Source organism: Streptomyces sp. NPDC043427, assembly GCF_056436655.1.
Genome location: NZ_JBWKCC010000035.1, coordinates 1 through 57671 on the forward strand (window position 1 = coordinate 1; position 57671 = coordinate 57671).

Below are 57671 nucleotides of genomic sequence, written 5' to 3' on the forward strand. Positions count from 1 at the left end.
TTTTGGCACGCTGTTGAGTTCTCAAGGAACGGACGCTTCCTTTGTACTCACCCGAGAGACTCTCTCAGGCTTTCCTCCGGGCGCTTCCCTTCGGTGTTCCAAACTCTATCAGGGTTTTTCCGGCCCCCTGACCACCATCCTGCAGGCATGCAGAAGATGACCCCGAGATAGGATCTGACAAGTTGGGTGCTGCCAGGCAAGGACGCTTGGTCGCATCGCTCAGCCCCAGGCAGGAGTACGACTGTACACGGAGCTGCGGAGCACGTGCAAATCCACTAGGGTTATGGTCTAGACCACTCCGTAGTTCACATGCGGAACCGGTACTTCACCTGACATACCCTGCTGCTCAGTGCGCCGTCCGGGATACGCAGTGACGGCCCTGACGGCCCAAAAGGATCTCCACCCCTGGGAGGTTTCCCATGACCACCGTGACGTCCCCACTTGCAGGACGCGCCATCGGACTGGCGGCCGTGCCGGATCCGGTCTTCTCCGGAGCCATGGTCGGCCCGGGCATGGCGATCGACCCCGCGCGCGAGCCCTCCGAGGCTGTCTCGCCCGTGGACGGAGTCATCGTCTCTCTTCATCCGCACGCCTTCGTCGTCGTCGACACGAACGGACACGGCGTGCTCACCCACCTCGGCATCGACACCGTGCAGCTCAACGGCGAAGGCTTCGAGCTGCTTGTGAACAAGGGTGACATCGTGACCCGCGGCCAGGCAGTGGTGCGCTGGAACCCGGCTGCCGTCGAGGCCGCCGGCAAGTCCCCGGTGTGCCCGGTCGTGGCGCTGGAGGCCACGGCCGACTCCCTCTCCGAACTCCGCGACGACGGCGATGTGAAGGCCGGTGACAGTCTCTTCTTCTGGAAGTGACGTCAGTGCCGTCCTACTGACGGCGAGCACGACAACCACCGCGGCGGCGGGACCCGCCGCACTATCGGAGACGGGTGAGATGGAGACAACGCTGCGAGGCGTCGGCGTGAGCCACGGTGTGGCGATCGGCGAGGTTCGGCACATGGGAACGGCGGTTCTCGAACCGCCTGCCAAGCAGATCCCGGCGGAGGACACGGAGCGTGAACAGGGGCGCGCCCGCAAGGCCGTCGAGGCTGTGGCCGCCGATCTGATGGCGCGAGGCAATCTGGCGGGCGGCGAAGCCCAGGCGGTCCTCGAGGCCCAGGCCATGATGGCGCAGGACCCCGAGTTGATGGCGGACGTGGAACGCCGTATCACGGTGGGCAGCACGGCCGAGCGCGCTGTGTACGACGCGTTCGCGGCCTACCGCGAGCTGCTCGCGGGCGCTGGTGAGTACCTGGCCGGCCGCGTGGCCGACCTCGACGACGTGCGGAACCGTATCGTCGCTCGTCTGCTCGGGGTGCCCATGCCGGGCGTCCCGGACAGCGACGAGCCGTACGTCCTTGTCGCGCGTGACCTCGCGCCGGCCGACACGGCCCTGCTGGACCCGACGCTGGTGCTGGGCTTCGTCACGGAGGAGGGCGGGCCCACCAGCCACAGCGCGATTCTGGCGCGGGCTCTGGGCGTTCCGGCCGTGGTGGCTCTGCCTGGTGCCGGTGAGCTCGCCGAGGGCGCGTTGATCGCCGTGGACGGCAGCACCGGTGAGATCTTCGTGGACCCGAGCGAGAAGAAGAAGGCACAGCTGCGGGCCGCTGCCGCGGAGCGCAAGGCCGCGCTGGCCGCCTCGACCGGGCCGGGTGCCACGGCGGATGGTCACAAGGTGCCGCTGCTCGCCAACGTCGGCGGACCGTCAGATGTGGAGGCCGCTGTCCAGGCGGGGGCGGAGGGTGTCGGACTCTTCCGTACCGAGTTCCTCTTCCTCGACGACAGCAAGAACGCGCCGTCCGAGGAGAAGCAGGTCGACGCCTATCGCAAGGTGCTCGAGGCCTTTCCCGACAGCCGTGTCGTCGTGCGTGTGCTGGATGCCGGTGCGGACAAGCCACTCGACTTCCTCACCCCGGCCGACGAGCCGAACCCGGCGCTCGGTGTGCGTGGTCTGCGGACGTTGCTGGACCACCCCGAGGTGCTGCGCACTCAGCTGACGGCGCTGGCGAAGGCCGCCGACGGCCTGCCGGCCTACCTCGAGGTCATGGCCCCGATGGTGGCGGACCGTACCGACGCCAAGGCCTTCGCGGATGCCTGCCGTGAGGCGGGGTTGCGGGCGAAGTTCGGCGCGATGGTGGAGATACCGTCGGCGGCTCTGCGGGCGCGTTCCATCCTGCAGGAGGTCGAGTTCCTGTCGCTGGGGACGAACGACCTCGCGCAGTACACCTTCGCGGCCGACCGTCAGGTGGGTGCCGTGTCGCGCCTGCAGGACCCGTGGCAGCCCGCGCTGCTCGACCTGGTGGCGTTGTCCGCGGAGGCCGCGAAGGCCGAGGGCAAGAGCTGTGGTGTGTGCGGTGAGGCGGCGTCCGACCCGCTGCTCGCGTGTGTCCTGACCGGGCTGGGTGTCACCTCCCTTTCCATGGGCTCGGCGTCGATTCCTTATGTGCGGGCCACGCTGGCGAAGTACACGCTCGCTCAGTGCGAGCGCGCCGCGTCCGCCGCCCGGGCGGCGGACAGTGCCGAGGACGCGCGGAGCGCGGCTCAGGCGGTGTTGTCCGGCGAGTAGCCGTACCGCACCGGCTGTCCGGTGTCTCTGCGAAGGGCGCTCCACCTGCGGGTGGGGCGCCCCTCCCGTGTTTCAGTGCCTGTGCCCCGACAGTGGCTTCTCCTCTCCGAGGTCGGGTGGCTCGCAGTAGTCGACGTCGGATTCCGGTGAGATGAGGTCTCCGGATTCGATGTCGGTGCAGTAGGCGTCGAAGACCTCGCCGGCGGTCAGGGGTTCGAGGCGATCCGCGCGCAGTCGCCAGCCGTAGACGCGGTCGGGAGAGCCGGGCGCGCTGGTCCGCATGACGAGTCCGCCTGGGCTTCGAGTGGCGAGGCCGAGGGCGAGCACGGTGGTGAATTCGAGTACCTCTGCCTCGTCGAGTTGTGCGGTGCCTTCGGCTCCGTCGTCGGCGTGGAGAACGGCGGCGAGGGCTTCCGGTGTCCCCGAGACGCTGCAGACCAGGTGGCGACTGCCCGCGGGAGCGGTGTCGAGGATGCGGGCGAGCAGGGTCGAGGCGCGAGTCAGGGCGGCGCGTCCGATGTCCTCGCCGCAGGTGGCGCAGGTACCGAGGCGGGCCAGGAGTGTGGCGGCATACTCCCAGGTCGCCTGTCGGATGGCTTCGTCGACGAGGGCGGGGACGAGGTCGGTGAGGGGCTGGCCCTCGTAGGGGATGCTGGGGCCGGTGGTCGCGAGTTCCGCTGTGAAGCGGGTGCGGTTGGCGGGGAGGTCGGGGTCGAGGCCCTTTGCCTCGCAGTATTCGGCGTATTCGAGTGGGTCGAAGAGGGCCACCGTGGTGTGGCTGCCCTGGGCGGCGCGTGTCCTGAGGAGGGCTTCGACCTGCTGTAGGTAGGTCGTGTGGTCGTCGAAGGTGAAGGTGCGGTAGCGCCGCATGGCGCGGAAGTCGTGCTCGTCGGTGAGCAGGCCGATGGTGCCGGCGATTTCGCGGCGCAGGACGCGTCGCATCGTCTGGTGGTCGGTGTGCGCCATGTTTCCCCCTGTGTGCACAGTCGATCAATGCTCACTCACAGTAACCGGCGGCACTGACAACGGGCTCGGGGTGCGGCGCTCGGGTCAGCCGCGGTTGCGGGCGAGGGCCTCGTAGAAGTGCAGGAGGTCGAGGTTGTCGATGGAGCCGGGGTTGACCGCCTTCTCCAACGGCGTGCCCTGGAGCAGGCGCTTCACCGGTACTTCGATGCGCTTGCCGGTGAGGGTGTGGGGGATGCCGGGCACCTCGATGATCTCGTCGGGGACGTGGCGGGGTGAGAGTTGCTCGCGGATGGTCTGCTTGATGCGGTTCAGGAGGGTCTCGTCGAGTGCGGCACTGGGGGCGAGGTGCACGAAGAGGGGCATCCAGTAGCCGCCGTCGGGCTGTTCGATGCCGATGACGAGGGATTCCTTGATCTCTGGGAGTCGCTCGACGGCTTCGTAGATGTCTGCGGATCCCATGCGCACGCCTTGGCGGTTGAGCGTGGAGTCGGAGCGGCCGTGGATGACGACGGAGCCACGGGAGGTGATGGTGATCCAGTCGCCGTGGCGCCATACGCCGGGGTAGGTGTCGAAGTAGCTGTCGTGGTAGCGGCTGCCGTCGGGGTCGTTCCAGAAGTGGATCGGCATGGACGGCATGGGGTTGGTGACGACGAGTTCGCCGACCTCGTCCACGAGGGGCTTGCCGCTCGGGTCCCAGGACTGCAGGTCGGTGCCCAGTCCGGGGGCCTGGAGCTCACCGGTGTACACCGGGAGGGTCGGTACGGCGCCCGCGAAGCAGGAGCAGACGTCCGTGCCGCCGCTGACGGAGGCGATCCACAGGTCGTGGCGGACCTCGTCGTGCAGCCAGCGGAATCCGTCGGGCGGGAGGGGCGAGCCGGTGGTGGCGACGCACTGGACGCGGGAGAGGTCGAAGTCGCGTGACGGGTGGACGCCGGCCTTGCGGCAGGCCATGACGTAGGCGGCCGAGGTGCCGTAGAGGGTGGCTCCCGTGCGTTCCGCGATCCGCCACTGGGCGCCGGTGTCCGGGTAGCCGGGGCTGCCGTCGTAGAGGACGATCGTCGTGCCGGTCAGGAGGCCGGAGACGAGGAAGTTCCACATCATCCAGCCGGTCGAGGTGTACCAGAAGAACCGGTCCTCGGGGCCCAGGTCGCAGTGCAGGCCGAGCTGCTTGAGGTGCTCGATGAGGATGCCGCCCTGGGACTGGACGATGGCCTTGGGCAGGCCGGTGGTGCCGGAGGAGTAGAGCACCCACAGGGGGTGGTCGAAGGGGACCTGATCGAAGACGGGTTCCGCGTCCGCGGCCGTCAGGGCCGACCACTCCAGGGCGCCCTCGGGCGCCTGGGTGCCGAGGAGCGGGATGTGCACGACGGCGCGCAGGGTGGGCAGCTCGCGGCGCAACTCGGCGACGATCTCGCGTCGGTCGTGTTCCTTGCCGCCGTAGCGGTAGCCGTCGACGGTGAACAGGACGACAGGTTCGACCTGCTGGAAGCGGTCCAGGACGCTGCGGGCGCCGAAGTCGGGGGCGCAGGAGGTCCAGACGCCGCCGACGGCGGCCGTGGCGAGGAGGGCGACGACCGCCTCGGAGATGTTCGGGAGGTAGCCGCTGACGCGGTCTCCGGGACGCACGCCGAGGGCACGCAGTTCGGCTGCCAGGGAGCCGACCTGTCGGCGCAGTTCGGCCCAGGTCACCGGGCGGGGCTCGTGGGTCTCGTCGACGTACAGGAGGGCCGGAGCGCCGGGGCGGGTCTCTGCCGCGCGCAGGGCGTGTTCGGCGTAGTTGAGCGTGGCCCCGGGGAACCACTGGGCGCCGGGCATCGAGCGGTCGCCCAGCACGCGCGCGTAGGGGGTGGAGAACCGAACGTCGAACCATTCCGTGACGGCTCTCCAGAATGTCTCCAGCTCGTCGACGGACCAGCTGTGCAGGGCCGTGTAGCCGCCGTCGGAGGGTGCGCCGTGGTGCTCGGCCGCCCAGGTCTGGAACTTGGTGACCTGGGCCCGGGCGATGCGTCCCGGATCAGGCTGCCAGAGCGGTTGAGGGTTCACGGTCGACATGGGGCGGCTCCCGGACTGTGCGCGTCGTGTGCGTCGCTCGCGCACGGGCTGGGGTGTGCGCGTACGCGGCTGACACGGACGATGCCATGTGATCGACTTGTACACCAGGGTGCGCCCCACATAGTCCGTGTCGTGAAGATGTGGTCCCGACCTAGGTGAACGGCAGTTGAACGACACGCGCGCGCGGGGCGGTCGATGGCAGGGTGAGCAGCATGAACGGTCGTGACCTGGTGCGTTCGGTAAAGGTGGTCGGTTCTGTGGGGGCGGCCCAGGGGTTGCGGACCGTGCGGGCCGCGTGGCGCAGGCGACGTGCCGATGCCACTGGGCTGCCGCCACGGAAGGGTGAGCGGGCGCGGGTGCCCGGGCTCGTCCTGGACGCCGTGCCGGGTCCTGGTGGCGGTGTCATCCGGTTCAGTCGTTCGGAGCTGCGGATCACCGTCACCGTGAGTGGGGCCGTCTTCTGGGGCTGGGACGGGGTCGGCCCCGAGCCGTCGTACGCGCTCGCCGGCCGTTGCCCCGAGCCCGATCCGCGTGCGGTGCTGGAGCCGGACAAGGACGACGGCTGGCGGGTCGTCTCCGAACGGGTGACCGTCGTGGTCTCCCGGCACGGTGCCGTCGAGGTGTGTACGCCCGGGGGTGTGACGCTGCGCCGCGACCTGCCGCCGCGGTGGTGGGAGCCGGACGGCGGGGGCGGCGGGCGCTGGATGCAGCGGTCCGAGGTCGCGGCGGACGCCAGGTTCTTCGGTCTCGGGGGGCGCGCGTCGGGGCCTCGGTTGCGTGGCGGAACGTACCGGCTGTGGAACACGGATCCGAAGCATGCCTTCGGTCCGGGTGACGACCCGCTGTACATCACGATGCCGGTGCAGCTGGTGGTGGCCGACGCCGCCACGCACCTGGTGTTCCACGACACCTCGTGGGACGGCACGGTGACGCTGCGGGAGGGCGAGGAGGGGGCCGGTTCCGGGCACGATCGGGCGGGGAGCTGCGAGCTGCGCATGGACGGCGGTCCGTTGCGCTGCTGGGTCATGGTCGGTACGCCCGCGCGGGTGCTGCACGGCTGGGCGTCGCTCACCGGGGCGTCGGCGCTGCCTCCGGCGTGGGCGCTGGGGCACCATCACGCGCGGTGGGGCTTCGGCAGTGAGCAGGAGGTGCGGCGGATCGTCGCGGGCTACCACGAGCGTGGTCTGCCGCTCGACGCCGTGCATCTGGACATCGACCACTACGACGCCCATCAGGTCTTCACCGTCGATCACGAGCACTTTCCCAAGCTGCCGGTTCTGGCCGACGAGCTGCGGCGGGACGGGATACGGCTGGTGTCGATCGTCGATCCGGCGGTCAAGGCCGAGCCGGGCAACGCGGTGTTCGACGGCGGGGCGGCCGAGGACGCGTTCGTGCGGGACGCCTCGGGGCGGTTGGTGCGGGGAGTGGTGTGGCCCGGTGACGCCGTCTTCCCGGACTTCACGCACGCACGCGTGCGGCAGTGGTGGGGCGGCCTGTACGCGGAGCGGATCGCCCAGGGGTTCTCCGGCTTCTGGCACGACATGAACGAGCCGACGTCGTTCGCCGCCTTCGGGGAGTCGACGTTGCCCCGTTCGGCCCGGCACGCCCTGGAGGGGCGGGGTGGTGACCATCGTGAGGCGCACAACGTGTACGCGCTGTGCATGGCCCGGGCGGGATACGAAGGGCTGCTCGAGCTGGCGCCCGAGGAGCGGCCCTTCGTCTTCTCGCGTTCCGGGTGGGCGGGCATGCAGCGCTACGGGGGGAGTTGGTCGGGTGATGTGGCCACGGGCTGGCCCGGGCTGAGGGCGTCGCTGTCGCTGGTCATGGGGCTCGGCCTGTGCGGGGTGCCGTATTCGGGACCGGATGTCGGCGGTTTTGACGGGAGCCCGTCACCGGAGCTGTATCTGCGGTGGTTCCAGTTGGCCGCGTATCTGCCGCTGTTCCGCACGCACTCGAGTATCCGGGCGGGGCGCAGGGAGCCCTGGGAGTTCGGGGCCGGGGTGCTCGAGCACGCGCGCGTGGCCCTGTTGGAGCGGCGTCGCCTGTTGCCGTACTTCCTGACGCTGGCGCATCTGGCGCGCCGTACGGGGGCGCCCTATGTGCGCCCGTTGTGGTGGGCTGCACCCGAGGACCGTGCGCTGCGTGACTGCGAGGACGCTTTTCTGCTGGGCGACTGCTTGCTGGTGGCACCGGTACTGGACCCCGGCGCGGACCGGCGTGCGGTGCAGCTGCCGCGGGGGCGCTGGTACGACACGGTCACGGAGAGGGCGTACGAGGGGCCCGGGCAGGTCCTTGTCGACGCTCCCCTGTCGCGCATTCCGGTGCTCGCCCGCGCTGGTGCCGTCTTTCCGGTACGCGGTGCGGACGGCGGGCTGGAGCTGGAGGTGTGGGCGCCCGCCCGCGGGCGGGCCGGGGGCGGGCTGGTGGTACCGGACGCGGGCGACGGTTGGGACGAGCCCGAGTTCGAGCGGTACGTCGCCCGCTGGGAAGGTTCGCGTGTGGTCGTCGAGCGCGAGGGCGAGGACGGCATACACGCGCCGTCCCACCCGGTGCGCCTGCGGGGAGTCGTGGAGCGCTGAGCTCAGTACCGGCCCTCGAACCACGCCCGTACGGCCACGGTGTGCAGGGGGAAGGCGAGTTCCTCCGGCCTGCGCAGGAGGTGCCAGCCCTCCGTCTCGTCGGTGGCTGCGGAGGTGGGAAGGCCCTCGGCGGGGCGTTCCGGAAGGAGCCCGAACAGCAGGAGGTGCCGGCCGTCGGGGGAGCTCATCGCGTCGACGAGCCGCACGTCGCGGCTCGCGGCGTCGATGCGTGTCTCTTCCTTGAGCTCACGGACGACGGCCTGCCGCCAGTCCTCGCGGTCGTCGATGAAGCCGCCGGGCAGTGCGATGCCCCCGCGCGCGGGAGCGACGGTTCGGGTGATGACGACGAGGGCGGTGCCCTGTGTGTCGTACACGGGCTGGAGTGCGACCGCCACGGGGAGCGGGTTGCGGTAGGCCGCGGTGTGGCAGGCCGGGCAGGTGCGGGGCCAGCCGGAGACGCCCTCTCCGTAGGGCGCGCCGCAGCTCGAACAGTGGGAGCCGACTGCGGAGTTGGGGGTGGAGTGCTGAGTTTCGGACACGCGGCGGACTGTATCCGATCACGGAAAGGGCGTCTTCCTCAGGCGGCTCGGTGGCGCTTTCTGCAGTTCAGTGGGTCTTGGTGACGGACTTGGAGGACACGGGGAAGTCGAAGTAGGTGTCCGGGTACGGCTCGGGCTTGAAGGTGTAGTGCCACCATTCTTCGGCGAGGTTCACGAAGCCGAGGCCCTCCAGGGTGTTCTTGAGCAGCAACCGGTTGGCACGCTGCTGGCCCTGGATGCGCGGATCGAGGGTGTGAGCAAGGGTGGCGAAGCAGTCGAAACCGGTTCCCATGTCGACGGAGTTGTCGGGAAAGCGTTGGCTCTTGGGCGCGTAGCAAGGCACCAGGGGCTCCCCGGGGACGTAGGGCCTGGTGGGCCGGGCGGGGAGTTTCACGAGGGTGAGGTCCATGGTCGAGCCGCGGCTGTGCCCGGACTTCTCGGCGATGTAGCCGTCGTCGAACAGGCGGGTCTTGTCGACGTTCGGGTAGAACTCGGGCTTCATCGCCTGGTCGTCGAGGTCCTGGGCCCAGCGGACGAAGTGGTTCACGGCGCGCTGTGGCCGGTAGCAGTCGTAGACCTTGAGGGTGTAGCCCTGGCGCAACAGCCTTGTCTGCGCCCGGTGGAGGGCTTCGGCTGCGGGCCGGGTGAGGATGCAGAGGGGCTGGCGGTAGCCGTCGATGCGCTCCCCCACGAAGTTGTGGGGGGTGAAGTAGCGCATCTCCTGAAGGATCGTCGGGTCTACGGCTCTCAGGGCCACGAAGTCCTGGGGCGCCTTCGGTTCGGTTGCCGCCCGGGCGGTGGTGGAGGCGGTTGTCACCGCGAACAGGGCCGCGAGCACGGTGATCAGAGCGCGTACTGCGCGAGAGCGTCGTGTCATGTCTCCTGCCTGCCCATTTTCCTGCACTGGTGGCACACTTCTGACGTGCCGTCAGGTTACGTTTCCAGGAGGTGTCTTGGTGCGGACACGCAAACCCGTGGTCACCGGATGGTTCACCGGTGACGAGGACGACTTCAGGCTCCTGGGCACGCGCTGCTCGATCTGCTCCTCGGTGTTCTTTCCGCGCGAGGAGGTGCACTGCCGCAACCCCGGGTGCCCGGGTGGCGACCTGGAGGAGGTGCCGCTCTCACGGCGGGGGCGCGTCTGGTCGTACACGGACAGCCGGTACCGGCCTCCGTCACCCTATGTGACCGATCCGGAACTTCCCTGGGAGCCGTACGCGTTGATCGCTGTGGAACTGGAGGCCGAGCGGATCGTGGTGCTGGGGCAGGCGGTACCCGGGGTCACCGTCGCCGATCTGACGGTGGGCATGCAGGTGGAGGCCGTGCCCGGCGTGCTGTACGAGGACACGGAGACGGTCTGGACGACCTGGCAGTGGCGACCGAGGGGGGTCGAGGCATGACGGGAGAGGTGGCGGTGCTGGGTGCGGGCCTGCATCCCTGGGGCAAGTGGGGACGCGGTTTCGTCGAGTACGGCGTGGCGGCGGCCCGCGCGGCACTCGCCGACGCCGACCTTGACTGGCGGGACGTCGACTCGGTCGTCGGCGCGGACACCGTGCGCGGCGGCTACCCCGGGTACGTGGCCGGGGCGACGTTCGCCAAGGCACTGGGCTGGCAGGGAGCTCGCGTCGCGAGCGTCTACGCGGCGTGCGCGTCCGGCGCGCAGGCGATCAACACCGCGCGGGCTCAGATCCTGGCGGGCCTGGCCGACGCGGTGCTCGTGGTGGGCGCGGATGCCGCGCCCAAGGGTTTCTTCCGGCCGGCGGGCGGCGAGCGGCCCGACGATCCCGACTGGCTGCGATTCCGGGTGCTGGGGGCGACCAACCCGACGTACTTCGGGCTGTACGCGCGTCGGCGTATGGCCGTCCACGGGGACACGCTGGAGGACTTCGCCCAGGTCAAGGTGAAGAACGCCGCCATGGGGGCGTTGAACGGGTACGCGCGCTACCGCAAGCGAGTCACCGCCGAGGAGGTCGCCGCCTCGGCGGTGGTCGCCGACCCGCTGCGTCTGCTCGACATCTGCGCGACCTCGGACGGCGGCGCGGCGCTGGTGCTGGCCAGCATGGAGTTCGCGCGTCGGCGCGGGGTGGCGCGGCCCGTGCGGATCCGGGCCGTGTCCACCGTGACTCCGCGGTACCCCAACACCGTGCTGGACCTGCCGGACGTGGCGACGGATTCCGCGGTGGCGGTGGAGCCCGCCGCCGAGACGTTCCGGGCCTCGATCGCTCGGGCGGCCTTCGAGGAGGCCGGCCTGGGGCCCGAGGACCTGTCTCTGGCCGAGGTCTACGACCTGTCCACCGCCCTGGAGCTTCAGTGGTACGAGGATCTGGGGCTCTGCGGCGAGGGTGAGGGCGCGAAGCTCTTGCGGGAGGGCGCGACAGCGCCGGGCGGGCGCATACCCGTCAACATGAGCGGTGGGCTGGCCTCCTTCGGGGAGGCGGTTCCCGCGCAGGCGATCGCCCAGGTCTGCGAGGTGACCTGGCAGTTGCGGGGCACCGCCGGCGACCGGCAGGTAGCGGGGGCACGCGTGGGCATCACGGCGAACCAGGGGCTGTTCGGGCACGGGTCGGCGGTAGTCGCGGTGCGGTGAGACCGCGGGTGGTGCATACGCTGTGTGATCGGTCAGGAATCCTGCGTGAACGTCTCATGAACTGGGCCTGAGCCCGCACCGGCGGCGCCATCATGCTCCCGTGCGCTCCTGGACGGACACTCTCCGCTTCGGCTTCCAGCCGGTGGTCAATCTGACGACCGGCGGAGTCGTGGGGCTGGAGATACTCGCGCGCCCGGAGGGTGGTGACTGCCTGGCTGAGGCCCGCCGCCACCCGGAGCTCGACGCGCGGCTCGCCGTTCTCGGGGTCCGCACGGCGACGCATCGGGAGACGCTGCTGCCGCTGCACGTGAACGTGTTCGCCGCGACTCTGGCGGACCTCGGCGGACTCACCCTGCTGCACGACGCGGTGCGCGAGGCGGGGCGACTGCCGTGGGAGGTGACGATCGACGGCGTGCCGCCCTACACGCACGTGCCGCAGCCGGCCCTGTTGGAGGCGGTGGCCGCGCTGCGGGGGCAGGGCTTCCGGATCAGCGCGGATGGCGTCGGGGACGGTGACGTGCCGCTGAGGCTTCTCACCGACCTCGCGCCGGACCTGGTGAAGCTCGACGCATCCCTACTGGCGCGGCCTGCGGCGGTACGGGCGATGCGGACGCTGTGCGACGGGATCGGCGCACTCCTGTGCGTCGAGGGGGTGGAGACCGAGTCGCAGTGCGCGGCGGCGTTGGCGTCCGGGGCACAGCTGGCCCAGGGCGAGCTGTTCGCGCCGCCGGCCCGGCTTCCCGCCACGGATGTGTACTTTCCCTTGCGCTCCCCCGGCGTGGCTCCGCTCACGCGGTCCGGGCCGTGGGTGCGGGAGTTCGTACGGCCGGCCGCGCTGCTGCCCGCGACCACGTCCGCCGGGCAGGTGCGGGCGCTGCTGACGGGGTCGCCGGACGTGTCCGGGGTGTTGCTCGTGGACGCGGCGGGAGTGCCGGTCCGTTCCGTGCACCGCTCCCGCTTCCTGCTGTCGATGTCGGGGCGCTATGGACACGCGCTGTACGCCGACCGGCCCGCCGCGAAGCTCGGTGATCCGCCGCGGACGGTGGGGAACGACGCCACGGCCTGGGAGGTGTTGGACGTGGTGGCGGTCGGCGACCGGGACCGTACGTCGGACGACGTGGCCGTCGTCGACCGTCACAGGCGGTGCGTGGGTGTCGTACGGCTCGCGGACCTCCTGCGGGCGCGAGGCTGACTGCTCAGCAGGCGGTTCGACGCCGACTGTGCCAGTCTGAGAAAAAAGCGTCCGTTCGTCTGCTCTCAACCGTTGGTGTCGGCGACCTTGACGCCCCCAGGGCGCCGGGGAACACTTCCGGTGTCAGTCGACATCGCCGTACATACTCGGCGTATTCCGGCACCTGCGTCGCACGGGCCCTCCGCGTCTGGGCCCGTTCCCCTACGGGCGACTCGGCTGCGACGGCACGCTCGTCACGGACGCCGGGCGGGGCGCGCGATCTTCCTGTGCTCGGCTGAAGTCGCCATGGAAACGCACCCTGCACGGAGGGTCCGGGCCGTTTGTCCCGGGCCAGGCCAGGGCCAAGGAGCCGCCATGAGCAACGGAGACATATTCGTCGGGCGATCCCGGGCGCCTACACCGCTGCAAGGGAGTCCACGGCTCCAGCACCGCGATCCTGCTGGTCGCCCTGGTGGTCGTCGGCATCGGTCTCTCCCTCGGTGGGCCCACCGGCTGTGTCATCAACCCGACGCGCGACCCCGGCCCACGCATCGTGCACACTTTCCCGCCGATCCCGCACAAGGGAGCGTCCGAACGGGGCTATGCCTGGATCCCGGCCGTCGGTCCACTGATCGGCGGAGTGCACGGTGGCCTCATCCACAACGCAGCCTTCTGACCCAGCCCAAGGGGTAGCCATGACGGACAACGCCGAGAAGTACGTCGCCGCGATCGACCAGGGAACCACCTCCAGCCGCTGCATCATCTTCGATCACAACGGCGCGATCGTCGCAGTCGACCAGCGCGAGCACCGGCAGATCTTCCCCAAGCCCGGCTGGGTGGAGCATGACGCCACCGAGATCTGGGCCAAGGTGCAGGCGGTGGTCGCGGGAGCGGTGGCCAAGGCCGGGCTGCGCGCCGACCAGCTCAGCGCGCTCGGCATCACCAACCAGCGTGAGACGACGGTCCTGTGGGACCGGGCGACGGGAAAGCCCGTACACAACGCGATCGTGTGGCAGGACACGCGCACCGCCGCGCTGTGCAACGAGCTGGGCGGCTCGGACGGGCAGGACCGCTTCCGCGAGCAGACCGGGCTGCCGCTGGCCAGCTATTTCTCCGGGCCCAAGGCGGCCTGGCTGCTCGACAACGTGCCCGACCTCAGGACCCGCGCCGAGAACGGCGAGATCGCCTTCGGCACCATCGACTCCTGGCTCATCTGGAACCTCACCGGCGGCACCGACGGCGGGCATCACGTCACCGACGTGACCAACGCCGGCCGGACCATGCTGATGAACCTGGAGAGCCTGGAGTGGGACGAGTCCATCCTGAACGCGATGAACGTGCCCGCGGCCGTACTGCCCGAGATCAAGTCCTCCTCGGAGGTGTACGGGACCGCCGTCGGACAGCTGGCCGGCGTGCCGGTCGCCTCGGCGCTGGGCGATCAGCAGGCGGCCGTGTTCGGGCAGGCCTGCTACGACGTGGGAAACGCGAAGAACACCTACGGCACCGGCAGCTTCCTGCTGCTCAACACCGGCAACCGGCCGGTGCCGTCGAAGAGCGGGCTGCTGACCACCATGGGGTACAAGATCGGCACTGAACCGCCCGTCTACTGCCTCGAGGGGGCGATCGCCATCACGGGCGCCCTGGTGCAGTGGTTCCGCGACCAGTTGGGCATCATCCGTACCTCCGACGACATCGAGCCCCTGGCGGCGAGCGCCGAGGACAACGGCGGCGCGTACATCGTCCCCGCCTTCTCCGGACTCTTCGCACCGTACTGGCGTTCCGACGCGCGCGGAGTCATCACCGGGCTGACGCGGTACGTCACGAAGGCGCACCTCGCGCGCGCGGTGCTCGAGGCGACCAGCTGGCAGACCCGTGAGGTCGTCGACGCCATGTTCCAGGACTCCGGGGTGCACATCACGACCCTGAAGGTGGACGGCGGCATGACGAAGAACAACCTGCTCATGCAGCACCAGGCGGACGTGCTCGACGTGCCGGTGATCCGGCCGAAGGTCTCCGAGACGACCTGCCTGGGCGCCGCGTACGCCGCCGGGCTCGCCACCGGAGTGTGGAACGACCTCGACGAACTCAAGGCGCACTGGCAGGAGGACGTCACATGGACGCCGTCCATGGAGGCGTCGGTGCGCGACCGTGAGTACCACAGCTGGAAGAAGGCCGTGGAGAAGAGTTTCGGCTGGCTGGAGGACGGCCAGGGCTAGGCACACGCATGTACGGGTCGTTTCCGGGCCGCGGCCCGTACCCCGGTCGGCGGGGGTGCGGGCCGTGCGCGCGCGTGTCAGCCGTGCGGGTGGGACGCGTCAGGTCGTGACGCTCTGGCGGTGTTCGGCCCCGTACGCCATCGCGTGCTCGACGACGCCGATGAGGACGTCCTTGACTGACTCGCGGTCGCGGGCGTCGCACAGCAGGAGCGGTACGTCCTCGTCGAGGTCGAGGGCCTGACGGATGTCCTCCGCCGGATAACGGGCGGCTCCCTCGAAGCAGTTGACGCCGATGACGAAGGGTATGGAGCGCCGCTCGAAGTAGTCGACCGCGGCGAAGCAGTCCTCCAGGCGCCGGGTGTCGGCGAGCACGACGGCGCCCAGCGCCCCTTCGGAGAGCTCGTCCCACATGAACCAGAAGCGTTCCTGGCCAGGCGTTCCGAAGAGGTACAGCACCAGGTCTTCGCGCAGCGTGATGCGGCCGAAGTCCATGGCGACGGTGGTGGTGTGCTTGCCCTCCACGCCGCTGGTGTCGTCCACCGGACGCCCGGCCTCGGTCAGGTACTCCTCGGTGCGCAGCGGTCTGATCTCGCTGACCGCGCCGACGAGGGTGGTCTTGCCCACTCCGAATCCGCCGGCCACCAGGATCTTGAGCGTGACGGGCTCGACCGGGGGCTTGCCGCGCTCAGAACGCCCGAAGATCATCGATCTGTTCTCCTGCTTGATGGGGTCATGCTTAATGGGGTCATGCTTGATGAGGGTCGTGCGGCGGTGGGCCGTAGCCTCCCCCGCCGGGGGTCTCGATCACGAGTACGTCGCCGGGGCCGACGTCCGCCGAGTCGCTTCCACGCAGGTCGACGACGGTGCCGTCCGCGCGTTCCACACGGTTGGTGCCCAGCGCACCGGGCTCACCGCCGGCCATGCCGTACGGGGGGACCCGGCGGTGCTGGGACAGCGTGGAGACGGTCATGGGCTCGTGGAAGCGGATGCGTCGCACGGCCCCGTCCCCACCGCGCCACCGGCCTGCACCGCCGCTGCCGCGCCGGACCGCGAACTCGTCGAGCTGAACGGGCAGTCGCCACTCCAGGACCTCGGGGTCGGTCAGCCGGGAGTTGGTCATGTGCGTCTGGACGACACTCGCGCCGGGGAAGCCGTCGCCCGCGCCGGAGCCTGAGGCGACGGTCTCGTAGTACTGGTGGCGCTCGTTGCCGAAGGTGACGTTGTTCATGGTGCCGGATCCCTCGGCCTGGACGCCGAGCGCCGCATAGAGGGCGCCGGTGATCGCCTGCGAGGTCTCGACGTTCCCGGCGACCACGGCGGCCGGCGGGTCGGGGGCCAGCAGGGACCCGTGCGGCACGATGATCCTCAGGGGGCGCAGGCAGCCGTCGTTGAGCGGGATGTCGTCGTCGACCAGGGTGCGGAAGACGTAGAGGACGGCCGCATTGACGACCGCGAAGGGCGCGTTGAAGTTGGTGTTCAGCTGCGGTGATGTGCCGGTGAAGTCGACGGTGGCCGACCGGTTTTCGCGGTCCACGCGCACGCGTACGCGGATGACGGCGCCCGAGTCGGTCTCATACGCGTACTCGCCGTCGTCCAGGGCGTCGATGACACGGCGCACGGCCTCCTCGGCGTTGTCCTGGACGTGCCTCATGTAGGCCTGGACGACATCGAGGCCGTAGTCGCGGATCATGCGGCCGACTTCGTCGACGCCCTTCTGGTTCGCGGCGATCTGGGCGCGCAGGTCGGCGAGGTTGGTCTTCGGGTTGCGGGAGGGGTGGGGCGCTTCGGTGAGCAGGCGGAGCGTCTCCTCCTCGCGGAAGCGGCCGTTCTCGGCGAGCAGCCAGTTGTCGAAGAGGACGCCCTCCTCCTCGATGGTGCTGCTGTTCGCGGGCATGGAGCCGGGGGCGATGCCGCCGATCTCGGCGTGGTGGCCGCGGGAGGCGACGTAGAAGAGGATCCGATCACTCTCTGTGTTCTTGGAGGCTTCGGAATCCTCGGTGTCGAAGACGGGGGTGATGACGGTGACGTCGGGCAGATGTGTGCCGCCGTGGTACGGGTCGTTGACCGCGTACGTGTCCCCCGGCCGCATTCCGGCACCGCGGCGCCGGATGACCTCCTTGACGCTCGTGCCCATCGAGCCCAGGTGGACGGGGATGTGCGGGGCGTTGGCCACCAGGTTTCCGTCGGGGTCGAAGAGGGCGCAGGAGAAGTCGAGGCGTTCCTTGATGTTGACGGATTGGGCGGTGGACTCGAGTCGGGCGCCCATCTGTTCGGCGATCGCCATGAAGAGGTTGTTGAAGACCTCAAGCAGAACGGGGTCGACTTTCGTATCGAGATCGGAACTCTGCGTAATCGCCGCGCGTTCCATGAACAGATGCCCGTCTTCGGTCGCCGCGGCCTGCCAGCCGTCGTCGACGACGGTCGTCGCACTGGCCTCGGTGATGATCGCGGGGCCGGTGACCGTTTCACCGGGGGGCAGATCCTCGCGGCGGTGGAGGGGTACGTCGCGCCAGGCGCCGCTCGTGTGGAGGCGGGCCGTTCCGGGGGCGGCGGGGTGGCCTTCGTACGGGGCGAGGGCGGAGAGATCGGGGGGTCGGGTGATGCCGGTGGCTTCCACGGAGAGCGCTTCGACGACGATCGGGCGGTCGAGCGTGAAGGAGTACGTGGCGCGATGACGTTCTTCGAACGCGTGCCTCATCGCGTCGGGCTCGCTCAGCTCGACGGTGAGGGTGGTGTCGGTGCCGTCGTAGCGCAGCTGGGCCCGGCGGGTGACGTGGACGGAGTCCTCCGGGACGTCCTCGGCGAGGAGCTCGGCGTGAGCCGCGGCCGCCAGATCGTCGGCGGTCTCGAGGACGCCGGGCATCGCGGAGGGCTCGAGGGGTGCCTCCACGGACTGTTCACGCATGGCCGTGGTGTCGGCGAGGCCGATACCGAGGGCGGAGAGGACTCCGGCCATGGGCGGGATGAGGACGGTGCGGATGCCGAGCGAGTCGGCGACCATGCAGGCGTGCTGGCCGCCCGCACCACCGAAGGTGGTGAGGGCGTAGCGGGTGACGTCGTGGCCCTTCTGCACGGAGATGCGCTTCACGGCGTTGGCGATGTTGGTCACCGCGATCTGCAGGTAGCCCTCGGCGACCTGCTCGGGGGTGCGGTCGTCGCCGGTCCGGTCGCGGATCTCGCGCGCGAGGGCGGTGAAGCGGTCGCGGACGAGGGTGTCGTCCAGGGGTTGGTCGCCGTCGGGGCCGAAGACCTTGGGGAAGTGGGTGGGCTGGATCCGGCCGAGCATGACGTTGGCGTCGGTGACGGTGAGCGGGCCACCGCCGCGATAGCAGGCGGGGCCCGGGTCGGCGCCCGCGGAGTCCGGTCCCACGCGGTAGCGGGAGCCGTCGAAGTGGAGGACGGAGCCGCCGCCTGCGGCGACGGTATGGATGTCCAGCATGGGGGCGCGCAGTCGGACGCCGGCGATCTGCGTGGTGAAAACGCGCTCGTACTCGCCCGCGAAGTGGGAGACGTCGGTGGAGGTGCCGCCCATGTCGAAGCCGATGACGCGGTCGAATCCCGCGAGCTGCGACATGCGGGCCATGCCGACGATGCCGCCCGCCGGTCCGGACAGGATGGCGTCCTTGCCGCGGAACTGCCCGGCTTCGGCGAGTCCGCCGTTGGACTGCATGAACATCAGCCGTACGCCCTCGAGTTCGTCGGCGACGTGCTGGACGTAGCGGCGCAGCACGGGCGACAGGTAGGCGTCGACGACGGCGGTGTCGCCGCGCGGGACGAGCTTCATGAGCGGGCTGACCTCGCTGGAGAGCGAGATCTGCGGGAAGCCGATACGGGCGGCCAGCTTACCGACGGCCTCTTCGTTGGCGGGGTGGAGATGGCTGTGCAGACACACGACGGCGACGGCGCGGATCCCCGCGTCGTACGCCTCCTGGAGCGGGTCGACGAGGGCGTCGAGGTCGGGCGTGCGCAGGACGGTGCCGTCGGCGGCGATGCGCTCGTCGACCTCCACGACCCGTTCGTGAAGCAGCTCGGGGAGTTCGACGCGGCGGGCGAAGATGTGGGGCCGGTTCTGGTAGGCGATGCGCAGGGCGTCGCGGAAGCCGCGGGTGATGAGCAGCAGGGTCCGCTCACCCTTGCGCTCCAGGAGGGCGTTGGTGGCGACGGTGGTGCCCATGCGCACCACTTCTACGGGCTCCGGGGAGCCGCCCAGGAGCTCGCGTACGCCCGCGACCGCCGCGTCGGCGTACCGTGCCGGGTTGTCCGACAGCAGCTTGTGCGTCAGGAGCCGGCCGTCGGGGCGCCGCGCGACGACGTCAGTGAAGGTGCCGCCCCGGTCGACCCAGAACTGCCAGCCCGTCACGTCCTCACCCCGCTTCCGCGCTGCTCACAGCGCCCGCAGGCCGTTGATCACGTCGCGCAGAATACTCTCGTCCGGCAGTTCGGCGGGGGGTACGGGCCGGTTCACGTGGACGAGTTCCGCGTCCACGAGGTCCCCGACCAGGACCCGTACCACTCCGATCGGCAGGTTGAGGTCGGCCGCCAGTTCGGCGACCGACTGTGGGGTATCACGGCACAGGTCGACGATGTCCACATGTTCCGGGGACAGGCTGGGGTCGGCCTCCGGATCGTCCGCGTGGGGTTCCGTGACGACCACCGCGATCAGGTCGAGGCGGTGCTGGCCCGCACTGGTGGTGCGGCCGCGCGTCATGGCGTACGGGCGGACGACCGGTCCGGCTTCATCGTCGAACCAGTGGCTTCTTCCCTGACCGTCTGCGCTCATGCCATCCCACTACCCGCCCGAGGGCAGATCGGTACGCGGGGCGCTGCCCAGATGTACTCCGACCCGCTTGACCAGGAGCGTCATCTCGTAGGCGACCTGGCCGACGTCGGAGTCGGCGTCGGCGAGCACCGCGAGGCAGCTGCCGTCGCCGGCGGCCGTCACGAAGAGGAACGCGTCGTCGAGTTCGACCACGGTCTGTCGGACGTTGCCGGCCTCGAAGTGGCGGCCGACGCCCTTGGCGAGGCTGTGGAATCCGGAGGCCACGGCGGCCAGGTGTTCGCTGTCCTCCCTGGTCAGGTCCCTCGACACCCCTGTCGGCAGGCCATCTCCGGAGAGCACGAGGGCCTTGCGGATACTGGCGACGCGGTCGACGAGGTCGTCGAGGAGCCAGTTCAGCCCGCCCTGATTGGTCGCGGTGTGGCCGGTCGGCTTTGGTGCGGTCATCGACCGTCCCCCTTAGTCGTTCGTTGTGGTGCTGTGCCGCTGTCGGCTTCGTCGCCCGCGGCGTTTTCTGCGCGGCCCCGTTGCCAGCCACGCTGGAGCGAGGCCATTCGGCTGCGCACCTCGTCGGCGTCGCGCTCGGCGAGTTCCGTCGTGTCCTCGGTGCGCCGCCCGGAACCCTGCTTCAGTTGCGGAGCCAGGTTCGCCTGGCGTACCCGCCTGGGCAGCGCCCCGGTGCCGGAGCCGGTCTCGTGAGGGGCGGGGCCCTGGCCGGCCTCGTGCGGCGCGCGGTCGGAGCGCTGGTTCACTTCGTCCGAGGCGCCGGCCGCGATCGCGGGACGCCGCGCGCGCCTGGGAAGGGCGGGAGGTTCCGAAGGCTCCTCGAAGCCGCGGCCGGGGTTCGCGGAGGACCCTGCGGGGCGGTCGGGGCCGCCGGTCCCGCGACGGAGGGGCGCCTCCGTACCGCGGCGGCGGGTCGGCAGCGGGGCGGGCATCCCGGTCTCCGGGCTGCGTGGGCCCGGGTGCGTCGAGGGGTCCTCGTCCGCCTCCTCCCGTCGGGACCGCTGCTCGGTGACCGGGCGCCCGTGCGAGCTGACGAGCTTGGGCGTCCGGCGGCGCGGCAGCGGTACGGGATCACCGGAGCCCGAGTCAGTGTCGGTCGCCTCGGCGCCACCCCCCGGGCCGGGGAAGCGTCGGCCGGGCTCCTCGAGGCGGCCGGTCGGCGTCGCGTCGGGGTGGGCGGCGGAGTGGCGCGGGCGGAAGAGCGCGCCACGCTCCCCGTCCTCCTGGTCGAGCGGGTCGGGGAAACCGGCGAGGGCGTCCAGATCTACCGGTGCCTCCAGTTCGACCGGGCCGTCGAGAAGCGAGGCGGGCAGGCCAGGGGGCAGGACGGGCACCTGGGAGAGCGCGGCCCTGCGGCTCTCCGCGGGCTCGGCCTTCTTGGCGGCCCAGGGCCGGTCGAGGCGGAAGCCGACGCCGTTGGTGTCCGGGACGTCGTCGGTGAGCAGCGCGTCGGGGATGAAGACGACGGCGGTCGTTCCTCCGTACGGGGACGGCTGCAGCGAGACCCGGACGTTCTGCCGCTGGGCGAGCCGGCTGACCACGAACAGTCCGAGCCGGTCGGTGTCGGACAGTTCGAACTCGGGAGTCTCCGCGAGCCGGAGGTTGGCGTCCAGGAGTGCCTCGGCCGCCATGCCGAGACCACGGTCGTGGATTTCCAGGGTGAAGCCGTTGGCCACCCGCTCGCCCAGGACCTGGACGGCGGTGTGCGGCGGAGAGAACACGGTGGCGTTCTCGAGGAGCTCGGCCACGAGATGGGTGAGGTCCGCGACGGCCGGGCCGGTGACGGCGACCCGCGGCAGACGGCGGACCTCGATGCGTTCGTAGTCCTCGACCTCGGCGACCGCGGCCCTGACGACGTCCATGAGCTGGACGGGCTTGCGCCACTGTCGGGAGGGGGCGGCGCCGGAGAGGATCACGAGGCCCTCGGCGTGGCGGCGCATGCGGGTGGTGAGGTGGTCGAGGCGGAACAGGTCGGCGAGTTCCTCGGTGTCCTCGGTCCTGCGTTCCATGGTGTCGAGCAGAGTGAGCTGCTTGTGCAGGAGGACCTGGCTGCGGCGGGCGAGGTTGACGAAGACCTCGGAGACACCGGATCGGAGCTCGGCCTGTTTGACTGCGGCTTCGACGGCGGCGCGCTGCAGGGTGTTGAGGGCCTGCCCGACGTCCCCGATCTCGTTCTTGTCGTACTCCAGCCGCGGGACCTCCGTCTCGATGTCGACCTGTTCTCCGGCGGAGAGGCGGCGCATCACGCTGGGCAGCCGGACGCCGGACGCCTCGTGGGCCTCCAGGCGCAGCTGTCGCAGGTCGCGTATGAGGGCGCGGCCGATGCGTATGGACAGGAAGAGCGAGACGAGCAGGGCGATCAGACCGAGGACGCCCACGATGATCGCCTGGACGATTCCGCTGATGGCGATGGGGCGGACGCGGTCCTGGTAGCGGTCGTTGGCCTGGTCGTCGAGGGTGGCGAGTTCGTCGAGGACGTTTCCGGCCGCGGTGTCCCAGGTCTCGGCGGTGACGCCGCGGGGCATGCTGCCGGACCTGGCGGCGAGGGTGGACCGCTCGGCCGTCCGCAGCGGGGCGGTGGTGGCGTTCTTCCAGAAGCTGTCGTAGCGTTCGCGCTCCGCTGTGGGCAGCTGCGCGAGGCTGATGTCGTAGACGGCTTCTCGCTGGGCCTCGAGGTCCGAGACGTGACGGATCTCGTCACGGGTGACCTGGCCCACGACCAGGGCGGAACCGAGGAGGGCGTCCTCCTCGGAGAGCAGTTCGCGGGCGCGGGCGACGTTGACAAGTGCCCGGTACTGCTTGTCCATCTCCACGCTGTCGACGACGTCCAGGGTGGACAGCAGGGTGTAGCAGGGGTCGATCAGACGGTTGTAGAGGTCCAGGGCCTGCGCCCGGGTGACGGTGCCCTCCTCGACACTGCGGCGCAGGGAGTCGAGGCCCTCGAAGGCATCCAGGACCGCGGTGAGCCTGTCACCGTCGTCCTGGTCGAGGGCGTCACGCACATCCGAGTCCTTGGAGTTGCGGCGGATCTCGGCGACGGCCTCGTCCGTGCCGGTCCGTGTGTGACGGAGCGCGGCGAAGGCGTTGGCGGCGCGGGGATCGGCCAGGTAGACCAGGGTCTGGCGACGTTCTTGCTGGATGACGCGGACGGTGTCCTCGACCGGGTAGCCGATCTTCTCCACCACGTCCGACACATTGAAAAGCCGACTGGCTTCTCGCCCCGTGAGGACCGTGGCGAAGCCCCAGACGGCCGTCAGGGACACCAGCGGCACGAGCAGCAGCGCCACGATCTTCCGGCGGATGGACTTCCCGCGAAAGCGCATGGCCTCCCCCAGCTCAACCCCCACCGTCCAGGGGGTACACATGTGCGTCAACAAACGGCGCGAGCCTACTACCGACGCACAGGTAACTCGAAAGCCGGTCCGGAACCTGAACTTCCGCACCGGCGGCAAGACATCAGGAGTTGTCCCGTCATTGCGGGAGATTGCGACACCGAATCGGGCGGCGGCCGCCTGACCGGAACCGAGCTTCCCTTCCGAGCAGTTGGCCAGAATTTTTCCTTTCTTGGGAATCTTCGAGGCGCCTCGTTCGTCCTTCTCTACGGGAGTTGGGGGCGGAATCGGCCACAGGAGCCGCGTCCCGCACCTGGGCGGCGTAAAACAGCGCATGCCGGGCAGCCACTGGGGAGCCGGTCCTTTCGGGCCGGGGCGAGCGGTCTGCTGGCGGTGGGGAGTGACACCTTGATGGGCACGGCGGAGCGACACAAGGCGCCCGCGCGCGACGTGGCGGCGCACACGACGGCGGAGCGGAGTACCAAGGCACCGGATCGCGACATTCCGACAGACGGCCGCGGGCACGAGAAGGCACGTCAGGAGAGGCCGTCCTACCGACCCTTGTGGATCGAGGAGCCCGCGCGACGACGCCGGCTGCCCGACCCGGTACGTACGGCGGCCGTGCGTGCCGTTCTGCTCATCGCCGTGACGCTGCTTCAGGCGATGGTGGCCTTCCTGTGCACGATGGCCGGCTCCTGGCTGGCGGCCCCGATGGTGATCAGCAGTGTGGTGAGCACGGTGGTGGCCACCTGGGGCGCCTTGGACGTGTGGGTGACGCGCCAGGTCTGGAACCAGCGCAACGGCGTGGTCTCGGCGCCCAGCAGCACCGCACGGGCCCTGCGCCGCGAGCGACGCCGCGCCCGACGACAGGCGCGCGCCGGCGAGCGAGCGCAGGAGCGGATACGCCGGTCCGGCGGGGCGGGGCAGTTGTCGCACCCCTGACGGCCGGTCAGGTGCTGTGCCCCTGAGCAACAGTGGCCGGTGAGGGCCGGGGCATCGAGCGGCCCGGCCCAGCTGGACCTGACTCGACGAGTTCGACGAGTTCGACGAGTTCGACGACGAGAACTACCTGCGCCAGTCCTCGTCCTGGTGATCGGCGAGCCGTGAGCGGAGCTTTGAAGGGCCGCCTGATCAACCGGTGGTCGGCGCGGGGCGTTTGTACATCCTCGTCGCCGTGATCTCGCTGTGCACCGCCTCCCCCGCCTGTGGCTGCTGGGGCAGTCCCGGGCGGAGATGTTCCTCCACGCTGATGTACTTCAGGCCCGCCCTGAGGTCGGCGTCGTTGCGCAGTCGGATGACCAGCGGGAACTCCGCCAGCGCGGTCGTGTCGAACAGGCCGGTGGTGTACAGGAGCTGCACGCCGAGGGCGTCCGAGACCGCCCGCTGGAGTTCCAGGAGGTAGGTCGCGTTGGCGCGGCCGATGGGGTTGTCAAGGAACAGGGTTCCGGCGTACCGGTGTTTGTCGCGACCCCGGTCGTTCGACCTCAGTGCGGCCATCGTGCAGTACAGCGCGATCGCGGCCGTGAGGAGCTGGCCACCGGAGAACACGTCACCCATCTGCCCGACGGGCACGCGCTCGGCACGCAGCACGGCGTCCGGCTTGAGGATCTCGACGGCGACGCCCTTGGGTTGCAGGGCGGCGGCGACTCCCCGCAGCAGCAGCGACATGCCGTCGCGCCGCAGGTCGGAGTTCTTCTTCACGGCCGCGCGGGTCGCCTCGTCAATGACCTCGCCGAGCCGTTCGGTGAGCGTGGCCTGATCGGGCTCTTCGAAGCGGATGCGCAGGAACTCCTGCCCGGACCACTCACCGAGGCCCTCGGGGAGACGGGAGAGACGCTGGGCGGACCTGAGCGTGGCCAGGGCGGACTCGACGAGCCCTCTGAGCCGGTCCACGATCGAGTCCCTGTTCCGCTCCAGCTGCGCCAACTCGTCTGTCAGGACGCGCAGTCTGGGTGCGAAGGCGTCCGCCCACTTCTGGGCGTGCTCGGGCAGCGCGGAGGCAGGCAGCTCACGGATCTGCTGCCGCGCGGGGGTGCGTACCTGCTCGTAGCGTGTGGAGTTGGCGTGCCGGACGAGGATGTCGCTCGCCTCGCGCACGGCCGACTCGGCCGCGGACAGGTCGGCGGCGCACCCGCGCAGCGAACGCCGGGCCTCGGCGGCCGACTGACGGGCCTCGTCCAGGCTGCCGGGGTACGGCTCGGGCTCCTCCTGCTCCTCCTCGGGGGCATGCTCACGGAGCAGGTCGCGCAGCATCGCGGCGGTCTCCTCGAAGCCGCCGACGGCGTCCTCGGCGGCACGGTGGGCGTCGAGCAGCTCGGCGTGCGCCTCCCGGGCCTGGGCCAACGCCTCCGTGCGGGAGGCGAGTTCGGTGGTCGCGGTCCGCAGGAGTGCCTGGGCGTGCTCGGCGTCGCGCGGTTGCTGGTCCTCCGGCAGCTCGGTGTGGGTCTCGCCGTCCTCGGGGGCGTGCCGCTCGGCCTCGCCGCGCAGCCGACCGAGCTGCTCGCTCGCGCTGGACATGCGGGTCTCCAAGAGCTGCACCAGCTCCTCCGCGCGTGCGGCGGCGGCCTGTCGGGACGGTCCGTCGGAGCCGTCGGGCGACTGGAGCAGCTGCTCCGCGCGCGTGCGGACCTTGTTGCTCAGCCGGTCCAACTCGGCCCGGGCCGCGCTCTCGTCGCTCTCCGCGCGGGCCTGCTCGGCTCGCAGGTCGGCGCCGACGCCGACCTTCTCGTAGACCTGCGAGGCGGCCCGGTAGGCCTCGCGGAGGGCGGGCAGCGACGCCTTGGGCCCGTTCGCGTCGTCCTCCGGCACATCGTCGGGGGCGCCGGCGATCTCGGAGCGCTCGGCGCGCAGCGCCCGCGCGGTACGGCGGGCGTCGTCGGCGGCACGCTGGGCGGCGCGCCGGTCCTCGTCGGCGGCGCGAGCCCGCTCCAGGCAGGACTGGGCCCGGGCCTCCGACTCGGTGGCCTCGTCGGCGAGTTCACGCAGCTTGACCTGCCAGCCGGCACGCTCGCGCAGTCGGAAGGCGAGTCCGGCGAGCGCGTCGGCGGCGCGCCGGGCCTTCTGCGCGACCTCCTGCCGCTCGTCCCGCACCTGCGCGGCCTCGGCGGCGGCCTCGTCGGCCTCCGCCCGCACGGTCCGCGCCTCGGCGAGCTCGGCCTCCGACTCCTCGGCGAACGCGCGTGCCTCCCGGGCGCCCTCGGCCAGCTCCAGGAGCCGCCCGGCCGGACAGCCGGTACGCCATGAGGCGAGCCGCGCCGCCAGCTCACGGTCCTTACCGAGCCGGGCGGCGAGCGTGCGGATCTCCTCGTCCCGCTCCGTCGCCCGCGCGCGCAGCGCCTGCCGCTCCTCGTCGGCGGCGTGCTCGTCGTGCATGGCCGGGTTCGGCGGTACGAGGAAGACGTCGCCGGTGTCCGAGTCCGGTGCCGGGGTCGGTGCGAGCAGGGCGGCGGCCGTACCGACCGCCACGGCGGACCTCGGTAGCAGCGCGGCGTCGCTGAGCGCCTCGCGGGCCCGCGCGTGCGAGTCCGGGTCGGTGATGATCACGCCGTCGACCAGTTCCGGGCGGGCGGCCAGCACCCGCGCGTGGTCGGTGGGGTCGACGGCCTGGGCGAGGTAGCGCCAGCCGGGCAGCGCGGGGATGCCGTGCTCGCCGAGGAACTCTACGGTGGCGAGCACGTCCGGGCCGGGCGGCAGCAGTCCGCCGTCACCGAGGGCGCCGAGGATGCGGGCGTCGTCGGCGGCTGCGGTGCGCATCTCGAACAGCTGACGCTCGGCGGAGGAGACCGCGTCGTCGAGGAGTTCGCGCAGCTCGTCGGCGAAGCGGTCCAGGTCCTCGGGGGTGAGGAGGCCGTCCGCGAGGTCGCCGCGGCTGAGGGGGGTGGGCGTGGGCCGTGTGCCTTCGGTGAGGGCACCGGAGCGCGGGGAGGGGGGCGTTTCGTCGGGCTCGGTGGCGGAGCGCCGCGCGGAGGTGCCGTCGCCGGTGGCGTCGGCCTCCGCCCGGCGGGCCGGCACCGCGCTGCGGCCCTCGCCGGAGGCACCGGGCAGGCTCAGCAGTTCTGCCAGCCGCTCCTCCGCCGCCAGCCCCTCGGCGATGCGCCGCTCGGCCTCGTACGAGCGTTCCGCCGCCGTGGCCGCGTCGGCCGCGCGGGCCGCCGTGAGTTCCGCGCGGGATTCGGCCGAGGCCGTCTCACGCGCGTGCTCGGTGGCCCTGCGTGAGGCCTCCCGCGCGGTGTCCCAGGCGGCGACGGCGGCCTTCTCGGCGTCGCTGGCCGCGAGGGCCGCGCGCGCGGGGTCGGCGTCGGGCGCGCTGTCGTCGAGCCAGCCCGCGCGCACCGCCTCGGCGGTCTCCTCCTCGACCTCGGTCAGGCGCTGGCGCAGATGGCCGACCTCGCTGCGGGCACGCTGGGCTTCGGTGGCCGCGGACGTGGAGTCCCGGTGGGCCGCCTCGCCGACCTCCTGGAGGGCGGCGGACCGCTCCTCCTCCTCGTTGGCGTGGCTCTCGGCTCTCTCGGCGGCCGCGTGCAGGGCCCGTACGAGGTCGAGGGCGGCCTTGGCGCGGGCGGCGAGCGCAGGCGCCGCGTCCCGCTCGGCCTCCTGGATCGCGGCGGACACACGCGCGACACGGTCGGCGGCGGCACGGTGGCGCAGGACGGCCTCGGCCGCCTGCCAGGCGGAGTGCAGGGTGCGCGCGTCGGCGAGTTCGCGCTTCTGCGCGGCGGCGGACTTCTCGGCGGCGGCCAGCGCCAACGAGGCGTGCCGGTAGGCGAGTTCGGCCGCGATCAGCGCGCTGCGCTGTCGCGCGCCCTCGGAGTGCGTGACGGCGTAGGCGGCGGCCGTGACCCGCTGGGCGAGGTCGGTGCCGCGTGCGCGTTCCCGCACCGCGCGCGCGAACAGCCGCCTGGCCAGGGTGCGGGTACGGCGCTCGGCCCCGGTGTGGATGTCACGCGCGCGTGCGCGGGCCTCGGCGGCCTCGACGATCCGCCCGAGCAGGTCGACGGACCCGGCGGTGAAGTCCCGTTCGGCGATCAGCTCGGCGCGTCGGCCGAGCTTGTTGCCGAAGCCGCTGACGAGGTCGGCCAGACCGTCCGTGTCGCGCGTGTCCGTCACGGCCCGCAGGAGGAGATCGGTGAAGTCGGAGTCCTTCTTGACCGCGAACAGGCCGGCGGCCTCACCCTCGTCGGCGTTCATCTCGCGCTGGTAGCGGAAGAGTTCCGGGTCGAGCCCGAGGTCACCCAGGTGCTCGATCCACCGGTCGTGGATCTCCTCCCAGTGCACCTCCAGGTACGGGTACGCCTTGCCGGCCTCGGTGAGGGCGTCCCGGAACCCCTTCATGGTGCGCCGGCGGCCCTGAGCGCCCGACTGCCCCTCGACGGACGGCCGTACGGCGGTGGACTCGGCGACGGGCAGGTTGTCCAGGGTCAGTCCGGGGCCGGGCCGGAACGAGTACCAGGCCTCGGCGAACTTCCGCGGGTCGTTGGAGACCTGGCGCCCGCGCCACTCGCTCACCTTGCCGACGACCACGCACTCGCCGGTCAGTACGTGCTGCCACTCCAGCGCCACATGCCCGCAGTCGTCGGCGAGCAGGAACTTGCGCAGCACACCGGAACTGGCGCCGCCGAGGGTGTTGCGGTGGCCCGGCAGCATCACGGAGAAGATCAACTTGAGCAGCACGGACTTGCCGCCGCCGTTCTCCAGGAAGAGCACACCGGCGGGCGCGGGCCGACGCGGCGGGCCGACGGGCTCCTCCTCGAAGAACTCCGCCTGCATGGGGGCGGGGTCGGGCACGACGTCGCCCACACCCCGCAGGTCAAGCACGGTGTCGGCGTAGCGCGCACCGGCGGGCCCGATGGAGTAGAGGCGGACCCGGGACAGCTCGTACATGGCGGACTCTCGTAAGTCTTCGGCAGATCAGGGGGGTTCAGAAGCCTCGGGAGCTTCGGTGCTTCAGGAGTGGAACGGCAGACCGGCGTCGGCCACCAGGTCCAGGTCCTCGGTTTCCTCGGCGGGCAGCAGCGTCGGCGTGCCGTCGGTCATCGGGACCACGCCCAGTTCGAGGAGCTCGGCCATGGCGGCGCTTCCCGCCATGTCCCGCACCTGGAGCTGGTACCGCGCCGTCGTCCGATACGTACCGCCGTTGTCGTCTCCGGTGCGCTGCAGGAACCCGGAGTCGGTGAGGAACGCGACGGCCTTGCCGACGATGCCCGTGGTGGAACCCGCCAGCCTGCGGGCGTCCTTGGTGGCACCGGTGGAGCTGCGTCTGGCCCAGATCCGCCAGGCGGCCTCCAGGCCGGGCGCCTCGGTGGCCGGGTCGGTGTTCTCGCCCTGGAGCTCGGCGCGCTCCTCCAGCCGACGGCACGCCTGCCGCACGAAGGCGTCGACCCCGTTGACGCTGACCCGCCCGATGTACCCGTCGTCGGCGAGGTCCTCCGGCCGCGGGAACGCCATGGCGGCGACCGCGAGGTGGGCCAGCCCGTGCAGGAACCGGTCTCCGGAGTCCGCGGACGTCCGCCGGGCGTAGTCGCCCATGCGAACGGCGAACACCGAGTCCTCGGCGGCGGTCACGGCCATCCCCGCGCGCGGGGACACCTCCAGCACGATGAGCCCCAGCCCCGCCGCCACGGCATCCGCCAGCCGCGCGAACGGCGGGTCCTCGCGGTATCGCCGCAACAACTCCGTGTACTCCTGGTCGCGCGCGGGCTGCAGCTTGGGCTGCAACCCGAAGGCGACGAGCCGCGCCGCGTCAGCGGCGTCGGCGGGCGTGACGGCGGCGGACGCCGACGGCACCGCGGCCTCCACGTCACTCCACTCGACGTGCTCAGTCACGACTGCAACTCCTCGAACTTGTCATCAGGGCTCAGGGCAACACACCCAGGGGCGCGGGGAACTGCGCGACCAACCACCGGCCACCCGCGCACGAACGACGACATCACGCCGCCTCCGTCCGACCCGCCGCCATCCCCACCGCGTCCAGCAGAGCCGTCCCCACGATCAGATCCGCCCCACCGAACTCGGGATCCTCCAGCTCCACCCCGTCGTCCACGGCGAACAACAACTTCTCCTCACCCTGCCGATACGCCGTCCCCACCGGCGGGCTGGCGGCGTGAACAGCCAACAGCGCCACCAGGTACGGCAGCTCGGGGTCGGACCGACGCGCTTGCGCCAGCAACCCCGACAGCCGCCGCGGCGCATCCGCGGGCAGGTCCAGCAACTCCATCGCCGCCGCCAGCTGCTCCTCGCTGAACCGGCTGTCGTCCGGCGTGGCGATGAGGTCCGGCTCGGGCATCTCCGCCCCGAGATGTTCCCGCTCCATCGGCGGCGTCAGCAGTATGTCGACCAGGTCGCTCACCCGCACGGACACCGGCGTACGCAACCCCGTCCCGCGCGCGAAGAACGCGTCGGTGACCCGGATCGCCTGCTCCATCGGCAGCGGAAGGACCGGCGCGACGAGGTGGCCGTACAGGTCTATCCCCGATGCCGTCATCGGTGTGGCGAAGGCCTGCCGGTCCTGCTCGGCACGGAAGAGGGGCCCGGCCTCCAGCAGCCTGGACTGGAGCTGGGTGTGGCGGCGGATGCAGTCCTTGACGATGTCGACGAGCTCGGCCGCACGCCGCTTGTTCTCCGGGTCCTCGGACTCGTCCCGCGCCTTGCGGATGTTGGTGAGGATGGCGTTCTCGTGGCGGTAGCGGTCGGCTACGTGGTCGAGTGCCTCGGCGATCATGTCGGGCACGGTGTTGAGCCAGTCCACCGCGCGGACGTTGCGCCGGGTCGCCTCCAGGGCCCTGCGCAGGGTCTCGGAGTACTGCACGGTGCGGTAGCGGGCCTGCTCGGCTGCCAGCTGCGCGTCCGCGAGCCGGCCGCGGCTGATCAGCACCTCCAGCTTGACCTCGGCGGCGATCTGCGCGCTGGTGACGTCGGTGTCGAGGGCGCCGACGAGGACGTTGACGGCTTCGTCCGTCGTACGGAGGTAGACGCTGCCTCCGTAGCCGGGCACCTCCTCGATCAGCTTGAAGTCGTAGTCACGGCGCACATAGCTGCCGTCGGGCGCGAACGTGCCGTACACGGCGCGGAAGCCGCGGTCGACGCTGCCGACGTTGATCAGGTTCTCCAGGACCCAGCGGGCCACCCGCTCGTGCTCGGCGCCGGGCCGGTTCGGGGCCTGGGCGGTGATGCGCGGGATGAGCCGGGCGACGATCTGGTCGTGGTCGGCGCCCGTGTCGAAGTCCATGTTCAGGGTGACCAGGTCGATGGCGGCCAGGGCGATCTCCGCCATGCCGTAGACCGAGTACTCGCCGGCGAGGTTGGCCTTGCGTGCGTCGAGGTCGTGGATCGGCGCCGTGCATGCGAGCGCACGCAGCCGCCGCGCCAGCCCCTCGTCGGCGGCCGGGCCCGGTGCGGGGCGCGGCCCCGCGCTGAGCTGGGGCGGAACGCTGTCCGTCGATGCAGGCGAAGTCACGGTGCACAGACTAGGTCCTCGGTCTGACAACGACCCAAACGACGAAGACGCGCCCCTACGGTCGGGCCGACGCGGCGCGACGGCCGACCGTCGGCCCCGCCCTCACGAACGGCCGCACACGGCCCCGAACGCTCTGGCCCTCCCTCCCCACGAACGGCCTGGCCCTCCCTCCCCACGAGCGGCCTAACCTTCCTCGCCCACCCGCCGCTGGTACACCTCCACCACTCGCGCCAGCGAGTCGTCGAGGTAGGTCGCGAGGAGCCTCTCAGCCCCGGCCTTGTCCCCGGCCTGCAGAGCTTGGAGGATCTGCTGGTTGCGGGTGAGGTAGGGCTCGTGCAGCCGACGCGGGTCGTCCACGACGTGGAAGGCGAGGCGCAGCTCCGCGAAGACGCTGCGCATCAGTTCGTCGGTGCGTTCGCTGCCGGCGAGCGCGACGAGCTCGCGGTGGAAGTGGATGTTGGCCGTGCCCAGCCCCTTCCAGTCCTTCTGGAGGGACGCCAGCTGCCCTTCGGTGACCGCCGCCGCGAGGCTCTCCAGCGCGTACGGCGGCTCGCCGAGCCCCCGGACGACGGCGCACTCCACGAGGGCGCGGGTGCGGTAGATGTCCTCGACGTCCTCGACGGTCAGGACGCGCACGAACACACCCCGGTTCAGTTCGTGGACGAGCAGGCGTTCGTGCGTGAGCAGCCGGAACGCCTCGCGCAACGTGTTGCGGGAAACGCCGAGCGCCCCACCGATGCTGTCCTCCGACAGCCGTGTCCCGGGCGGGAAGTAGCCATCCGCGATCCGGCTTCTGAGGATGTCCGACACCCGTTCGGCCGTGCTGGTGCGGCCCAGAAGGGCGCGGTCGTCGGCCAGTCCCGCCAGCTGCTCTGCCATGCCCGGAATTCAATCGCAGACAGAAGAACGAGACAACATGGGTATTGAAGGATCGTTGAACGATCCCCTACGGTGCTGTCCACGGCCCCGCCCCGCCCCCACCGAGGCGCCCGGCCTCCGCCGCACGGCACGGCTCACTCCCCAGCGCCCTCTCCCTCTGCGAGGTGCACATGAGCACAACCCCTCCACCGCAGGCCGTCACCACAGCCACCCAGCCCGGAACCGATGAACGCGCCGCCGACGACGGCGCGTTCGGCTGGCTGCGCGCCCTCGGCCCGCGCGGCCGCCGCGCCTTCGCCGGTGCGTTCGGCGGCTATGCGCTGGACTCGTACGACTACTTCACGCTGCCGCTGAGCATGGTCGCCCTGGCCGCCTACTTCGGCCTGGACAGCGGCCAGACCGGCCTCTTCACCACCGTCACGCTCGTGGTCTCCGCGATCGGCGGCGCCCTCGCGGGCGTGCTGGCCGACCGGGTAGGCCGGGTCAGGGCACTGATGGTCACGGTGATCACGTACGCGGTGTTCACCGTCGCCTGCGGCTTCGCGCCGAACTACGAGACCCTGCTGGTCTTCCGGGCCCTGCAGGGCCTGGGCTTCGGCGGCGAGTGGGCGGTCGGCGCGATCCTCGTCGCGGAGTACGCGAGCGCGAAGCACCGCGGCCGCACGCTCGGCGCGATCCAGAGTTCCTGGGCCGTGGGCTGGGCGCTCGCCGCGATCGTGTACACGCTGGTCTTCTCGTTCCTCGGCGACGACCTGGCCTGGCGGGTGATGTTCTGGACCGGCGCCCTGCCCGCGCTGCTCATCGTGTGGATGCGGCGCCGGGTGCAGGATGCCCCCGAGGCGGTCGCGGTGCGCGAGGCGAGTACCGAGAAGGGATCGTTCACGGCGATCTTCAAGCCCGGTCTGCTGCGCACCACGGTCTTCGCGGCGCTGCTCTCCACCGGTGTCCAGGGCGGCTACTACACCCTCGCCACCTGGGTGCCGACGTATCTGAAGACCGAGCGCGGCCTGTCGGTCGTCGGGACCGGCGGATACCTGACGTTCCTGATCTCGGGCGCGTTCGCCGGCTATCTCACCGGTGGCTACCTCACCGACCGGCTGGGCCGCCGACGCAACATCTGGCTGTTCGCCCTGCTGTCGGCCCTGTGCATCCTTGCGTACGCGAACATCCCGGGTGGCGCCAACACCCTGCTGCTGGTGCTCGGTTTCCCGCTCGGGTTCTGCATGTCGGCGATCTTCAGCGGCTTCGGCTCCTACCTGAGTGAGCTGTACCCGACGGCGGTGCGCGGCACGGGTCAGGGCTTCACGTACAACACCGGCCGCGCCGTCGGCGCGGTCTTCCCCACCAGCGTCGGCTACCTGGCCGACAGCTGGGGCGTGGGCGGTGCGCTGGTCTTCGGGGCGATCGGCTACGGCATCGCGGCCCTGGCGCTGCTGGGGCTGCCGGAGACGCGCGGAAAGGAACTGGCGTGAACGGTACCGAACACAGCACGAGCCACCGCATCCCGACTCTCACGGACGACCGCCCCCTGGCCCGCACCGACCATCGCCCCGACACCCTCACGAACGACCGCCCCTTGACCCTCGTCGACGAGCACGCGCACGCGTGGAGCCCGAGAAGCGCGCGGGAGCGCTTCCGGGAGGGTCTCGCGGGTCCGACGGCCGGGGTGGCGGCGGGACACACCCAGGTCAACCTGATCTCGGTGCCCGCGGACTGGGCGTACGAGATGCTGCTGTTCTGCCAGCGCAATCCGAAGCCGTGCCCCGTGCTGGACGTGACGGACGCCGGATCGTTCAACACGGTCCTCGCGGACGGCGCCGACCTGCGCACCGATCTGCCGCGCTACCGGGTGTGGCGCGACGGTGAGTTGGTGGACGAGCCGACGGACGTGCTCGGTCACTGGCGCGGCGACCTGGTGTCGTTCCTGATCGGGTGCAGCTTCACCTTCGAGTGGGCGCTGTCCGAGGCGGGCGTCCCGATCCGTCACGTCGAACAGGGGCGCAACGTGCCGATGTACGTGACGAACCGTCAGTGCCGTCCCGCGGGGCGGCTGCACGGTCCGATGGTGGTGTCCATGCGGCCGGTGCCGCCGCAGCACCTGGCGGCGGCCATCCGGGAGAGCAGTCTGCTCCCGGCGGTGCACGGCGGCCCCGTACACTGCGGCGATCCGTCGGGCCTCGGCATCGACGACCTCGGCCGCCCCGACTTCGGGGACCCGGTGGACGCCGAGCCGGACGACCTCCCGGTGTTCTGGGCCTGTGGTGTGACCCCGCAGGCCGCGGTGATGGCCTCACGTCCGCCGTTCGCCATCACGCACGCACCGGGGCAGATGTTCCTCACCGACGCCCGCGACGAGCAGTACCGCGTGGCCTGACAGGAGACACGAGGGTCCATGACACCGATCGATCTGAACGCCGACCTCGGCGAGGGCTTCGGCCGCTGGCAGCTGACCGACGACGAGCGACTGCTGTCCGTCGTCACCAGCGCCAACGTGGCCTGCGGCTTCCACGCCGGGGACGCGGCCACCATGCGGCGGGTGTGCGAGCTGGCGGCCGGGCGCGGGGTACGGATCGGCGCCCAGGTCTCCTACCGGGACCTCGCGGGGTTCGGGCGGCGTGCGATGGACGTGCCGCCCGACGAACTGGCGGCCGAGGTGGCCTACCAGATCGGCGCCCTGGAGGTCTTCGCCCGGGCGGCGGGCTCCCGCGTGGCGTACGTCAAGCCGCACGGCGCGCTCTACAACCGCGTCGTGCACGACGAGGAGCAGGCCCGCGCGGTCGTCGACGGCGTGCTCCTCGCGGACAGCGCCCTGCCCGTGCTCGGCCTGCCCGGCTCGCGCCTGCTGGAGCTGGCCGGCAAGGCCGGGCTGCCGACCGTCACCGAGGCGTTCGCGGACCGTGCGTACACCGACGAGGGCACCCTCGTGCCGCGCGGTCGGGAGGGTGCCGTGGTCGCCGACCCGGACGCGGTCGTGGAGCGCTCGGTGAGCCTCGCCCGCTCCGGCACCGTGGTCGCCCGTTCCGGCGCCCGCATCGAGGTACGCGCGCGTTCCCTGTGCCTGCACGGGGACACACCCGGCGCGGTGGAGCTGGCCCGCCGTGTGCGGCAGCGGCTGGAGGAGTCGGGCGTCCGGGTGGAGGCCTTCGCATGAGGGCCCTGCCCGTCGGCGACAGCGCCCTGCTCGTCGAGTTCTCCTCGGGCGACGAGGCCCAGGCCCTGCACGCGGAGCTGCTGCGCCGCCGCGCGGAGGGCACGCTGACCGTGCGGGAGATCGTCCCCGCGGCCCGTACCGTCCTCCTCGACGGCCTGGAGGACCCGGTCCGTTGGGCATCCGAACTGACCGCCACCGACGTCCCTCCCGCTCCCCCACGCGCGCACGAGGTGGTCGAGATCCCGGTGCGCTACGACGGCCCGGACCTCGCCGACGTCGCCGCCCACTGGGGCGTCTCGGAGGAGGAGGTGGCCGCCGTCCACGCGTCCGCCCAGTTCCGCGTCGCGTTCTGCGGCTTCGCGCCCGGCTTCGGTTACCTCACCGGTCTCCCGGCGTGCTACGACGTACCGCGCCGGGTCACTCCGCGCACGGCCGTCCCGGCCGGTGCGGTGGCGCTGGCCGGCCCGTACACGGGCGTGTACCCGCGCTCGTCACCCGGCGGCTGGCAGCTCATCGGCACCACGGACGCGGTGTTGTGGGACCACGCGCGTGTGCCCGCCGCCCTGCTGTCGCCGGGCACGCGCGTGCGCTTCGTTCCGATGGGGCCGGCCGCATGACCGACCGCGCGCTCGCCGTCGTACGCGCCGGGGCGCTGACCACCGTGCAGGACCGGGGCCGCCCGGGGCACGCGCACCTCGGCGTGCCCCGTTCGGGTGCGCTGGACGCCCCCGCGGCGGCGCTCGTCAACCGGCTGGTCGGAAACACACCCGACGCGGCCGTCCTGGAGACCACCCTCAACGGCTGTGCCGTCCAGCCCCGTTCCACGGTCATCGTGGCGGTCGGCGGCGCGCCGTGCCCGGTCGCCGTCGACGGACGGCCGGTCGCCTGGGGCGCACCCGTGCGCGTACCCGCCGGATCGGTCCTGGACGTCGGTGCGGCCGCACAGGGAGTACGCAGCTACGTGGCCGTCTCCGGCGGCATCGCCGTCGAACCGGTCCTCGGCAGCCGCTCCACCGACCTGCTGTCCGGTCTCGGCCCCGCCCCCCTCACGGACGGCACGGTCCTTCCCCTGGGGCCCGTGATCGGCCCCCACGCGCGTGTGGACGTCGCCCCGCAGCCCCGGCCCCCCGCCGAACTCGTCCTGCGCGTCACCCTGGGCCCACGCGACGACTGGTTCACGCCCGACGCGGTACGGACGTTCACGTCACGCCCGTACCGCGTGTCCTCGGCGAGCAACCGCATCGGCCTGCGCACGGAGGGCCCGGCCCTGGAGCGGGCCCGGCCGGGGGAACTCCCCAGCGAGGGCATGGTGCTGGGCGCTGTCCAGGTCCCGCCGAACGGGCGGCCGATGGTGTTCCTGGCCGACCATCCGACCACCGGGGGCTACCCGGTGATCGGGGTCGTCCGCACAGCCGACCTCCCCGCGGTGGCCCAGGCCCTCCCGGGCACCCCGGTCCGCTTCGTGGCGGTACGGCGCCGGTAGGACCAGTCACGACCGACGAGGGCCTACGCACCCGGTGAGGCTTACGCGGCGTCGGCCCGCTGCTCCCCCACCGACAGTGCCGCCAACGCCGCCGACACCGCCGCGGATGCCCGCAGGTCGAGGCGGGCACTCGTGCCCCGCGCGCGGTGACGGATCTCGTCGGCGGCGAGGGTGAGCAGTTGCGGCAGCAGGTCGGTGCACCTCCGGGCCACCCACCCGGTGCCTGCGGTGGCCAGCCACCGCAGGCTCGTCGACTTCGTGGGCGCCGGGAACTCGGGCTCCGGCGAGGGCGCCTTACCCGTCGCGAGGCCCGCCTCCGCCAGCAGCGCGTGGAAACGCACGGCCAGTTGCCGGTGCCCGCCCTCGCCCGGGTGCAGCCGGTCCGCGCTCCACAACGCGCGGTCGGTGAGCCACTCGCCCTCTGCGGCATGCAGATGGACGGCCCCGTACCGGTCGGACAGCGCGTGCACGACGGCGTTGACCGCGCGCTGCCGCCGGGCCAGCGGGCGGACGAGAGCACCGGGCAGGCCCAGCATCGCGCCCGGGTCGGGCAGGCACGCGGTGAGGAGGACCGCGCCCTGCCCGGTGAAGGCGGCGTACACCGCGTCGAGCCGTTCGGCGACGGCTTGGATGTCGAAGGTGCAGCGCAGGGTGTCGTTGACACCGACGACGACGGAGACGAGGTCCGGTCGCAGCTCCAGCCCGGCGGGCAGTTGCCGTTCCAGCACGTCACGCGTCTGCGCACCGCTGATCGCGAGCTTGGTGAACTCCACGGCGTCCTGGGGCTGTTCGGCGATTCCGTCGGCAAGCAGCGCGGCCCAGCCGCGCCACCCGTCACCCACGGGGTCACCCACCCCTTCGGTCAGTGAGTCCCCGAGCGCCACGAATCGGACGGTTCTCATCCGACGCCTCCGCGCACATGGGGCCGCAGCCGCACCGTCGCATCGTGTGCCGCCAGGAACGCCTCCACCGCCGCGCCCCAGCCGAAGCCCTCCGCACGCGCGCGTGCCGCCTCCCGCCGCTCGTCCTCGGAGCGGTCGAGGAGCATGCTCACGGCGTCCGCGAAACCCTCCCCGTGGTCGGCGGCGGTGGCGCCCGCGGATCCGACCACTTCAGGCAGCGCGGACGAGGAACTCACCGCCACGGGCGTCCCGCACGCCATCGCCTCCAGCGCGGCGAGCCCGAAGGTTTCGGCCGGTCCCGGCGCCAGACAGACGTCCGCGGAGGCCTGGAGCGCGCCGAGGAGGCCGCGGTCGGCGACGTGCCCGAGGAAGGTCACCGGCAACCGCCGCTCGCGCGCCCGCTGTTCGAGCCGCGACTTCAACGGCCCGTCCCCGGCCACCACCAGCACCGCCCGCTGACCGCGCCGCAGCAGCGACTCGAGGGCGTCCAGCGCGGTACCGGGCCGCTTCTCCACGGACAGCCGGGAGCACATCACCAGCAGGGTCTCGTCCACGCGCGCGTACCGCGCCCGCAGCGACGGGTCGCGCAGCGCGGGGTGCCGCTGCACGAGGTCGACGCCGAGCGGGGCCCGGACGACATTGCGGGCGCCGATCCGCACGAACTCGCGCTCGGCGAACTCCGTGGTGCACACCACGCGCGCGTACGTGTGGGCCGTACGGACGTTGAGGGCGTCGGCGGCGCGCCGGGCCGCCCCCTCCGGCAGGCCCCAGGTCCGTAGCACGCCGTCGGCGGTCTCGTGGGAGACCATGACGGCGGGCACCCGGGCCCGGCGCGCCCACCTGCCGGTCCACCGCAGCGTCGTACGGTCGGACACCTCGAGCCGGTCGGGGGCCAGCTCCTCCAGGACCCGGGCCACGCGCCGCTGGTCGGTGAGGACGCGATAGCCGCCGGTGCCCGGGAGCAGCGGCCCGGGCAGGGTGATCACCCGGCCCTGCTCGGTCTCACGGTCACTCGCGCACTCACCCGGGACGATCAGCACGGGCTCGTGGCCCGCCGCCTTGAAGCCCTTGCCGAGCTCGCGCAGCGCCGTGCGCAGGCCCCCGGACGCGGGGGCGACGAAGTTGGCGAGCCGTACGATCCGCAGCGAAGGCGCGCTCATGCCGCCACCACGTGCTTCCGTGCCGCCAGCACACCGGCGTAGTGCCCGATGAGCTGGTCGCCGACGGCGGCCCAGGTGCGCCCCTCGACCGTGGCCCGTCCGGCGGCCCCGTAGGCGGCGCGCGACGCGGGATCGGCGGCCAGCGTGCCCACGGCGTCCCGTACGGCGGCGGCGTCGCGCGGCGGCACCAGCAGCCCGGTGCGCCCATGGGCGACCAGGTCCAGCGGGCCGCCCGCGGCGGGCGCGACGACCGGGACACCGCTGGCCATGGCCTCCTGCACGGTCTGGCAGAACGTCTCGAAGGGGCCGGTGTGCGCGAACACGTCCAGCGAGGCGAAGATCCGGGCGAGGTCGTGGCCGGTACGACGGCCCAGGAAGACCGCTCCGGGCAGCACCTCCGAGAGCCCGGGCCGGCTCGGACCGTCGCCCACGACCACGACGCGTACGCCGGGCAGCCCGCACGTGTCGGCGAGCAGTTCGACGTGCTTCTCGGGGGCGAGGCGCCCCACGTAGCCGACGATCAGCTCGCCGTTCGGGGCGAGCTCGCGCCGCAGCGCGTCGTCGCGCAGTTCGGGGCGGAAGCGGGCGGTGTCCACGCCCCGGGGCCACAGCCGCACCCGGGGCACGCCGTGTGCCTCGAGGTCGTGCAGGGCGGCGTTGGAGGGAGCGAGGGTGAGGTCGGCGGCGGCGTGCACGGAGCGGATGCGCCGCCAGGCGGCCGCCTCGCCCGCGTGTACGTAGGTGCGGGCGTATCCGGCCAGGTCGGTCTGGTAGACGGCCACGGCGGGTATGCCGAGCCGGGCGGCGGCGGCCATGCCGCGGACGCCGAGGACGAAGGGGCTGGCCAGGTGGACGAGGTCGGCGCGGTGCTCGGTGAGCGCGGCGGCGACGCGTCGGCTGGGGAGGGCGACGCGGACCTGGGGGTAGCCGGGGAGGGGGAGGGAGGGGACACGGACGACGGGGCACGGCGCCGAGGCGTCGGGCCCGTTACCGGCGGCGGTGGCCGGCGCGACGACGAGCGGGAGATGACCGCGATCCACGAGGTGCCGGGCGGTCTGGAGCGCGCAGTGGGCCACGCCGTTCACATCGGGGGGAAAGGATTCGGTCACGATGACGACACGCATACCCGTGTTGTCGCCGCACCGGACGTGGCCGCGTCAAAGTGGATCTTTCCGAACGACAAACGTCCTGTGAGCGTTGCGCGGCGCGACCTCGCAGGTCAGACCACGTCCATGCACACCCGACCCGCGCGTCATCCCCCGTTCACCCGGCGGGCATGCCTCTACCCGGTGTTCACATCGCCGACGCCGCGTCCGGCCCGATCCGGCTGCGTACGGCCGTCTGCACCTCGGCCTCCTCGGCGGGATCGGCGGCGAGTCGGCGCAGTCGCTCGACGACGCGGACGTCACCGGTCTCGGCGTGCCGGGCGGCGACCTCGCGGGTGGTCTCCTCGCAGTCCCAGAGGCATTCGACGGCGAAGCCCGTGGGGAAGGCGGGGTCGGTGGCGGCGAGCGCGCGGGCGCAGCGTCCGCGCAGATGGGACGAGGCGGTCTCGCGGTAGATGTGGCGCAGGACGGGCGCGGCGCAGGCGATGCCGAGCCGCCCGGCGCCGTCGACGAGGGTCCACAGGGTGGGTGCGTCGGGCCCTTCGCCGCGTACGGCCTCGCGCAGGGCGCCGAGGACGAGGTCGCTGTCCTGGGCGCCGCCCCGGCAGGCGAGCATGCGGCCGGCGGCGGCGCCGAGGGCGTCGGGCCGATGGCCCCAGCCTCGGGCGCGGTCGACGGCGGCGACGCTGCGCATGCGTTCGAAGGCGTCGACGGCGGCGTCCACGACGGCCGTCGTGCCGGTGACCACGGCGCCCTCGATCAGGTCGAGGGCGTCGGGATCGTTGCTGTCGGCGAGGTAGCGCAGCGCGGTACAGCGCGCTCCGTCGGTGCCCTCCTGGGCCGCTCGGACGATCTCGGGGCGGTCCTCGGGGCCCGCCACGGCGCTGAGGCAGCGCGCGGCCGGGACATGGAGGGCGGCGCCGCGTTCGATGCCCTGCTGGGCCCACTCGAAGACGGCCTGCACGCTCCAGCCCGGGCGGGGGCCCGTGGGGCGCATCTGCCGCTGCCATCGGTCGAAGCAGCCGGTCTCCTGGGCGGCACGCACGCGTGTGGAGACGTAGTCGCGCGGGTCGTCGGCCCACAGCCGCCAGGGCCGCGGTTCGAAGGCGTCGCGCACGGTGGCGGCGAGTTCGGCCTCACCCTCGGCGTCGGTGGCGAAACGGGCCAGTACGGGCGCGGCGAGGGCGCGCAGACCGGCGTCGTCGTCGCGCAGGGCGAGCTCGTCCAGGGCCCAGGCCCAATTGGCGCCGGTGGCGGCGTACCTGCGCAGCAGTTCGAGGGCATCGCGCCTGCCGTAGGAGGCGAGGTGGCCGAGGACGGCGAGGGCGAGGCCCGTGCGGGACTCGTCGGTGTCGAAGGCGTCCTCGACGTCGAAGAGGTGCGCCTCGATCTCGTCCAGCTCGCCGTTCAGGTCGAGGAAGAGACGGGCGTAGTACAGGGAGCGGTTCTCCACCTGCCAGTCGTGGCGGGGGTCGCGCAGCACACAGTGGTTCAGCGCCGCGAGCGCGTCGGCCCGTGGGGCGGTGAGCGCGTGCAGCGTGCCGTCGCCGCGGCCCCGCTGGAGCAGGCCGAGCAGCGTACCGCTGGGCGCTATGACCGGATCGAACATGGGAAACAGCCTCACATCAAGCGTCGACGCAACCGGGGACCACGCATTACCTGGCCGCGTGACAACACGTCGGAGCGCCCGCCGTCTCTTGCTTGCTGTAGACCATCTTCCTCTGCCTCTCGTCGGTGGCCCATGCGGACCGCATCACGGCCCGCGCGGTGCGGCAACACCTGCCCAGCCATCGCGTCCGTGAATCACGTCGTCATGATGACTCGGCAGCTCAGCCTGCCGCGACCGAAATTTCCGGCGGCCCCGTACCGCCTCCCCCGTGGTCGTTGAATTACCTTGTCAGGAACTGCATTTCACCTGTTCACGAGCTACGGATCACTGCGCGCCGAAAAGCTTCAGCAGGTCCGCCTTGCCGAACATCCGGGCCGTGTCGACGGCTGACGGAGTGCCCGCGGACGGGTCGGCTCCGGCGTCGAGCAGGGCCCGGATCACCTCTTCCTCACCCTTGAAGACGGCCCCCGCGAGTGGGGTCTGGCCTCGGTCGTTGACGCGGTCCGCGTCGGCGCCGCGTTCCAGCAGCGCCCGCACCGCCCCGGCGTGGCCGTGGTAGGCGGCGAGCATCACGAGGGAGTCGCCCCGGTCGTTGGTGAGGTTGGCCGGAACACCCGCGTCGACGTACGCCACGAGCGCCTCGGTCTGCCCCCGCCGGGCCAGATCGAAGATCTTGGTCGCCAGCTCCACGACCTCGGGGTCGGGGGCTTCAGTCATCGGCCGGTCCGCCTCTCGCTACAACCGTTCAGGTGAATCGCCAGAGTACTGGCTTCCGGCGCACATGACCGGCCGCGTCCCAGGCAAAGATCACCACGGCCCCCGAGGGACGCGTCCAGCCCTGCTCAGGGGGTCATGACGACGCCTGCCACCTGAGTGAAATCAGCCGCATTGCACCTGGTTGCACCTTTTATCGTATGGATACATCCTGTGAGCCTGGAAGCACCCATGGTGACTGTCCCCACCAACCAGGAGACCTCAAATGATCTTGTCCATCTCAGGCGTGGTCCTGCTCGGCGTCATCGTTTTCCTGTTCTTCCGCAAGGACGGGCTCAAGGCGTCGCACGCCCTGGTCTCGGCCCTGTTCGGGTTCTACCTGGCCAGTACGGCCCTCGCCCCGAGCATCAAGGCCGGCGGCGAGAGCCTGGCCAGCCTCCTCGGCGGCATCAAGTTCTGACGCCGCCCGCCCCGCCGTCCGTCCCTTCCGTACGCACCATCAGGAGACAGCAGTGGCCCGGCGTCCTCTCCCCCGCATCCTGAGCACAGGCAGCGCGCAGATCGCCCGGAGCCGGGAGCTGGCCCGGACGGCGGCCGACAGCGCCACCGACGTCCTCCACCCGCTGATCACGATCACCCGCGGCATGCGCCGACTGGCCTCGGCAGGGCGGCGCAAGTGGGCCGACACCCCCAAGGACCGGCGCGGACCGCTGCTGTTCCTGGTGGCGTCGGTGGTCCTGGTCGTGGCGCTCCTGCCGTACGGCCCGCTGTTCGCCGTCATCACCCTGATGGCGGCGGCAGCCTGGCAGGGCCGGGGAGGCAGACCGGCGGAACCCGAGGGACCCGACGAGTCCCAGACCCAGCGCCTCCAGTCGCTCTACGAGGCCCTGGTGCCCTACTTCTCGACCGCCGAGGACCCCGCCCCGCTCTACGCCCACGGCGGCGAGTGGGAGAAGGCCTTCCCGGCGTACGAGTTCGACGGCTCGTGCCGCGTCAGCCACCTCGTCATCCGCTACCCGGCGTACTTCCCGGACGGCGAGGCCGAGGCCCGTGCCCGGGTCGAGCTGCTGCTCACCGCGAAGTCGGGCCGCGGCCGCGAGTACCACTTCACCTGGGACGAGGAGGGCAACGAACTCACGGTCACCGTCCTCTCCCCGCTCCCCACCGACATCACCGCCCAGCGCTTCGTCACCGCCCCCGGCGAGACGGTCCTCGGCTTCACCGACCCCACCCAGGTCCAGCGCACGCTCCCCCTCACCCACGGTGAGGAACGGCGCGACGTGCCGCCGGTCGTCTGGCGCACCGGTGCCCGCTCCACCGAGCCGCACCTGCTGATCGTGGGCCAGCCGGGCAGCGGGAGCTCCACCCTGCTGCGCTCCGTCGCGCTCCAGGCCCTCCAGCACGGCGACATCCTCGTCGTCGACGGCGGCGGCACCGGCGAGTACGCCTGCCTGACCGGCCGGGACGGTGTCCTGGCGGTCGAGGTCGGCCTGGCCGGCGCCCTGGCGAGCCTGGAATGGGCCGCGCACGAGACGGAGCGGCGGCTCATCGCGGCCAACCGCGCCCGTCAGGCGGGCCACCCGGCGCCGGACGACACGAGGCGCCCCCTGTGGGTCCTCCTCGACCGCCCCACCGCGTTCACCCACCTGGCCGACGCCGACGGCCGCAAGGACCCGCAGTCCATGCTCCAGGTGCCCCTCCGGCACGGCCGCGCGGCCAACGTGACGGTGGTCGTCGCCGAACAGTTCGACAGCCTGGACACCCTGAGCGACGCGGTACGACAGCACACGCGCGCGCGTGTCGCCCTCGGACCCGCCACCGCCGGGCAACTGGAGTCCCTCCTCGGCGCCCGCCCCCACACGACCCCCATCGCGCACGTCCCCCCGGGCCGCGGCTACGCCCGCCTGGGCACGGGCCCGGTCCATCGCCTCCAGGTTCCGGCGACGCCGGACCCGTACGACGACGCGACGACGGATGCGCAGCGTCAGGCGGTACTGGATCTGTTGCCGCCGCTGACGACGCCGGCGGACGAGGAGCCGGAGCCGGTACCGGTGGAAGCGGTGGTGGCTGAGAGCGCGTGAGCAAGGCCCCCGGTCGGTGCGGGCAAGGTTGGTTCCACTACGCCACGAACGTCCGCGGCGCCTCCACTCCCGCCGTCCCCCCGCTCTCCACCACCCGCGCCGCCGCGGCCAACCGCACCGCAGCCTCCTCGGCCACCGCACCCCCCACGGTGAACGGCAACCGCACATACCCCTCGAATGCCCCGTCGACCCCGAACCGGGGCCCGGACGGCACCCGCACACCCACCCGCTCCCCCGCCTCGGCGAGCCGCGACCCGGAGAGCCCCCCGGCCCGCACCCACAGCGTCAGTCCACCCTTGGGGACCTCGAACTCCCACTCCGGCAAGGCCCGTCGCACGGCTGCGACCAACGCGTCCCGGTTCTCCCGCGCCTGGCCCCGCCGCAGCTCCACCGCCTGCTCCCAGCCCCCGGTGCTGAACAGCCAGTTGACCGCCAGTTGCTCCAGCACCGGCGTGCCCAGATCGGCATACGCCCGCGCGGCGACCAGGCTGCGGATCACGTCCGGAGCGGCCCGCACCCACCCGATGCGCATCCCGGCCCAGAACGCCTTGCTGGCCGACCCGACGGTGATCACCGTGGATCCGGCGGGGTCGAACCCGCACACCGGCCGCGGCATCTCCACGTCCTCGTCCACCCACAGCTCGCTCATCGTCTCGTCGGCGATCAGCACGGTGCCGGCGGAGCGCGCCGCGTCCACGAGCCGCCGCCGCTGGTCGTCGTCGGCCAGCGCGCCGGTGGGGTTGTGGAAGTCGGCGACGACGTACGCGATGCGCGGCGCGGCCTCGCGCAGCACCTGACGCCAGCGGTCCAGGTCCCACCCGGCGAGCCCCTCCGCCATGGCGACCGGCACGAGCCGGGCGCCCGCCTCACGCATCAGCTGAAGGATGTTGGCATAGGAGGGCGACTCGACGGCGATGCGCTCGCCCCGCCCGCCGAACAGATGGCAGATCGCGTCGATGGCGCCCATCGCACCGGTCGTCACCATGATCTGTTCGGGCATCGTGGGGATCCCGCGCGCGGTGTAGCGCTCGGCGATCATCGCGCGCAGGGCGGGCAAGCCCGCCGGATAGTCGCCGTGCGTGTGCGCGTACGGCGGCAGTTCCTCCAGCGCGCCCCGCACGGCACGCGTGAGCCACGGCTCGGGTGCGGGGAGCGCCGCGCAACCCAGGTCGATCATCGAGCCGAGCGCCTCGGGCGGGAGCGGTTCGAGCCCGCGCGCGGGAAGGGGGTTTCCGGCCGGTACGGCGGTCCAGCTGCCCGCGCCGCGCCGGGACTCCAGGAAGCCCTCGAAGCGCAGCGCCTCGTAGGCGGCGGCGACGGTGGTGCGGCTGACGGACAGGGACAGGGCCAGTTCCCGTTCGGCGGGCAGCCGGGCCGCCACCGGGACACGCCCCTCCAATACCAGCAGCCGGATGCCGTCGGCGAGCGCGCGATAGGCGGGCGGACGGCGAGTGCCGGGGCCCGCGGGGCGGTCCTGCTGGGACTTGAGCAGCCGAGCGAGCTGCGTCGGCCCCACCGCCGAGGTCCACTGCGCCATGATTACCAGTCCACCTTCCCCGAATTGGCCATGGATGGCTTCTCTTCCCAAGCCACAGAGTGTCACGAGTCAGGCCACTACCACCACCGGGGGCACACTTGTCCACACAGATACGCGCCAGAGGTCACCTGGTCCGACGGCTCGTCCAGCTCTACGTCGGCCTCGCCCTCTACGGCGCCAGTTCCGCCCTGCTCGTCGAGGCGGGCCTGGGCCTGGAACCCTGGAACGTGCTGCACCAGGGCCTCGCCGAGCTCACCGGCCTGACGATCGGCGAGGTGTCCGTCGTCGTGGGCGCTGCGGTGCTGCTCCTGTGGATCCCGCTGCGCCAGCGCCCGGGCCTCGGCACCGTCTCCAACGTCTTCGTCGTCGGTATCGCCCTGGACGGCACGCTCACCCTGCTCCCCGACGCACACGGCCTGGCCGCGCGGGTGTCCCTGCTGGTGGCCGGGCTCGTGCTCAACGGCGCGGCCACCGGCCTCTACATCGCCGCGCGGTTCGGTCCGGGCCCACGGGACGGGCTGATGACGGGACTGCACGAGCGCACGGGCCGCTCGATCCGCCTGATGCGCACGGCGGTCGAGGTGGCGGTCGTCATGACCGGGTTCGTCCTCGGCGGCACGATCGGCGTCGGCACCCTCCTGTACGCGGTGTCGATCGGCCCACTCGCCCAGCTCTTCCTGCGCGTGTTCGCCGTACCGACGGCATCCGGGGGCAGCACGGTGGTTGCCGCGAGGACACCCAAGGGGGTGATACTGCCCAGGTGACCACGCGCCACCCCTATCTCGACCATCCGGGCCCCATCGCCTTCGCGCACCGCGGCGGGGCGGCGGACGGCCTGGAGAACACCGTGGCGCAGTTCCGGCGCGCGGTCGAGGCGGGCTACCGCTACATCGAGACGGACGTCCACGCCACGCTCGACGGCAGGCTCGTCGCCTTCCACGACGCCACGCTGGACCGGGTCACCGACGGCGCGGGCCGCATCGCGGACCTGCCGTGGAAGGACGTACGGCACGCGCGCGTGGCGGGCGAGGAACCGGTCCCCCTGTTCGAGGAGCTCCTGGAGACCTTCCCCGAGGTGCGCTGGAACATCGACATCAAGGCAGAGCCCGCACTCCACCCCCTGCTGAACCTGATCGGGCGGACCAACACCTGGGACCGGATCTGCGTCGGCTCGTTCTCCGAGGCCCGCGTGCTGCGCGCCCAGCGGCTGGCCGGTCCGCGCCTCGCAACCTCGTACGGGACCCGGGGCGTGCTCAACCTGCGGCTGCGCTCCTGGGGTGTCCCGGCGGCGCTGCGCCGCTCGGCGGTGGCCGCGCAGGTGCCAGAGGTGCAGTCGGGCATCCAGGTGGTGGACCACCGCTTCGTCCGCGCCGCGCACGCGCGCGGGCTGCAGGTGCACGTGTGGACGATCAACGAGGCGGATCGGATGCACCGGCTTCTGGATCTGGGAGTCGATGGCATCATGACCGATCACATCGACACGTTGCGCAAGGTCATGGAGGACCGGGGCGTCTGGGTCTGACCACCCGGGACCCCCCGCCCGAGCCTTCGCACGGCACTCCGGCGGGGAAGCGAGGGCACGGGTGGGCACCGACACCGTGCGGACGGACGCAGCCGACGACGCCGCGGGACGGCGGCGCGAGCAGCGCGGCTGGTACTTCTACGACTGGGCGTGCTCCGTCTACTCGACGAGCGTGCTCACCGTGTTCCTCGGCCCCTACCTGACGTCGGTCGCCAAGTCGGCCGCGGACGCCGACGGCTATGTCCATCCCTTGGGCATCCCGGTCCGGGCCGGGTCCTTCTTCGCGTACTCGGTGTCCCTGTCAGTGATCCTGGCCGTCCTGGTGATGCCCCTGGTGGGCGCCGCCGCTGACCGCACGGGACGCAAGAAGCCCTTCCTGGCGGCCGCCGCCTACACGGGGGCCGTGGCGACGACCGGCATGTTCTTCCTGGACGGCGACCGCTATCTGCTGGGCGGTGTGCTGCTGGTCGTGGCGAACGCCGCGCAGTCGGTCGCGATGATGCTCTACAACTCCTACCTCCCGCAGATCGCACCACCCGAGGAGCGCGACGCGGTCTCCTCCCGGGGCTGGGCCTTCGGCTACGCGTCGGGCTCCCTCGTCCTGATCGCCAACCTGGCCCTCTATCTCGGGCACGACACCTTCGGTGTGTCCGAGACCACGGCCGTGCGCATCTGCCTGGCGTCGGCCGGCCTGTGGTGGGGCGCCTTCACCCTCGTGCCGCTACGACGGCTGCGCGACCGCCGCTCCCCCGCGCGGGAGGCCGCCGCCGCCCTGCCCGGGCTGCGCCAGCTCGCGGCGACGATCCGCGACATGCGCCGCCACCCTCTGACCCTCGCCTTCCTGCTGGCATATCTCGTCTACAACGACGGCATCCAGACCGTTATCAGCCAGGCGTCGGTCTACGGCTCCGAGGAGCTGGGCCTCGGCCAGTCGACCCTGATCGCGGCCGTGCTGCTGGTACAGGTGCTGGCGGTGGTGGGCGCCCTGGGCATGGGTCTGATGGCCCGGCGCTACGGCGCCAAGCGCACGATCCTCGGCTCGCTCGTGGCGTGGACGGTGACACTGGGAGCGGGATACTTCCTGCCGGCCGGGGCACCGGTGTGGTTCTTCGCGCTGGCGGCCGGGATCGGGCTCGTGCTCGGCGGCAGCCAGGCCCTGTCCCGCTCGCTGTTCTCGCATCTCGTGCCGCCCGGCAAGGAGGCCGAGTACTTCGCGGCGTACGAGGTGAGCGACCGCGGGATGAGCTGGCTCGGCCCTCTTCTGTTCGGTCTGACGTACCAGCTGACCGGAAGTTATCGTGACGCGATCGTCTCGCTGGTGGCGTTCTTCGTGATCGGGTTCGTGCTGCTCGCGCGGGTGCCGGTGCGGCGGGCGATCGGCGACGCGGGCAATCCCGTTCCCGAACGGATTTAGCACTCTGGGCGAAAGCGCTGTAGTGTACGCGTTTGGCCTGCCAGGCGTACCGTTACTGCGCGTCAAAGATGACGAAACGCTGGGTGACATCTGCTAGCAGACGTGACAAACCGGGCGACGGTGGGTACTGCACTGGTTGACAAGGCTGCGGCTACGACGGCGACGCATGACCCGGAACGGGACACGGGACGGGAATCTTTACCGCCGACCGGACGTTGACCGGATGACGACGACAGCGACACCTGTCCTGTGGGCGACAAGCCCGGGAGGCACGATTCATGAGTGAGCGAGCTCTTCGCGGCACGCGCCTCGTGGTGACCAGCTACGAGACGGACCGCGGCATCGACCTGGCCCCGCGCCAGGCCGTGGAGTACGCATGCGAGAAGGGGCACCGCTTCGAGATGCCCTTCTCGGTCGAGGCGGAGATTCCGCCGGAGTGGGAGTGCAAGGTCTGCGGGGCCCAGGCACTCCTCGTGGACGGCGACGGCCCTGAGGAGAAGAAGGCCAAGCCCGCGCGTACACATTGGGACATGTTGATGGAGCGGCGCACCCGCGAGGAACTCGAAGAGGTCCTCGAGGAGCGGCTGGCCGTTCTGCGCTCCGGTGCGATGAACCTCGCGGTTCATCCCCGGGACAGCCGCAAGTCCGCATAGCGGGAGGCCGCGAACAAGCGCCAGTGACCGCGGGCGCCGTACGTCCATCGCACGTACGGCGCCCGCGGTCGTTCGGCGTGCCCGACCCGCTGACATTCCTGTAACCACTGAGACCCTCCCACCCGAAGCGAGAAGCCGGGTGGGAGGGTCTCAGTGCGCTCGCCCGGAGCCGGGCAGCGAAAGCCTCAGTGCGTGAGCGGCGGCCTGGGTCCCTGCGGGGCGTCCCCCGGCGTCCCCGGCTCGTCGCGGATGACCTCGCCCTGGACGACCTTGCCGTCGGGGCGGTGCATGCGGGCCTGCTGGAAGGCGTCACCCAGGCTCCCGGAGGCGGCCTCGCGGAGCTTGCGGTCCACCGTGCGTTCCGCATAGCCGCCGACGGCCTTCTGGACCGGCGGGATCAGCAGGAGCAGACCCACGGCGTCCGAGATCAGACCCGGGATCATCAGCAGCAGGCCGCCGAGCATCATCAGCCCGTTGCCCCCGCCGCTCGACGGGGAGCCGCCGCGCTGCAGCGCCTCGTTCAGGTTCTGGAAGGCGCGCCGGCCCGCTCGCTTGATGACGACCGAGCCGAGCACGAACCCGGCGAGCAGCAGCAGGAAGACCACGAAGCCGCTCGCCGCACCCGCGACCACGGTGAGCAGCCAGATCTCCAGCACCAGCCACGCGGCGATGCCCAGCGGCAGGAAGGTCCGCATACGGGGACGTCGGGGTTGAGCGGAGAAGGAAGGGGGCGAAGCGCCTGTCGTCATGCCTCCAGTGTGCCGGGACCCGGCTCAGCACGACATAAGGGGGACGAGCACCCTTCGTACCGCTATTGCTTCGGCTTGTCCTTGGTGCCGTTGCCCGTGATCTTGCCGACCCGCTCCCCCACGCCCCACGCCGTGACCCGCCACAGCGCCTCCACGAGGATGTCGCGGCTCATCTTGGAGTCGCCGAGTTCGCGCTCGACGAAGGTGATGGGGACCTCGACCACGTGGAAGCCGGCCTTGACCGCGCGGCGGGCCAGGTCGACCTGGAAGCAGTAACCCTGGGAGGCGACCTCTTCGAGGCCCAGGCCCTCCAGGGTCTCGCGGCGGAAGGCGCGGTAGCCGCCCGTGATGTCACGCAGGGGCAGGTCGAGGGCGAGACGCGAGTAGAGGCTGCCGCCACGGGAGATGACCTCACGGGACTTCGGCCAGTTCACGACCCGGCCGCCCGGCACCCAGCGGGAGCCGAGGACGAGGTCGGCGCCCTTGAGGGCGGTGAGGAGGCGGGGCAGCTCCTCCGGCTGGTGGGAGCCGTCGGCGTCCATCTCGATCAGTACGCCGTAGCCCTCGTCCAGGCCCCAGCGGAAGCCGGCGAGGTAGGCGGCGCCGAGGCCTTCCTTGCCCTTGCGGTGCAGTACGTGGACGTGGTCGTCCTCGGCGGCCAGCTCGTCGGCGAGCTTGCCGGTGCCGTCGGGGCTGTTGTCGTCGGCGACCAGGACGTGGGCGTCGGGAACCGCCTTGCGCACCCGGCCGACGATGGTCTTGATGTTCTCCGCCTCGTTGTAGGTCGGGATGATCACCAAGGGCGTGCCGAGCGGGCCGAACTGCCTCCCTCGGTCCTGAGCCGCGAGGGTCCCGTCGCCGTCGTTCACTGCTGCCCCTTCGTGTCCGTAAGCACAGGACCACCATAATGGTCGCGGCCTGCGGTGACGCGACTAAACGTTCGTATGGGTGGTGTCGTTTCCACAAGACCGGGGTAAGAGTGCGCTTTTCGCGTTGTATGAGTGCTGCGGATGGGGGCCCGGCGCCCTTCGGGCCGACCTGGGGCCCGCTGGCTGCGGGTCGACCGAAAGCCGTTGTCTACTGAGCGCCCGGGCCCCACCCGGGTCACACCTCCCTGACCGGCCGGAACGTTCCCTCGCCGCGGTGCGGGCGCTGTGCCTGGCTCCCAGCGACGGTGCCCCGGTGCGGCACACCGCCCCTGACCCAGCGGCGCCGCGGCGAGTCAGCGGACGTTCCCCGGTCGGGCGTCCGGTGGTGGACCCGGCCGAACCTACCGGCCTCCCGCTGCCGCCTGTCAACAGTCGCTTGATCTGCGGTTATGCGACCAAAGCCCTGGTCAGCGCGGAGGATGCGCAGGTCGCGCGACGGCGCGGCGCGGGGTGGTCACCGCTGCGCCACCCCGGTAGATCACTCGCCCGGCCGTACGAACACCGTCCGTCCGCCCACCACGGTGCGCAGGCAGACCGGCAGGTCGTGACCCGGGGTCAGGTCGGGCAGTCCGGGGGTGCCGGAGCGCGGGTCGGTGGACCAGCGGGCGACCCGGTCGTCGGGGGCCTGGACCACGAGGGCGTCGGTGCGCCACACGGCGTAGTCGGCGGGCGCGCCGGGCACCAGGACGCCCGCATCGTCGCGTCCCACCGCCCGCCAGCCGCCGCGCGTGTGGGCGGTGAACGCGGCGCGTACGGAGATCCGGTGATCCGGGGTGCGGTGGAAGGCCGCCGCACGGACCGTGCCCCACGGGTCCAGGGGCGTGACCGGGCTGTCCGAACCGAAGGCGAGCGGGACGCCGGCCCGCAGGAGCGCCGCGAACGGGTTGAGGGTCCTGGCCCGTGCCGCGCCGAGGCGCTGGGCGTACATGCCGTCCTCGCCGCCCCACAGCGCGTCGAAGGCGGGCTGGACGGAGGCGGTCAGGCCGAGTTCGGCGAAGGCCGCGACGGTGTCCGGGGTGAGCATCTCGGCGTGCTCGACACGGTGCCGGGCGGCGCGGACGCGGGCCAGGCCGACCTTGTCGGCGGCGGCCCGTACGCCCTCGACGACGGCGGTCACCGCGGCGTCGCCGATGGCGTGGAAGCCCGCCTGGAGGCCCTCCTCGGTGCAGGCGACGACATGTGCGGCGACCTCGGCGGCGTCCAGGTAGGCGGTACCGGAGTGGTCGGCGTCGGTGTACGGCTCGTGCAGGCAGGCGGTGTGCGAGCCGAGGGCGCCGTCGACGAAGAGGTCCCCGGCGGCGCCGGACGCGCCCAGTTCCCGGGCCTTGCGCACGTCCCGCTCGGCCCAGTAGCCGACGACCCGAGGGCCGGGCTGGTCGGTGGCGAGGCGCAGGAGGCCCGTGAAGTCGTCCTCGGAGGAGATCTGCGGGCCGGCGCACTCGTGGACGGAGCCGATGCCGAGGGACGCGGCGTGCGCGAGGGCGGCCCGCTGGGCCTCGGCACGTTGCCCCGGCGTCACAGCAGCGAACGCGGTGGCGCGTACGGCGTGGTGGGCGTCGCGGGTGAGGGGGCCCGCCGGATCCGGAGAGCCGTCCGCCGCGCCGAGGCCCGGGGTCATGTCGAGGAGGGCCGTCGTCACGACCGCCGAGTGGACGTCGATGCGGGAGAGGTACAGGGGGCGGCCGCCCGCGGCCTCGTCGAGCTCGGCGCGCGTCGGGGGGCGGCCGCCGGGCCAGCGGGCGGCGTCCCAGCCGTGTCCGAGCAGGACGCGGTCCTGCGGGCGGGCGGCGGCGAAGTCCCGTACGAGGGTGAGGGCCGCGTCCAGGGAGGGAGCGTCGGACAGGTCCAGGCCGGTCAGGGCGAGTCCGGTGGCGGTGGTGTGCACGTGGGCGTCGGTGAACGCGGGGGTGACGAGTGCGCCGTCCAGATCGACCACCTCGTCGACGCCGTCCGCGAAGGCGTCGGCGGCGCCTTCCGAGCCGACCCAGGCGACTTGTCCTCGTTCCACGACCATCGCGGTTGCGAAGGGGTCGGCGGGGCTGTGCACCTCTCCTCGGCGGAGGAGGACGGTGGTCGGGTCGGGGGTGCGTTCACTCATGACGGACAGTTTCTCGTGCGGCGAAGCGCGGGCTGTACCGGGGGCGCCGCAAATGGACCGGAACCACACGGCACCCGGCACTGCCGCACATCCCCACCCGTTCCGCCCCAGCGGAACGGGTGCCCACAGCAGCGGCAGTACGCCACCGTGGCGGCTCATCACAGCGGCAGCAGACAGCCCTCCGCCCTCAGATCCGCGGCGGCCGGGCCTCGTACGGCGTCGACAGTACGACTGTTGTGCGCGTCGACACCCCCGCCAGCGTCCGCAGCCGGGCCAGGAGTTCCTCCAGCTCGTGCGGGGTCGAGACGCGGACCTTGAGGATGTAGTTCTCGTCGCCGGCGACGCTGTGGCAGGCCTCGATCTCGGGGACGTCGGAGAGGCGGTCCGCGATGTCGTCGGGGGCGCTGGGGTCGAACGGTTTCACCGAGATGAAGGCGGTCAGGGGCAGCCCGACGGCCTCGGGGTCGACGACCGCGGCGTATCCGCGGATGACGCCCCGCTGCTCCAGCCGGCGCACCCGCTGGTGCACGGCAGACGTGGACAGGCCCGTGGCCTTGCCCAGGTCGGTGTAACTCATCCGCCCGTCCTTGACGAGCAGCTGCACGATCTGTCGGTCCAGCTCCTCCATGGCGCAAGAACCTACATGGCGTCTGATCTCCTCGGATACCTCGGCGGCCCAGGTCATACCCGGTTCGTGATGTGGCCGAGAGTCGTCTGTGTGCCATCCGGGGGACAAAGCGACCGCCCGGGGCACCTGCGACTGGCATGTGACGAACGCCACAGTCCCTGAAAAGGCTTCGTGATGTTCTCGTGATTACCGCCGAGACGGGACGGGAAGTGCTTGCTGTGGTCGAGGCCGCAGCAGCCTTCACGGCCCAGCCCGAGGGGGAGAAATCCATGCAGAGTCTTAAGCGCCCTGGTCGCACCGTGCCCAAGCGCCCACAGTTGGTCGTCGAGCCCACCCCGGAGGGCGTCGAACCCGACGACCCCAACGACTTCGACGGCGAGGAACTGGACGCGTACGACACCTTCGAGATGTACCGGGTGATCTGCCCGGACTGCGCGCAGCCCATCGCGCTGCTGGCGGACGAGGAGGTCCTGCCGGAGCACGCGCTGTGCGCCTCGCCGTGGAACCCGTTCGGGCTGACGGTCTGCGCCGGTACGGGACGCCTGGCCTCCGACGCCCGGGCCGCGGACGAGTCCGCGGATCTCCAGGAGCAGGACACGGCCCTGCTGTTGACGCTCCCTCAGGGGCTCGACTGGCGCACCCAGCCCTTCTCGCATGTCGGCGGCCCGGGTTCGCGCCCGATGCGGGTGCCGACGATGCGGCGCCAGGCCGCCTGAGCCCTTCCGCGCACGAGCCTTCCGCGCACCTCCAGTAACTGCCCCGCGCCACCGCACGCCGTGCCCCGCCGGCAGGCCGTCGTGGTGCGGGATCAGTGCGTGAAGCCGCTCGGGTCGTGACGTCCGAACGAGCCGTGCTCGAAGATGCCGTAGCCGACCTGGCCGTCCATCCGGAAGCGGGCGGCATGGGCGGTGACCCCGCGCGCGGCTACCGGATGCGGCTCCGTGGCGTCGTAGACCCGGCGGTCCACCCGGCCGGGGCCGCGCCGGCTGCCGTGCTGCCAGTCATCAGCAGGCGTGTGACCGGCCCCCAGGAAGAGCGGGGACGAGGTGAGGATCTCCGCCTCCAGCTCCAGCGGTTTGCGGACGTCGCCGAGGTGGACCAGGGCGCGTTCGGGGCGCCGGGTGCCGGGGCGGTAGGTGATCTCCGCCTGGGGCCAGCCGAGTTGGCGGTCGCGGTGGCCCGGGCGGACGAGTGTCGCGTCGTTGAGCGAGCGGTGACCGTCGGCGTCCTCCTGGGTGATGACCATCAGGAAGCGGTCGTCGAATCGGACCGGGCACCAGATCCAGTGCAGGCTCTCGGCCGGATCGTCGTGCGCGAGCCGTCCGCCGTCCTCACCGGGGACGGGCCGCACACCCCAGCTGCGGCCGCGGGTACCGGTCCACGCGCCGGGCTTGAGCCGGATCCGCTCTCCGCCCGCCTGGATCCAGCCGACGCAACGGCCGGCCTGCACAAAGCGCTTGTCCTCCACGGTGAGTCGCCCACCGCGCCGCTGCTGGTGATGCGGCTCCCACAGCGCCGGGAAGTCCGCCGTCCACTGGATCTCGTACGACAGTCCGTCCGGGTCGTCGGGGTCCGGCGCGCAGCTCAGGACGAAGTCCCGCAGGGGCCGCTCGACGGTGGTGCGCAGCGGGCCCACCTCGAGCCGCATCCGGTCGTCGCCGAGCGCGTCCGAGGCCCGTACGGCGTGCAGAGTGTCCCCGATGCGGAGGGTCGCGTAGGCGTCGATCACCCCGAGGTTCGGGTACACGCCGAGCCCGGCGACCAGCAGGGCGCGGCCCGCGTGGTCGATGACGTGGAAGACGGAGCGGTCGTGGGCGTTGCGGTCGCCGGTCGCCACGTGCCGCATCGACAGGGGAGCCTGGTGCACGGGGTACTCGTCGAGCGGTACGGGGCGGTCGTCGGGCACGGCCAAGACAATCCTCCCTGGAGGCAAGGAAGTTGACCGTACGTCAGGTGGACGCTCGCTCACCAGGTGCGGGTCGGACATCCGTCGACGCGATGCGGACGCCCGTGAACGCACGCCCGATTCCACGGAGCGGTGACCTGGCCACCTGTCGACGCGTTGTCCCGGCATGACCCCCATTCGTCTGATGGAGAGGCGGCACCGGACCTTCGTGCCGCCGCCCGTGGGATCGATGCCGTCACCCCCTTCGCAGTCCCAGGACCCGCCGATCTACCGCGATCTGATGCGCGCCTGGGCCGACCGGGGCCGTACCCTGCCGGGCCGCCACGACCCGGAGTGGGTCAGGCTGGCGGCCCCGCAGGTCATGCTGGGGCAGTTCAGCGGGTCTCGGGGCCCGCTAGATGACGGGCGATGACCATCCGCTGGATCTGGTTGGTGCCCTCGACGATCTGGAGCACCTTCGCCTCACGCAGGTAGCGCTCGGCCGGGAAGTCGGCGGTGTAGCCGTAGCCGCCGAGGATCTGCACGGCGTCGATGGTGACCTTCATCGCGGTGTCGGTGCAGTGCAGCTTCGCCATGGCCGCCTGCTTGGCGAAGGGCCGTCCGGCGTCGCGCAGCCGCGCCGCCGCGAGGTACAGGGCCCGGCCGGCCTCGATCTGGGTCGCCATGTCGGCGAGCATGAAGCGCAGCCCCTGGAAGTCGGAGATCGGCCGCCCGAACTGCCTGCGCCCGCTCGCGTACGCCACGGCCTCGTCGAGAGCCGCCTGGGCCACGCCGATCGCGCAGGCCGCGATGCCGAGTCGCCCGGAGTCGAGCGCGGCCAGAGCGATCGCGAAGCCCTGGCCCTCCTCGCCGAGGCGCCGGTCGTCGGAGACCCGTACGCCGTCGAAGTGGAGCTGGGCGGTGGGTGAGCCCTTCATGCCCATCTTCTTCTCCGGCGCCGCGGCGCTCAGGCCCTCGGCATCGCCGGGCACCAGGAACGCGGTGATCCCGCGCGAGCCCTCCTCTCCGGTGCGGGCCATGACGGTGTAGAAGTCGGCGATCCCGCCGTGCGTGATCCACGCCTTGGTACCCGTGATCACCCAGTCGTCGCCCTGGCGCACGGCCCTCGTCCGCAGCGAGGCGGCGTCCGAACCGGAGGAGGGCTCGGAGAGGCAGTACGCGCCGAGCAGGCCGCCGCCGAGCATCGCGGGCAGGTGCTCGACCTGCTGCTGTTTGGTGCCGTAGGCGGCGAGCGCGTAGGAGGCGAGGGTGTGGACGCTGACGCCGAGGCCGACGGTGAGGCGGGCGGCGGCCAGTTCCTCCAGGACCTGGAGATAGACCTCGTAGGGCTGGTCGCCGCCGCCGTACTCGGAGTCGTAGGGCAGGCCGAGGAGCCCGGACTCGGACAGGAGGGTGAAGATCTCGCGCGGGAAGCGTCCGGCGTCCTCCTCGTCGGCCGCCTTCGGGGCGATCTCGCGCTGCGCGATGTCCCGGACGAGCGAGATCAGATCTCGGGCCTCCTCCGTGGGCAGCTGACGGTCCACCGGCTGCGGGGCGCGGTCGGGCATGGCGACGCTCTCCTCCCTGTCGGGCGCATCGGCGGACGTGCGCCGTGGGTGGGGCGCCTCCGCCGGGGTCTCGCCGAGTGCCGGCCGAGGCCCTTTCTCCCGGGTCACGGAAGCGGCTGACCAGCAGCTCTTCGGTGAGTATGCCCGGCGGGAGGCCGCCAGTCACCGGTTAACGACCGCTCACTTCAAACAATTACTCCCACCCTCGCAAGCGCGCCACCCGTATTGGTCCGAACCATTGACGTGCTGGTCTAGTCCTCCTAGTCTCTCGGCCACTGCTTGACCGCGTCATGCCAATCGGCACGCG

Annotated in this window: 44 protein-coding genes and 2 pseudogenes; 21 read left to right on the plus strand and 25 right to left on the minus strand. The window is 71.7% G+C overall.

Going from position 1 to position 57671, the window contains the following annotated elements; translation table 11 throughout:
- Positions 1-419: 419 nt before the first annotated feature.
- Together AC067M_RS38235 and ptsP are read left to right on the plus strand one after the other, a co-directional pair.
- Complete coding sequence (locus AC067M_RS38235) at positions 420-869, plus strand: PTS sugar transporter subunit IIA (protein ID WP_478701610.1); 450 nt, start codon at positions 420-422, stop codon at positions 867-869.
- 79 nt (positions 870-948) lie between these two features.
- Positions 949-2619 (plus strand): phosphoenolpyruvate--protein phosphotransferase, encoded by a 1671-nt coding sequence (gene ptsP / locus AC067M_RS38240; RefSeq protein ID WP_478701611.1) that lies wholly within the window; start codon positions 949-951, stop codon positions 2617-2619.
- Positions 2620-2691: 72 nt separating this feature from the next.
- On the opposite strand, the gene AC067M_RS38245 is transcribed toward ptsP, so the two are convergent.
- Positions 2692-3585 (minus strand): hypothetical protein, encoded by an 894-nt coding sequence (locus AC067M_RS38245; RefSeq protein WP_478701612.1) that lies wholly within the window; start codon positions 3583-3585, stop codon positions 2692-2694.
- Between the two features lie 84 nt (positions 3586-3669).
- The gene (locus AC067M_RS38250) at positions 3670-5637 is read right to left on the minus strand and encodes an acetoacetate--CoA ligase (RefSeq protein WP_478701613.1); all 1968 of its coding nucleotides are present in this window, start codon (positions 5635-5637) and stop codon (positions 3670-3672) included.
- Between the two features lie 212 nt (positions 5638-5849).
- Between AC067M_RS38250 and AC067M_RS38255 the strand changes: the two genes are divergently transcribed.
- A complete protein-coding gene (locus AC067M_RS38255) occupies positions 5850-8216 on the plus strand; it encodes a glycoside hydrolase family 31 protein (protein ID WP_478701614.1) in 2367 nt (788 codons plus the stop codon).
- Between the two features lie 2 nt (positions 8217-8218).
- Here the strand turns inward: AC067M_RS38255 and AC067M_RS38260 are convergent, their stop codons facing one another.
- Together AC067M_RS38260 and AC067M_RS38265 are read right to left on the minus strand one after the other, a co-directional pair.
- Positions 8219-8755 carry an NUDIX domain-containing protein gene (locus tag AC067M_RS38260; RefSeq protein ID WP_478701615.1) on the minus strand — a complete coding sequence of 179 codons (537 nt, stop codon included), beginning with the start codon at positions 8753-8755 and terminating at the stop codon, positions 8219-8221.
- A 67-nt stretch (positions 8756-8822) separates the two neighbouring features.
- Positions 8823-9632, minus strand: a complete 810-nt coding sequence (locus tag AC067M_RS38265) for a M15 family metallopeptidase (RefSeq protein ID WP_478701616.1) — start codon at positions 9630-9632, stop codon at positions 8823-8825.
- Positions 9633-9729: 97 nt separating this feature from the next.
- Between AC067M_RS38265 and AC067M_RS38270 the strand changes: the two genes are divergently transcribed.
- From AC067M_RS38270 to glpK, 5 genes and pseudogenes are all read left to right on the plus strand, one after another.
- The gene (locus AC067M_RS38270; protein WP_478701690.1) at positions 9730-10155 is read left to right on the plus strand and encodes a Zn-ribbon domain-containing OB-fold protein; all 426 of its coding nucleotides are present in this window, start codon (positions 9730-9732) and stop codon (positions 10153-10155) included.
- Positions 10152-11342 (plus strand): lipid-transfer protein, encoded by a 1191-nt coding sequence (locus AC067M_RS38275; RefSeq protein ID WP_478701617.1) that lies wholly within the window; start codon positions 10152-10154, stop codon positions 11340-11342. The genes AC067M_RS38270 and AC067M_RS38275 overlap by 4 nt, the downstream gene beginning before the upstream one ends.
- A gap of 100 nt (positions 11343-11442) precedes the next feature.
- A pseudogene (locus AC067M_RS38280) lies at positions 11443-12525 on the plus strand (EAL domain-containing protein); the annotation flags it as partial.
- 415 nt (positions 12526-12940) lie between these two features.
- Positions 12941-13189: pseudogene (locus AC067M_RS38285) on the plus strand (aquaporin); the annotation flags it as partial.
- Positions 13190-13208: 19 nt separating this feature from the next.
- Positions 13209-14729, plus strand: coding sequence for a glycerol kinase GlpK (gene glpK / locus AC067M_RS38290; RefSeq protein WP_478701618.1), 1521 nt, complete (start codon positions 13209-13211; stop codon positions 14727-14729).
- A 99-nt stretch (positions 14730-14828) separates the two neighbouring features.
- On the opposite strand, the gene AC067M_RS38295 is transcribed toward glpK, so the two are convergent.
- Genes AC067M_RS38295 through AC067M_RS38315 form a run of 5 tightly spaced genes read right to left on the minus strand, consistent with a single transcriptional unit; the run spans position 14829 to position 22835 of the window.
- Positions 14829-15434, minus strand: coding sequence for a GTP-binding protein (locus tag AC067M_RS38295; protein ID WP_133929589.1), 606 nt, complete (start codon positions 15432-15434; stop codon positions 14829-14831).
- Positions 15435-15474: 40 nt separating this feature from the next.
- Positions 15475-19089, minus strand: a complete 3615-nt coding sequence (locus tag AC067M_RS38300; RefSeq protein WP_478701619.1) for a hydantoinase B/oxoprolinase family protein — start codon at positions 19087-19089, stop codon at positions 15475-15477.
- Between the two features lie 24 nt (positions 19090-19113).
- The gene (locus AC067M_RS38305; protein ID WP_478701620.1) at positions 19114-19509 is read right to left on the minus strand and encodes a DUF742 domain-containing protein; all 396 of its coding nucleotides are present in this window, start codon (positions 19507-19509) and stop codon (positions 19114-19116) included.
- A 9-nt stretch (positions 19510-19518) separates the two neighbouring features.
- Complete coding sequence (locus tag AC067M_RS38310) at positions 19519-19953, minus strand: roadblock/LC7 domain-containing protein (RefSeq protein ID WP_133929586.1); 435 nt, start codon at positions 19951-19953, stop codon at positions 19519-19521.
- On the minus strand, positions 19950-22835 hold the full coding sequence (locus AC067M_RS38315; protein WP_478701621.1) for a sensor histidine kinase: 2886 nt from the start codon (positions 22833-22835) through the stop codon (positions 19950-19952). The genes AC067M_RS38310 and AC067M_RS38315 overlap by 4 nt, the downstream gene beginning before the upstream one ends.
- Before the next feature lie 420 nt (positions 22836-23255).
- On the opposite strand from AC067M_RS38315, the gene AC067M_RS38320 reads away from it, so the two are divergent.
- Entirely contained in the window at positions 23256-23786 is a 531-nt protein-coding gene (locus tag AC067M_RS38320; protein ID WP_478701622.1) for a hypothetical protein, read from the plus strand.
- 189 nt (positions 23787-23975) lie between these two features.
- Here AC067M_RS38320 and AC067M_RS38325 read toward each other — a convergent pair whose 3' ends face one another.
- From AC067M_RS38325 to AC067M_RS38340, 4 genes are all read right to left on the minus strand, one after another.
- Positions 23976-28724 (minus strand): hypothetical protein, encoded by a 4749-nt coding sequence (locus AC067M_RS38325; RefSeq protein ID WP_478701623.1) that lies wholly within the window; start codon positions 28722-28724, stop codon positions 23976-23978.
- Between the two features lie 63 nt (positions 28725-28787).
- Positions 28788-29666, minus strand: a complete 879-nt coding sequence (locus AC067M_RS38330; protein WP_478701624.1) for a hypothetical protein — start codon at positions 29664-29666, stop codon at positions 28788-28790.
- A gap of 103 nt (positions 29667-29769) precedes the next feature.
- Positions 29770-31296, minus strand: a complete 1527-nt coding sequence (locus AC067M_RS38335) for a hypothetical protein (RefSeq protein ID WP_478701625.1) — start codon at positions 31294-31296, stop codon at positions 29770-29772.
- A gap of 183 nt (positions 31297-31479) precedes the next feature.
- Positions 31480-32175 carry a GntR family transcriptional regulator gene (locus tag AC067M_RS38340; RefSeq protein WP_478701626.1) on the minus strand — a complete coding sequence of 232 codons (696 nt, stop codon included), beginning with the start codon at positions 32173-32175 and terminating at the stop codon, positions 31480-31482.
- A 170-nt stretch (positions 32176-32345) separates the two neighbouring features.
- On the opposite strand from AC067M_RS38340, the gene AC067M_RS38345 reads away from it, so the two are divergent.
- From AC067M_RS38345 to AC067M_RS38365, 5 genes are read left to right on the plus strand one after another with little or no spacing between them, the layout of a single operon-like run.
- Positions 32346-33647: an MFS transporter gene (locus AC067M_RS38345; RefSeq protein ID WP_478701627.1), complete on the plus strand. Its 1302-nt coding sequence runs from the start codon at positions 32346-32348 to the stop codon at positions 33645-33647.
- A 56-nt stretch (positions 33648-33703) separates the two neighbouring features.
- Entirely contained in the window at positions 33704-34549 is an 846-nt protein-coding gene (locus tag AC067M_RS38350; protein WP_478701691.1) for a putative hydro-lyase, read from the plus strand.
- Between the two features lie 18 nt (positions 34550-34567).
- The gene (locus tag AC067M_RS38355) at positions 34568-35326 is read left to right on the plus strand and encodes a LamB/YcsF family protein (protein WP_478701628.1); all 759 of its coding nucleotides are present in this window, start codon (positions 34568-34570) and stop codon (positions 35324-35326) included.
- Positions 35323-35943 carry a 5-oxoprolinase subunit B family protein gene (locus AC067M_RS38360; protein ID WP_478701629.1) on the plus strand — a complete coding sequence of 207 codons (621 nt, stop codon included), beginning with the start codon at positions 35323-35325 and terminating at the stop codon, positions 35941-35943. The genes AC067M_RS38355 and AC067M_RS38360 overlap by 4 nt, the downstream gene beginning before the upstream one ends.
- Positions 35940-36809, plus strand: coding sequence for a 5-oxoprolinase subunit C family protein (locus tag AC067M_RS38365; RefSeq protein ID WP_478701630.1), 870 nt, complete (start codon positions 35940-35942; stop codon positions 36807-36809). The genes AC067M_RS38360 and AC067M_RS38365 overlap by 4 nt, the downstream gene beginning before the upstream one ends.
- Before the next feature lie 41 nt (positions 36810-36850).
- On the opposite strand, the gene AC067M_RS38370 is transcribed toward AC067M_RS38365, so the two are convergent.
- The 5 genes from AC067M_RS38370 to AC067M_RS38390 form a co-directional block, all read right to left on the minus strand.
- The gene (locus tag AC067M_RS38370) at positions 36851-37711 is read right to left on the minus strand and encodes an SGNH/GDSL hydrolase family protein (RefSeq protein WP_478701631.1); all 861 of its coding nucleotides are present in this window, start codon (positions 37709-37711) and stop codon (positions 36851-36853) included.
- The gene (locus AC067M_RS38375; protein WP_478701632.1) at positions 37708-38871 is read right to left on the minus strand and encodes a glycosyltransferase; all 1164 of its coding nucleotides are present in this window, start codon (positions 38869-38871) and stop codon (positions 37708-37710) included. Before AC067M_RS38375 ends, AC067M_RS38370 begins: the two co-directional genes overlap by 4 nt.
- On the minus strand, positions 38868-39995 hold the full coding sequence (locus AC067M_RS38380; protein WP_478701633.1) for a glycosyltransferase family 4 protein: 1128 nt from the start codon (positions 39993-39995) through the stop codon (positions 38868-38870). Before AC067M_RS38380 ends, AC067M_RS38375 begins: the two co-directional genes overlap by 4 nt.
- Before the next feature lie 169 nt (positions 39996-40164).
- Positions 40165-41586, minus strand: a complete 1422-nt coding sequence (locus AC067M_RS38385) for a HEAT repeat domain-containing protein (RefSeq protein ID WP_478701634.1) — start codon at positions 41584-41586, stop codon at positions 40165-40167.
- Positions 41587-41910: 324 nt separating this feature from the next.
- On the minus strand, positions 41911-42303 hold the full coding sequence (locus AC067M_RS38390) for an ankyrin repeat domain-containing protein (protein WP_478701635.1): 393 nt from the start codon (positions 42301-42303) through the stop codon (positions 41911-41913).
- 262 nt (positions 42304-42565) lie between these two features.
- Between AC067M_RS38390 and AC067M_RS38395 the strand changes: the two genes are divergently transcribed.
- Positions 42566-42760 (plus strand): hypothetical protein, encoded by a 195-nt coding sequence (locus AC067M_RS38395; protein ID WP_478701636.1) that lies wholly within the window; start codon positions 42566-42568, stop codon positions 42758-42760.
- Positions 42761-42812: 52 nt separating this feature from the next.
- Positions 42813-44381, plus strand: a complete 1569-nt coding sequence (locus tag AC067M_RS38400; protein ID WP_478701637.1) for a P-loop NTPase family protein — start codon at positions 42813-42815, stop codon at positions 44379-44381.
- Positions 44382-44418: 37 nt separating this feature from the next.
- Here AC067M_RS38400 and AC067M_RS38405 read toward each other — a convergent pair whose 3' ends face one another.
- The gene (locus AC067M_RS38405) at positions 44419-45918 is read right to left on the minus strand and encodes an SCO1417 family PLP biosynthesis transcription factor (RefSeq protein WP_478701638.1); all 1500 of its coding nucleotides are present in this window, start codon (positions 45916-45918) and stop codon (positions 44419-44421) included.
- A 98-nt stretch (positions 45919-46016) separates the two neighbouring features.
- Between AC067M_RS38405 and yczE the strand changes: the two genes are divergently transcribed.
- The 4 genes from yczE to AC067M_RS38425 all read left to right on the plus strand — a co-directional run bounded on the left by yczE (position 46017) and on the right by AC067M_RS38425 (position 49507).
- On the plus strand, positions 46017-46682 hold the full coding sequence (gene yczE / locus AC067M_RS38410; RefSeq protein WP_478701639.1) for a membrane protein YczE: 666 nt from the start codon (positions 46017-46019) through the stop codon (positions 46680-46682).
- Positions 46679-47440, plus strand: a complete 762-nt coding sequence (locus tag AC067M_RS38415; RefSeq protein WP_478701640.1) for a glycerophosphodiester phosphodiesterase family protein — start codon at positions 46679-46681, stop codon at positions 47438-47440. Before yczE ends, AC067M_RS38415 begins: the two co-directional genes overlap by 4 nt.
- Positions 47441-47501: 61 nt before the next feature.
- Entirely contained in the window at positions 47502-48854 is a 1353-nt protein-coding gene (locus tag AC067M_RS38420) for an MFS transporter (RefSeq protein WP_478701641.1), read from the plus strand.
- A 278-nt stretch (positions 48855-49132) separates the two neighbouring features.
- Complete coding sequence (locus tag AC067M_RS38425) at positions 49133-49507, plus strand: RNA polymerase-binding protein RbpA (RefSeq protein ID WP_010357981.1); 375 nt, start codon at positions 49133-49135, stop codon at positions 49505-49507.
- Between the two features lie 185 nt (positions 49508-49692).
- Here the strand turns inward: AC067M_RS38425 and fxsA are convergent, their stop codons facing one another.
- The 4 genes from fxsA to AC067M_RS38445 form a co-directional block, all read right to left on the minus strand.
- A complete protein-coding gene (gene fxsA, locus AC067M_RS38430) occupies positions 49693-50256 on the minus strand; it encodes an FxsA family membrane protein (RefSeq protein WP_478701642.1) in 564 nt (187 codons plus the stop codon).
- A gap of 62 nt (positions 50257-50318) precedes the next feature.
- Complete coding sequence (locus AC067M_RS38435) at positions 50319-51125, minus strand: polyprenol monophosphomannose synthase (RefSeq protein WP_478701643.1); 807 nt, start codon at positions 51123-51125, stop codon at positions 50319-50321.
- Positions 51126-51663: 538 nt separating this feature from the next.
- Positions 51664-53283: an amidohydrolase gene (locus AC067M_RS38440; RefSeq protein ID WP_478701644.1), complete on the minus strand. Its 1620-nt coding sequence runs from the start codon at positions 53281-53283 to the stop codon at positions 51664-51666.
- A 187-nt stretch (positions 53284-53470) separates the two neighbouring features.
- Entirely contained in the window at positions 53471-53911 is a 441-nt protein-coding gene (locus AC067M_RS38445; RefSeq protein ID WP_478701645.1) for an Lrp/AsnC family transcriptional regulator, read from the minus strand.
- A gap of 269 nt (positions 53912-54180) precedes the next feature.
- On the opposite strand from AC067M_RS38445, the gene AC067M_RS38450 reads away from it, so the two are divergent.
- Positions 54181-54627 (plus strand): hypothetical protein, encoded by a 447-nt coding sequence (locus AC067M_RS38450; RefSeq protein ID WP_478701646.1) that lies wholly within the window; start codon positions 54181-54183, stop codon positions 54625-54627.
- 92 nt (positions 54628-54719) lie between these two features.
- Here the strand turns inward: AC067M_RS38450 and AC067M_RS38455 are convergent, their stop codons facing one another.
- Together AC067M_RS38455 and AC067M_RS38460 are read right to left on the minus strand one after the other, a co-directional pair.
- Positions 54720-55817 (minus strand): Rv3169 family protein, encoded by a 1098-nt coding sequence (locus AC067M_RS38455; protein WP_478701692.1) that lies wholly within the window; start codon positions 55815-55817, stop codon positions 54720-54722.
- Positions 55818-56191: 374 nt separating this feature from the next.
- Entirely contained in the window at positions 56192-57364 is a 1173-nt protein-coding gene (locus tag AC067M_RS38460; protein ID WP_478701647.1) for an acyl-CoA dehydrogenase family protein, read from the minus strand.
- Positions 57365-57671 lie beyond the last annotated feature (307 nt).

Coding starts and splice junctions, on each gene's coding strand:
- AC067M_RS38235 (WP_478701610.1), top strand. CDS start 420: ATGACCACCGTGACGTCCCCACTTGCAGGACGCGCCATCGGACTGGCG.
- ptsP (WP_478701611.1), top strand. CDS start 949: ATGGAGACAACGCTGCGAGGCGTCGGCGTGAGCCACGGTGTGGCGATC.
- AC067M_RS38245 (WP_478701612.1), bottom strand. CDS start 3,585: ATGGCGCACACCGACCACCAGACGATGCGACGCGTCCTGCGCCGCGAA.
- AC067M_RS38250 (WP_478701613.1), bottom strand. CDS start 5,637: ATGTCGACCGTGAACCCTCAACCGCTCTGGCAGCCTGATCCGGGACGC.
- AC067M_RS38255 (WP_478701614.1), top strand. CDS start 5,850: ATGAACGGTCGTGACCTGGTGCGTTCGGTAAAGGTGGTCGGTTCTGTG.
- AC067M_RS38265 (WP_478701616.1), bottom strand. CDS start 9,632: ATGACACGACGCTCTCGCGCAGTACGCGCTCTGATCACCGTGCTCGCG.
- AC067M_RS38275 (WP_478701617.1), top strand. CDS start 10,152: ATGACGGGAGAGGTGGCGGTGCTGGGTGCGGGCCTGCATCCCTGGGGC.
- glpK (WP_478701618.1), top strand. CDS start 13,209: ATGACGGACAACGCCGAGAAGTACGTCGCCGCGATCGACCAGGGAACC.
- AC067M_RS38295 (WP_133929589.1), bottom strand. CDS start 15,434: ATGATCTTCGGGCGTTCTGAGCGCGGCAAGCCCCCGGTCGAGCCCGTC.
- AC067M_RS38305 (WP_478701620.1), bottom strand. CDS start 19,509: ATGAGCGCAGACGGTCAGGGAAGAAGCCACTGGTTCGACGATGAAGCC.
- AC067M_RS38310 (WP_133929586.1), bottom strand. CDS start 19,953: ATGACCGCACCAAAGCCGACCGGCCACACCGCGACCAATCAGGGCGGG.
- AC067M_RS38315 (WP_478701621.1), bottom strand. CDS start 22,835: ATGCGCTTTCGCGGGAAGTCCATCCGCCGGAAGATCGTGGCGCTGCTG.
- AC067M_RS38320 (WP_478701622.1), top strand. CDS start 23,256: ATGGGCACGGCGGAGCGACACAAGGCGCCCGCGCGCGACGTGGCGGCG.
- AC067M_RS38325 (WP_478701623.1), bottom strand. CDS start 28,724: ATGTACGAGCTGTCCCGGGTCCGCCTCTACTCCATCGGGCCCGCCGGT.
- AC067M_RS38340 (WP_478701626.1), bottom strand. CDS start 32,175: ATGGCAGAGCAGCTGGCGGGACTGGCCGACGACCGCGCCCTTCTGGGC.
- AC067M_RS38345 (WP_478701627.1), top strand. CDS start 32,346: ATGAGCACAACCCCTCCACCGCAGGCCGTCACCACAGCCACCCAGCCC.
- AC067M_RS38355 (WP_478701628.1), top strand. CDS start 34,568: ATGACACCGATCGATCTGAACGCCGACCTCGGCGAGGGCTTCGGCCGC.
- AC067M_RS38360 (WP_478701629.1), top strand. CDS start 35,323: ATGAGGGCCCTGCCCGTCGGCGACAGCGCCCTGCTCGTCGAGTTCTCC.
- AC067M_RS38365 (WP_478701630.1), top strand. CDS start 35,940: ATGACCGACCGCGCGCTCGCCGTCGTACGCGCCGGGGCGCTGACCACC.
- AC067M_RS38370 (WP_478701631.1), bottom strand. CDS start 37,711: ATGAGAACCGTCCGATTCGTGGCGCTCGGGGACTCACTGACCGAAGGG.
- AC067M_RS38375 (WP_478701632.1), bottom strand. CDS start 38,871: ATGAGCGCGCCTTCGCTGCGGATCGTACGGCTCGCCAACTTCGTCGCC.
- AC067M_RS38380 (WP_478701633.1), bottom strand. CDS start 39,995: ATGCGTGTCGTCATCGTGACCGAATCCTTTCCCCCCGATGTGAACGGC.
- AC067M_RS38385 (WP_478701634.1), bottom strand. CDS start 41,586: ATGTTCGATCCGGTCATAGCGCCCAGCGGTACGCTGCTCGGCCTGCTC.
- AC067M_RS38390 (WP_478701635.1), bottom strand. CDS start 42,303: ATGACTGAAGCCCCCGACCCCGAGGTCGTGGAGCTGGCGACCAAGATC.
- AC067M_RS38395 (WP_478701636.1), top strand. CDS start 42,566: ATGATCTTGTCCATCTCAGGCGTGGTCCTGCTCGGCGTCATCGTTTTC.
- AC067M_RS38405 (WP_478701638.1), bottom strand. CDS start 45,918: ATGGCGCAGTGGACCTCGGCGGTGGGGCCGACGCAGCTCGCTCGGCTG.
- AC067M_RS38425 (WP_010357981.1), top strand. CDS start 49,133: ATGAGTGAGCGAGCTCTTCGCGGCACGCGCCTCGTGGTGACCAGCTAC.
- fxsA (WP_478701642.1), bottom strand. CDS start 50,256: ATGACGACAGGCGCTTCGCCCCCTTCCTTCTCCGCTCAACCCCGACGT.
- AC067M_RS38440 (WP_478701644.1), bottom strand. CDS start 53,283: ATGAGTGAACGCACCCCCGACCCGACCACCGTCCTCCTCCGCCGAGGA.
- AC067M_RS38445 (WP_478701645.1), bottom strand. CDS start 53,911: ATGGAGGAGCTGGACCGACAGATCGTGCAGCTGCTCGTCAAGGACGGG.
- AC067M_RS38450 (WP_478701646.1), top strand. CDS start 54,181: ATGCAGAGTCTTAAGCGCCCTGGTCGCACCGTGCCCAAGCGCCCACAG.
- AC067M_RS38460 (WP_478701647.1), bottom strand. CDS start 57,364: ATGCCCGACCGCGCCCCGCAGCCGGTGGACCGTCAGCTGCCCACGGAG.